Here is a 57,000-nt window from a genome sequence, read left to right as displayed (position 1 = left end):
TAAGTTATTTTTTTATTACATACTTATTTCCAGCATCAATTAATCTTTGGTTAAGTGAGAACACATCTATGTTTTGAACGCAAAAATCTTCATCATCAGTTATAAATTTAATGCTAGTATTATTAAAAATATTTTGATAATAAAAGTCATTGAAATCTAATTTTTCAGGAAAAGCTAAGAGATTGGATAAATTTACCTTATTAAAGGAATCTTCAGCTGAGTGTAATTTGTGTTCAAATGCACTAATATCATCAAGTAAATTTAAATAGGAATCTCTATATTCTTGGCTAGGACGATAGTTAAATTTCATATAATGTTTTTCTTCATTTTTATTGCTGAACGATTTTTTTATGTCAGTTAAAAAATTCTGAAAATCAATATGTAAACATACGTTTAGTATTTCTGAAATTAACAGAGGAGTAATAAATATTTTTGAATTATGACATTCAACTATTTTATCAAATAAGTCAGAGTATGTTTTATCTTTTTTGTTAATATGACCTAACTTTGGTTTTAATTTTTTAATCCAAATATTAGCATCTAAAAAATAGTCATAATCACCAACATTGTGGTTTCTGAGGTTTCTTATGTTATAGGCCATTAATTTAAATTGCTAATAGAGCGTTCTCAATATTTTCATCATGAGAATGGTAGTTTTTAGCATTTCTTAAAACACTATTTATTTTAGATTCAATTCTAGGATTATTAGATTCAAAAATAAAAGAATTTATCATAGAAGGATTAAGAACAGCAAGTTTGCCTATAGAGGCATTCAAGAAACTAGTTGTAGTTCTTGTTATGTTGATAAATGATAATTTATAAGTACCAATAGGAAGGTCTTTTATTTCTTCGTAAAGAGTAGTTCCTTGAGAATGACTTATTGCATTATTATTATTTAAAAATAAAGAAATATCAATATTTTTCATATGAGGTATATGTAGGTAGTTGTGTGTTTTAGTTTAAATATAGTGCAAAATTATTTTAATAACAATTAAAAACCAAATTTATTGTAGTTCCTAATAAATTATTATTTAATGTTTTATATGTATTAAAATTCATTTCTTGATGTTTTGAAGTCCAATATACGTTACCTGTTACTATTTCTAGTTTTCCTTTGTTCTTTATCATAAATTGATGTAAGTCAAAAAGGCCTAGACCACCGGGAGTGTTTTTGTGAATTAAATCCTTAGTAGAATTTCCATTCATTATAGCCCAACGTATAGCTTCAATACTGGTCTTTATTTCCTTTTTTTTAATACTTATCGGTTCTAAAAAGCCAACACCAATATCGGCTAATGTAAATTTTAAAATTTTCTTTGTTGGGTAATATTGTCCGCAGACAAAAACTGGATACTCAGTTTTTGAATGTATTTCATAGTTTTCAAAAACTTCTAATAAATTACCAAGTATATTTTCCTTTAAATCTTCATTTTCCTTTAAACTTCTATGGCTTAAAAGGTCATTATCTAAATAATCTAAAAAATTATGAGATTCATTTTTATAAAATTTTCTTAAAGTTACTGTTGAGCTTCTAGCATCACTTGCATTTTCATCAAATAAATAAAAACCATTTCTAATTAAAATATCAAATTTTTGTTTTAAGAAAATTTCATCAGTAGAGAAGTTTAGTCCCCTTTCCTTATTGAGCTTAAATATTATACCTTGAAAAACGGCGCATAAATTAGCGTCAATCCATTTTAAATCATAAAAATCTATAGATATATGGGTATAACTGTATTTTTTTGCAGTATTGTAGAAATTAAGTAATTTATTTATTCCGTAGTTATTTGTGTTTATAGAGCCTGAAAGCTTAATTACGTACATTATCTAAATTAAGTTGTGAATTTAAAATCGATTTGTAAAGTTAATTACATTTTATTTTAAAAATTAAATCAAATATGTAATAAAATTATTTAAGTTCATTACTGGATTCCGTAAGTTTTTCTAATTATTGTAAAATTAATTCAGTTGTAGTTTTTATAGTATGTAATATTTGCAACTGTATATAGTTTAACAATATAAATTTGGGTACTCTTTTGGGTGCTGTTTTCCTTTTTTGATAGTTTATCCCGAAAGGTCATATAAAGCAAAACCCCCTGTATTTAGGGGGTTTTGTTTAGTAGCGAGAACGAGAGTTGAACTCGTGACCTCCGGGTTATGAATCCGACGCTCTAACCAACTGAGCTACCTCGCCAGGTGTTTTTTTTAACGGGTGCAAATATATATATCTTTTTTCTGTTTATCAAAATTAATTTTGATAAAAATATTATAGCTGTTTTAGTTTTTTTATCATACAGAAATATATATATTGCCTTTTCTAAACATTACGAGAATGAGCGATAAAATTAACTATGAACTAGAGTTTGTGATACAATCCTCACCACAAATGCTTTACCAATATATATCTACACCATCTGGCTTATCAGAATGGTTTGCAGACAACGTTAACTCAAGAGGAGAAAAATTTACATTTATTTGGGACGGATCTGAAGAAGTTGCTAATTTATTAAAGAAAAAAAGTGATGAATTTATTCGTTTTGCTTGGGAAGATGACGATGATGATTGTTATTTTGAACTTCGTATTAAGGTAGATGATATTACATCAGACGTGTCTTTATTTATTTCTGACTTTGCTGAGGAAGATGAAGTAGAGGAAGGTAAATTATTATGGACAAATCAAATTTCTAGTTTAAAACAAGTCTTAGGATCTGCCTAGAAATTATGAAATAAACAATATCTTTGGCCTTGAATTTTTTTCAAGGCTTTTTTTATGATAAATTTTAACGGAGAACTAGTAGAAAACAATACTTTATTTTTAAATGAAGAAAACAGAGGATTGCGTTATGGCGACTCATTGTTTGAAAGTTTACGTGTTGTAAATGGAAAAATTTATTTTTGGGAAGATCATTATTTACGCTTAATGGCTTCTATGCGTATTTTGCGTATGGAAATACCAATGAATTTTACAATGGAGTATTTAGAAGAACAAATTTTAAATACTATTGAAGCTAGTAATGTACAAAATGAAGCTTTGCGTATACGATTAACGGTTTTTAGAAACAATGGAGGTTTGTACTTGCCAAATTCTAATAATGTTAGTTTTATTATAGAAGCAAAAGTATTAGAAAATGCTTTTTATGTACACTCTAATGAGCATTATGAGGTAGAGCTTTTTAAAGATCATTATGTAAATACAGGTTTATTGTCTACATTAAAGTCTAACAACAAACTTATAAACGTTTTAGGTAGCATTTACGCTAAGGAAAATGGTTATAACAACTGTTTGTTACTTAACAACCAAAAACAAGTTGTAGAGGCTTTAAATGGTAATTTGTTTTTAGTTAAAGGAAATACAATAAAAACACCACCACTAAAAGATGGTTGTTTAAATGGTATTACACGTAAAAAATTAATTGCAAGTTTAGAGAAATTAGAGAATTATACGCTTGAAGAAGCATCTATATCTCCTTTTGAACTGCAAAAAGCAGATGAGTTGTTTGTAACAAATGCAATTACAGGCATACAATCCATTACAAAATACAGGAAAAAAGAATACGCTAATACTGTTGCTAAAGATTTATTAGGAAAACTAAATGCAATAGCTAGGTTGTCTTAGTTTAAAGCAGGGTTTTCTGGAGCATTAGACCATAAAAGGTAATCACCTCCTAATTGGTCCATTTTTTCTTTCCATAGGTTATTGGTGCATTTTTCTAAAATTAGACTTTTGTGCTCGTTTGTGGCAATTATCCAAGATTTTGACGTTAACTCATAGTCTAATTGCATAGAATCCCAACCAGAATATCCTAAGAAAAAACGAATATCATTTTGGGTAATAATGTTGTTGTTGATTAAACCAACAATTTTTTGGAAGTCACCACCCCAAAAAATACCATTAGATATTTCTATACTGCCTTCTATAAGGTCTGGTACCTTATGTATAAAGTAAAGGTTGTCTTGTTCTACGGGGCCGCCGTTATAAACTCTAAAAGAGGGTTTTATATCATCTACAAGGTCATTAATGGTATATTCTAAAGGCTTGTTTAGAATAAAGCCTACAGAGCCATCATTATTGTGTTCTGCTAATAATACTATAGACCTATTAAAAGAAACATCACCAGTTAGTGATGGTTCTGCTATAAGGAGGTTTCCTTTTTGTGGTTGGTTTATTGGCATATTATAGTGTTTATTCAATTAAATTAAATAATTTTTATGAGATATAAAAGGTAACCACACAAAAAAAGCGCTTCTACAGGTAGAAGCGCTTTTATATTTTACAAAAGTAAAGCTTAGTTTACAGAGTTGCTTAACTCAGTACCTGCTTTAAATTTAACAACGTTTTTAGCTGCAATCTTGATAGTTTTACCAGTCTGTGGGTTTCTACCGTCTCTTGCTTCTCTTCTAGTCACAGACCAAGATCCAAAACCAACTAAAGAAACTCTGTCACCTTTTTTAAGTGATCCTTCTACGTTTCCTAAAAAAGATTCTAATGCTTTTTTTGCTGCTGCTTTAGTGATGCCAGCGTCAGCTGCCATAGCATCGATTAATTCTGTTTTGTTCATAATTAAATTAAATTAATTGTTGTTTTTAATAACTTATATTCTACTAACAAATTTATATGGATTTAACGTTAACGCAAGTAAATTGCAGGGAAATGCATCATTTTGTTAATAACTAAGACTGTTTGTTAATAAAGTAGGGCTTTTTCTACGTCTTTTTATGTTAAAAATGGGCTTAGCTAGTCTAAATATGCGGTTTCTTTTAATTGTAAACCGTTTAAAACATCGCTAGTTTTCATTCTTCGCTTACCAGAAAGCTGTATTTCTAACAATTTTATGTACCCATTAGGTACGGCTACTTTTATAGTTTTTTTATCAAAAACTAATTTTCCGGGGTTTAGGTTATGTGTTTCTTCTATTAATTCTGTAGTGTAAATTTTTAAATCTATTTTACTATGATTATTATATAAAGTAGTCCAAGCTGCAGGGTAAGGACTAAGACCTCTTATTAAGTTGTAGGTTTTTGTGGCATCTGCTGTCCAATCTATTTTACAGGTGTCTTTATGTATCTTGTAAGCTAATTTTAAATTGCTATTTTCTTCTTGCTTTTTTGTAGTTACTTCTTCTTTTTCTATTAACTCTACAGTTTCTATAACAAGTTCTGCTCCTAAATGCATAAGCTTGTCGTGCAATGCGCCTGCATTTTCAGTAGCAGAAATGTTTGTTTTTTTATGTAGAATAGTTTCTCCTGTGTCAATTTTATCATCTATAAAAAAAGTAGTAACACCAGTTTCTGTTTCCCCGTTTATAATAGCCCAATTAATAGGAGCGGCACCGCGGTATTGTGGTAATAAAGAAGCGTGCAAATTAAATGTGCCATATTTAGGCATTTGCCAAACCACTTTAGGTAACATCCTAAATGCAACAACAATTTGTAAGTTAGCCTCAAGAGCTTTTAATTCTTCTATAAAAGCAGGGGCCTTTAGGTTTGTAGGTTGTAAAATAGTAAGGTTGTTTTTCTCTGCATATTGTTTTACTGCAGAAGTGTGTATTTTTCTACCACGCCCAGCTGGCTTGTCTGGAGCTGTAATTACACCAACCACATTGTATTTGTGTTGTATTAAACTATTTAAAATGGTAACGGCAAAGTCTGGCGTTCCCATAAAAACAATACGTAAATTACTCATATTATTGTAGGGTATATTTATTTTCTGTGTTAATATCTATTTTGTTATCTTCTAATAAAAGTTGTAAAGCTTCTAAAACTGTTTCTTGTCTGTAAGGCAATAATTGTATTAATTCTCTAGAACTTAAATTGTTATTTTTTAGTTTATCTATTATTTCTGATGTTATGAGCTCTAAAATACTATTGCTAGTGCTGGGGCCTTTACTAATACACACATCGCACTTGCCGCATTTTTCTTTTTTTTCACCAAAATAGGCTAGTAGTTGTACATTTCTGCAAATTTTATCATTATTAATGTACTGCAGTATAGCATCAATATTATTTATTTTAACCTGTTGTAATTCTTTTACTTTTTTAGAGAATGAATTAATTGTTTGGTCATCTTCTCTAGGAACTAAAAATGTAAGTTCTAAATCGCTATTTTGTGCAGTGTAATTTACAATTTCATCTTTTTGAAGCTTTTCTAATGCTTGAAGAATTGTATTCTCATCAACTGTAATTTTTTTAGCTAGTAAAGAGGTGTTAATTTTAATAGGATACTCAAAAATACCACCATAGGTTCTTAATAACGCTTGTATAATTGGTACAAGTTTGTGGTGGGTACTTAGGTATTGGTTAAGTGTAGGCTTATTAGCTATAAATTGTACAGTGGCTTGTTTATTGTAGTTTTCTACTAATGATATTACGGAGTGTTGATCTAATATTTTTAGTGCATTATAAGTTAGCATTCCTTTTAACTTATATGTATTGCAAAAATTATTAAAGTTTAATTGAAAAGTCTGTTGTGTATCCTCACCATATGATATCTGAAAATAGTTGTTTAACTTATTATATAGGTGTTTTAAAAAAGCAATATTTGGTAAAACACTTAAAAATTGTTGTTTAACCTGGTTTTCATCTTCTTTGTTTAAAAGTAAAATAGCACTAGACTCTTGTTGGTCTCTACCAGCTCTACCAGCTTCTTGGTAATAATTTTCTATACTATCTGGAATTTGGTAGTGTACAACCAAACGAACATCTGGTTTATCTATACCCATACCAAAAGCATTGGTAGCTACTATAATTTTGGTAGTATTATTTAGCCAGTTATTTAGTACTGTTTTTTTATCTTTTTTAGGAACACCACCGTGAAAAAAAGTAGTAGCAAATCCGTTTGTGTTTAGGTAGTTAGATATTTGTTCTGCTAATCTTCTGGTTCTAACATACACAATAGCACTATTATTGGTTTGTGCACAAAGTTGTTTTAATTGGTACATTTTATCCTCTGTCCATAAAACCTTATATGTAATATTATCTCTAGAGAAAGAATCTTTTATAGTTAAAGAGTTTCTAAACTGAAGATTTTCTGTAATATCTAATGCTACTTTTTTAGTAGCTGTAGCAGTTAAAGCAATAACTGGTACAATAGGAAAAATGTCTCTTAGTGTACTACAATTTTGGTATGCAGGCCTAAAATCGTTTCCCCATTGAGAAATACAATGTGCCTCATCAATTGCAATGAGGTTTACATTCATTTGTTGTAAGCGCTCTTTAACCAAGTCTTGTTGTAAACGCTCTGGTGATAAGTACAAAAATTTGTAGTTGCCAAAAACGCAATTATCTAAAAGGTTGTTTACCTCTTCAAAAGAAATACCTCCGGTAAGTGCCAATGCCTTTATGCCTTTATCTTTTAAGCTATTTACTTGGTCTTCAATTAAAGCAATTAAGGGAGATACTACAATGCAAATGCCCTCTTGTAATAGAGCGGGTACTTGGTAGCAAACAGATTTTCCTCCTCCGGTAGGTAATAAAGCTAAAACATCTTTTTGCTCTAAAACAGCAGTAATTATTTTTTGTTGCGAGCCCCTAAAGCTGGCATAGCCCCAGTATTGTTGTAAAATATCTTGCGGACTCTTATGCACTAGCTAATATTTAGAGTTTTTAAAATAAAATTAGTACGCTCTTCTACAGTACCTGTTGGTACAATAATAGGAGTGTAGCCAAAATCTCTATATGTTTTATCTAACAAATTATGCAGCCTTTTAGCTTCTTCAAAATCCTCATACCTTTCATTGTCGTTAGAGTGAATTTCTTCCCAAGGCGGAAATATAAAAACAACATCATATTTTGTATTTGTACAAGCTTGGTTGTAATTATCACCATAAGCAATGTCTGTTCCGTTTAAATAAGCAACAACGTCTGGTACACCACGATCAAGAAAAACAATATCCTTGTTTAGCTCATTGGCATTTTGGTATTGTTTTATGCGCCCTTCTAACAACTTATCACTAAATAATAAAGGATTAGTTAAAAAAAGTTGCGTAATACCTTCTTCTCTGGCAGCTAAGGTAACATCTCTAGATATTTCATGTAAACAAGTATACCCAAGGGCATCTATTTTATTAATAACTGTTGTTTTTCCTGTACTAGGACCGCCTGTAATAACTATCTTTTTTGGTTTCAATATGCAAAATTAATGTTACAAAGATAACTAAAATAGGAACTACACAAAAAGTAGTATAAAATACAGTATTACATTATATTTGTAAAAAATAAAGTATGAACAAGGATAATCCAGAAGAATTTTATGCAAGGTTAAAGGAACAACTAGAGTTAAACAACAGTTGGCCATCTAATTACCTGTATAAATTTATTATTCCTACAGATGTAGAAAAATTTAAGCAAATAGAAGAAGTTTTTAATAATACAGGAGCAGTTATAGAGTCTAAAAAGTCTAAAAACGGTAAATATACAAGCGTTTCTGTAACTGTGAATTTAAAAAATCCGGATGCTGTTATAGCAAAATATAAAGAAGTTGGTAAAATAAAAGGAGTAATATCTTTATAAAACCACCTATAAATGGTGTTTGTTTTATTTATTTTAGTACTTTGCAGAACCTAAGCGTATAACTTCACGTTTAGAATATAAATTAGCATAAATCTTTTTTAGTTTGAATTTAGTAGAAAACTTACAGTATAATACTGAGCGAGACCAGCTCATTATTCCAGAATATGGTCGTCATTTTCAAAAAATGGTAGACTACGCAGTATCTATAGAAGATGCAGAAGAACGCAACAAAGTGGCTAAAGCTATAATTAGCGTTATGGGTAATTTGCAGCCTCACCTTAGAGATGTGCCAGATTTTCAGCATAAGCTTTGGGATCAGTTATTTATAATGTCAGATTTTAAATTAGACGTAGAATCTCCTTTTCCAATAACAACAAAGGAAATGTTGCAAGAGCGTCCAGAACCATTAGAATATCCTCAAAACTTTCCGAAATACAGATTTTACGGTAATAACATTAAGCGTATGATAGATGTTGCTGTAGAATGGGAAAAAGGAGATATGAGAGATGGTTTAGAGTATGCAATTGCTAATCACATGAAAAAGTGCTACCTAAATTGGAATAAAGATGTTGTAGATGATAGTGCTATTTTTAATCATTTATATGAGTTAAGTAATGGCAGAATAGATTTAGCAGCAAAAAATGAAACACTAACAGATAGTGGTCAGTTTTTAAAGAATAGGGTTGCAAAATCTAACACTAGATATACAAACGGAAAAAATAATCAGAGAAATAACAACAACCGAGGTAAAAAACGGTACTAAATAATATAGTCTTTAATGGGGACATTTAAAATTGAAGGCGGTCAACGTCTGCAAGGAGAAATTACTCCGCAAGGAGCAAAAAACGAAGCATTACAAATACTATGTGCGGTATTATTAACACCAGAAGAGGTGCAAATTAATAACATACCAGATATTGTAGATGTAAATAAACTTATAGCTTTATTAGAAGATTTGGGTGTGAAAATCCAGAAAAGAGGTAAAGGATCTTACACCTTTAAGGCAGATGATGTAAATTTAGATTACTTACAGTCAGACCAATTTAAGGAAGATGGTCGTGGTTTACGTGGTTCTATTATGCTTGTTGGGCCGTTATTAGCACGTTTTGGTAAAGGATACATACCAAAGCCAGGCGGAGATAAAATTGGCCGTAGAAGATTAGATACGCATTTTGAAGGTTTTATTAACCTAGGCGCTAAATTTAGATACAATAAAGAAGAGTATTTTTACGGAGTAGAGGCAGATAAGTTAAAAGGTACTTACATGCTTTTAGATGAAGCCTCTGTAACAGGAACAGCAAACATAGTAATGGCAGCTGTTTTAGCAGAAGGAACAACTACAATATACAACGCAGCCTGTGAACCATATTTACAACAGCTATGTAAAATGCTTAACCGTATGGGGGCAAAAATTACAGGTGTAGGCTCTAATTTATTGGTTATTGAAGGTGTAGATGAGCTTGGAGGTACAGAACACAGAATGTTACCAGATATGATTGAAATTGGTAGCTGGATTGGTCTTGCTGCTATGACAAAAAGTGAGCTTACTATTAAAAATGTTAGTTGGGATGATCTTGGGCAAATACCAACTGTATTTAGAAAATTAGGTATTACACTAGAACGTAAAGGTGATGATATTTATATACCAGAGCATAAAGATGGGTATGAAATACAAAATTATATAGATGGTTCTATTTTAACAATTGCAGATGCACCTTGGCCAGGCTTAACACCAGATTTGTTAAGTATTATATTAGTTGTAGCTACACAGGCAAGAGGTGAAGTGTTAATACACCAAAAAATGTTTGAAAGCCGTTTGTTTTTTGTAGATAAATTACTAGATATGGGAGCAAAAGTTATTTTGTGTGATCCGCACAGGGCAACAGTTATTGGTCACGATTTTAAATCTACATTAAAAGCAACAACAATGGTGTCTCCAGATATTAGAGCAGGGGTATCTTTGTTAATTGCTGCATTATCTGCAAAAGGAACCTCTACAATACACAACATAGAACAAATAGACCGAGGTTATGAAAATATAGACGAGCGTTTAAGAGCTATTGGAGCAAAAATTACGCGAGTTTAACTAGTTTGTAACTAACCAAAAATTTGTACTCTGTACAGTTTTTAAAATAGTCCAACCTAATAAGAATGTTAATATAATAATTCTTATTAGGTTGTTGTTTTTTATAGCACGTTTGGCTTTTTCTAAAGAACCAACACCTTTAATTATTATAGCGTGGTTTGCCTCAATAATTACGTAATGTTGTACCCACAATGCACAAATAGTTATAGAGCTAACAATGGTGTATAAGTCTTGTTTGTGTACCAACTGCAAAATTATAGAAGTAAGGTGTATAGGTCCTAAAAGTATAGCAAATAAGTATATTTGGTCTCTCTTATCTCTATACCAATTTACTAATTCTTCTTTAGAGAAATAATTAAATGATGGGTATATAATAATATGGAGTAAACTAAAAACAATTAGCGAACCAAACTCAAACATAAGCCTTATAATATCAATCATTTGGTGGTAATTTAGGGTTGTGGTTAGTTTTTAGTTTACGTACTATCATTTAAAATAGTAAAAAAACAATAAAGGAGCTACTATTTTTAGAGTAGTGTTACTTTTTTTACTTTAAAATACCGAATAAGGACTCTAATTTTTCTTTTCTGTATTCAAAAATTTCTTCTAGTTTGGGTTTTACTAAAAAAGGATGTATTAATTGTCCTAATATTCCAAAAGGTACTTTATAATCTATAATATCCTCCATTTCTATACCACCTTCTACTTCCTTAATAAAATGTTTATGGTGCCATAACGCATAAGGGCCAAATCTTTGCTCGTCTACAAAATACTTATTTTTTACCATATGCGTAATTTCTGTTACCCATTTGGTTTTTATACCTAGTACAGGTGTTACTATGTATTGTATTATTTGTCCTTGATACATTGGCCTATCTGCACCAGATAAAATGAAGAAGCCCATATAATCTGGCGTAATTGTTTTTAAATTTTCTGGTTTAGATAAAAACTCCCAGGCTTGATCTATAGTAATAGGTAATTTTTGTTTTTTATGTAATGTATAGATTTTCATATTTAGTTATAAATTAAAATATATGCATTTAATGATGTAGCTATGCACAACCAAATAATATATGGTAAAATTAATATTGATATATTTTTAACTATAGACTTGTACTTGTAAAACATATAAATTACTAGTAAAGTTAATGCTGTAATTAGTACTAAACCTATACTTATGTAATGTTGATTAAAAAAGGCAAAATTCCATCCAACATTTAAAAACCATTGTATGGCAAATAGTAAAATAAACTTAAAGTTTTTACTCTGTTTGGCTAAAAAACCTAAATAAGCTGCAAAACAAATCATAATGAAGGTCCAGGCAGCACCAAAAACCCATCCTGGAGGCGTCCAAGGAGCTTTATTTAGTTGTAAGTACCAATTAGATTGCGCTCCGTTATCCATTAACAATACACCTAATGCTAAAGCACTAAAATTTAGTATTAAAAATAGAGTAATATATTTAGCTAATTTCATTTTCATTTTTCATTAACAGCGCTATTTTGTCTTGTATAACCTCTGCTTCTGCAAATTTAGCATCACTAGCGCTACGGTTACTAACAGAAAGAGCATGGTATTCTTTCATCAGTTTTTTGTATTGCTCTTGTAATTTTTCTACAGGTGATTTCTTTTTAAATAATCCAAACATATTTATGGTTTTAAATGTTTTGTTATTTTTTTGCTTAAGGGACTTGTAGTAGAGTAGTAGTAGTTTACAAAATTCCCGTCTTCATCAATTAAATATTTCTGAAAATTCCATTTAACAGAAGTATTTGTATTACCGTTAAGCTCTTTTTTAGTAAGCCAGGCATATAATGGGTGTTGGTTACTGCCTTTAACTTCTAATTTTTCAGTCATTAAAAATGTAACACCATAATTTCTCTGGCAAAAAGTTTTAATTTCTTCTTCTGTGCCAGATTCTTGACCGCCAAATTGGTTACAAGGTGCACCAATTATCATTAAATTGTTTTTATAGGTATCATAAAGTTTCTGTAATTCTTCATACTGACCTGTAAAACCACATTTAGAGGCAACGTTTACAAAAAGTATCTTTTTACCTTTGTAATCTTCCAAATTAATAGGTTTTCCTTCTAAACCCATTACTTTAATGTTGTAAATACTAGTGTTGGGTTTTGCTTTATGTTTAGATGAGCATGAAGAAAATATAGTGAGTAATGTTATCATAAGTAATGGTTTCATTTTAGAGTTTAAAATTTACAATTCCACAATCTACTTCCAGTATTTGGCCAGAAATGCTTTGTGTTTTTTCACTAATTAAAAAGCTGGCCATATGTGCAACATCTGTAGGGTCTAAAAAACGCTTTAAAGGATGTCTTTCTTTAATATTTTCAATCATTTTATCATTACGCAATAATTTAGCAGCTAAATCTGTATTAGTTACTGTAGGTGCAATAGCGTTAACACGTATGGTAGGTGCTAATTCTGCTCCTAAAGATTTAACTAAACCTTCTACACCAGATTTTGCGGTAGCAATACTAGCGTGGTATGGCATACCAAGTTTTGTGGCAACGGTACTAAATAGTACTATAGATGGGTTTGTACCATTTTTTAAAATATTTAAATAATGTTTAATGGTTTTTACAGCGCCAATAACATTAATTTCAAAATCTTCCTTAAAGTCATCTATACTTAAACGTCCAATAGGTTTTAAATTAATGCTGCCAGGACAGTAAATAAGGTTGTCTATAGCATCTATTTCTGGTAAATTATCTGTAAGTATATCACAGCTAAAATGTGTTAGGTTTTGGTGCTCTAACTTTGGTGCAGTTCTGCTAATAACAATAACTTTTTGTGTGCTAATAAGCTCTTTAGTAATAGCAAATCCTATTCCTTTGCTACCCCCAACAATAACAGTAGTTTTCATTAGTATTATTTTAAATTAGAGCAAAGGAATACCTGTTGGACAAGTATAGTTTGCCAATTATGTACAAATATTTTAGGGTGTTTTTTGTTAACTACACTATGGTAGTGGCTGCATATTTAGCCTTTTCTCTACTTTACGTTTTATTGCAGTAAGACGTTTCATTAAATCCATAATTTCTTCGTCCTTATTTTCTTTATAAATTGTATTAAGCTCAAGAATAAGGGATTTAGCTTCACGAGAAATTTCAACTCTTTCGCTGTTAGATAATGACTTCATCTTTCTTTTCTCAAACTCTAATGCTTTATCTATAATCTCCATATTGTTAATGTTTTAAATAGTTTTGTATTTCTGTTATTTTTGTGGCGTTGTTAAACTCACCACCATAAAAAGCAGTTACTGTTGTAGAGGTGTCATCTTTTACACCTCTAGATGCTACACATAAATGTTTGGCATCTATAATGACAGCAACGTCTTCTGTATTTAATATTTTTTGGAGCTCCACGCCAATTTGGTTGGTTAAGCGCTCTTGAACTTGTGGTCTTTTAGCGTAGTATTGTACAATTCTGTTTAATTTAGACAAGCCTATTACATTGCCAGAAGATTTGTACGCTACATGTGCTTTGCCAATAATTGGAACAAAATGATGCTCACAATTAGAGTAAAAAGTAATGTTTTTTTCAACAAGTATTTGGTTATATTGGTATTTATTTTCAAATAAAGCAATTTTTGGCTTATTTTTAGGGTTTAAACCACAAAAAATTTCATCAATGTACATTTTTGCAACACGTTTTGGTGTTCCTTGCAAAGAATCGTCTGTTAAATCTAAGCCCATAACGTCCATAATTTGCCCAAAAAGGTTTTCTATTTTTTCCTTTTTTTCTTCATCAGACAATGCAAAAGCATCTGGTCTTAAAGGTGTTTCTAAACCTGTAAACAAGTGATCGTCTCCAATATCTTCTACAGAGATATTGTTAGAAATGCTTGCTAAATTTATTGTATCTATACTCATTATAATATATAATAATTATGGCAATAAACTACTTATTATTAATAAAAAACAGTTTATTTAATATCTTTTACTTATAGTGTTATTGGTAATATGCTTTTGTCTGCTACATTTAAAGCGACCGCTAACGAATGTTCTTAGTTTTGCGTGCTTTGTTTTGCGTCCTTGAACCCGTTTGCGCCACATTTTAAAACTACTTGGTTTCATTTCTGTGCGCATTAATGTAATCACTTCTTTTTCAGACAAGCCAAACTGAAATTTAATAGCATCAAAAGTGGTTCTATCTTCCCACGCCATTTCTATTACACGATCTATTTGTTGTATGCTTAAGCTCATTTTGCCACTAATTTGTTAATCATTCCATTAAAAATAAACATATGAAAAGGGAGTACGCTATACCAGTACAACCTACCAGCTAAACCTCTTGGTCTAAATGTTGCTGTTTGTTTAAGTATGTTTTCTTCAATCTTAAATTCTAACCAAGCCTCTCCAGGTAACTTCATTTCAGCGTACAACAACAATTTTTGTTGTTCTTTATCTGCAAATATTACACGCCAAAAATCAAGAGCATCACCAGCACTTAAATCTGTAGAGCTAGTTCTTCCTCTACGTAAGCCTATGCCGCCAAATAACTTGTCTAAATAGCCTCTAAATTTCCATAAAATAGTACCATAATACCATCCTGTGGGGCCACCTATAGCCCAAATTTTATTAATAGTCTTTGTTTTATTAGTAACCTTACGCTCTTTATAATCTGTAAAACAACCATATTTTGGTACGTTTATATATTTGTGTAAGTTGGCTTTTAGCCTTCCGCTACTTATAATGGAGTCTTTCCAACTAGATAAAATACTATTTTGTTCTATTTTTTCAAAAGCTAATTGTACAGCTTCTTTGTATGTAATTGGTTTTATATTTAAAATGGAATTAATATCACTTGGTTTACCAATAATTTCTACACCCATACTTTTTACCAATGTAGTTGCTAATTTGTACGATGTAGAAGTAACAAAATATAACCAGTAAGACGATAGTTTAGGAGTCATTACAGGTACAGTAATTATACTTCTTTTAAGACCTCTAACCTCTGCAAATTGCAATAGCATTTGTTTGTAAGTTAGTACATCTGGGCCAAAAATGTCTATGCCTTTATTGTATAATTCTTTTTTTACTATTGCTTTAGATAAAAATAGAAGTACATCTCTAACAGCTAATGGTTGTGTTTTAGTATCTAACCATTTAGGAGCAACCATAATGGGTAATTTTTCAACCAAATCTCTAATAATTTCAAAGGAAGAACTACCAGATCCCACAATAATACCAGCTCTAAATGTAGTAAGAGCATATTTGTTAGATGCAAGTGTTTCTTCTACCAACTTTCTAGAAGATAGGTGCATAGATAGTTTTGGGTCGTTGGTAATACCGCTTAAATAAATTACTTGCTGGGTGTTTGTTTCTTCTATATAATTTTTAAAATTAATAGCACATTCTTCTTCTAGAGATTTAAAATTACTTGAGGAATTGGACATAGAGTGAATTAAATAATAAGCTATGTCTATATCTTTTGGTATTGTTGATAGCGTATCTTTTTGTAAAAAGTCAGCTTCAACAACAGTAATTAAAGGTTCGTTTCTATACCATTCTTCTGCTCTTAATTTATCTCTAACAACACATACAACTTTGTGGCCCTCTTCTATTAAAAGGGGCACCAATCTTTTGCCTATATAGCCTGTTGTACCTGTTACTAGTATTTTCATTTGTTATTTTGGTCTTTGGTATTCAAATCTTGTATTTGTTTTTGGTACAGCATAAGTATCTAATCCGTTAATGGCAGCCACATTACCTTTTGCTAAATCTATCAATCCATCTTGTTGCAAAAGATTTTCTTTTACATATAAATTAATAATTTCTCCAATCACTAAAATGGTATCATTAGCAGCAATAGGCAACTCTTCTATAAATTTTAATTGCAATTGTACAGGAGCATCTTTTAAAAATGGAGCAGTGCAATTGTCTTTATATTCGGGTATTAGTTTTGTTTTAGTAAACTCAGATACATCTTCTGGATATTTAGCAGAAGTATGGTGTGCATCTTCTAAAATATCTTGGTGTATGTGGTTTATTGTGTATGTTTTAGTTTCTATTATATTTTTGTAAGTATGCCTAGGTACTGTTGTTGGCCTGCAAATAAAACCTAATAATGCAGGATTAGACCCAAGGTGAATTACTGAACTAAAGACAGCAATATTTTCTTGGCCTTTTACAGATTTTGTGCCAATTAAGTTGGCAGATTTGTAACCTGTAGCACTATTTATTAAATTAATTTTATACAAGTGCTCTAGTTCTTTTATATTGTTTGTACTATGTTTTATCATTTTTTTTAGAGCGATAAATAGTTGTTTATTTTAATGTCTTTAGATTTTAAATCAAACATTAGGTTATAAAGTCCAAAAAATGTTCTGTTTATGTAAATAAAGTGTTTAGAACCTCTGTTTCCGTTCATTTTACGTAGCTCTGTACTTTTGCTATATTTTTCGCCAAGTTCTGCAATTTGGTTAAAGAAAACAGGGTCAGAGAAATCAAACGTTTTATTGTGAAAAGGTTTTGTGAATAAACTTAACATTTCAAAAAAAAGATCAGAGAAAAAAGCAACTTCTTCTTTAGAGTCTTCTTTTTTTAATATTTCTAACTGATGCATTTTTTGTGAAAATAAAACAGGATTGTTTATAATCTCTGGTTTAGCCAGTTCAAAATAAGGAGTGTAAAAATTGCTAGGTACCTCTTTAATACATCCAAAATCTAAAGCAATTAAATTACCCTCTTTAGAAATTAAAAAATTTCCGGGGTGCGGATCTGCATGTACTTTGCGTAGTACGTGCATTTGGTACATATAAAAGTCCCATAGTGCTTGGCCAATTATGTTAGCTTTATTTTGGTTTGTATTATGGGCAGTAAACTCGCTTAAGTGCTCGCCAGTCATCCAATCCATAGTAATAATACGTTCCGATGAAAATTGTTCATAATACTCCGGAAATCTTAAGTTTGGTATATGCTCACAGGCTCTAGCCATTTCTTTACTTTGCTTAATCTCTAACAGGTAATTGGTTTCTTCAATAAGCTTGTTTTCTACTTCTGCAAAATATTTATCTGAGTCTTTTCCTTTTATATTAAACATTTTTATAGCTATAGGTTTAACCATAGCTAAATCTGTAGAAATGCTGTCTGCTACACCAGGGTACTGAATTTTTACGGCTAATTTTTTGCCGTTAGCTTCTGCATAATGTACTTGTCCTATACTGGCTGCGTTTACAGAGTTAACATTAAACGTATCAAAAATTTCATTTGGAGTTTTGCCAAAATATTTTTTAAATGTTTTTTGTACTAAAGGAGCAGACAATGGTGGAACAGAAAATTGCGCTAACGAAAACTTCTCTACGTACGCTTGTGGCAGTATACTTTTTTCCATACTTAACATTTGCGCAACTTTTAAAGCACTCCCTTTAAGCTGTTTTAAACTATCATAAATATCTTCTGCATTGTTTTTATTTAAACGCTCTTTAGCTTCTATTTCAGTTTTTGTTAATTTATCTCCGTAGTATTTTAAGTAATTAACACCAACTTTTGCGCCTGTAGTAACCAACTTGCTAGCACGTTGTATTTTAGATGTAGGTATTGTGTCTATAGTTTTCATAGGCTTACAAGTTCATATTAATTTTTTCTTTATAAATAAACTTTCCTAGATCTATAATACTTTGTAAGGGTTTAGTGTCTAGTAAATCAAACGTGGTATTAACACTTTTTTCAATAAATATATCTGTTTTTTCAAATGAAGATGAAGTATCATCTAACCAAAACTTTATTGTAATTAGCAATTGTATCCAAGCAGATTCATTAAGTGTTTTTTGCTGAATTTTTTCTAATTTTTCTTGCTTAAGATCAATTGTTTCAATTTCTAAATGTGTAATATAATTTGTGAAACTTTCTTTAAGTTTAGACAAAATACCTACATACTTTAATTTGTTCTTATGCTTACTTAAAGCATATACTACATAACTTCTGTTTGCGGTAAGCATCTCAAAAAAAGTATAGTAAAAGCTTAATAATTTTGTTCTGTTATTAAAGTCTAAATATGCTTTATCTGCTTCTAAAGCTTTAATAGTGTAATTGTAAAAAGCGTTAAAAACTTCTTTTTCTAATGTTTCAAAAGAGTTGAAGAAATTATAAAAAATAGCCTCATCAAAATTATTTGACTTAGAAAACTTGTATACAGAAGACGGTTGCTTTTCGTTTTCTAATACATAATTCATATAAAAACTTATAATATCCTCTGCTGTAATCTTCTTTTTCTTTGCCATAATTTTTGTATTTCTAAAACAAAGATACAAAAATGTCTAACTATTTCAGTAAAAGATTAGACAAAATTATTTTTATGTCTGTTTTACTGCTATTTTGAACTCTAAAATGTTAGCTTTTACTTAAAACTATTTATAGTCTTATAAGTTACACGTAGCTTTGCATCTAATTATAAATTAAGTATTTATTAATGAAGGTTAAGTTAACACTGTTGTATATTTCTGCTTTGGCATTAGGCGCTTTTTTTGGTCAATTTACCAGTTCTTTAGTAGGCGTTTTACCAGAAGCTGTTTCAGAGTCATCAGGTTTACTTTATTTTGATGATACTTTAATTTCTCACAACGATTCTGGTAATGCACCAATCTTATATCAACTTAATAAAAAAACATTTAAGGTAGAGAAAGAGATAGAAGTTGTAAATGCTAAAAATATTGATTGGGAAGATTTGGCCCAAGACCAAAATTATATTTATGTGGGTGATTTTGGAAATTATTGGGGAGACAGAGAAGACCTTGTGGTATATAAATTATCTAAAAAAGATATAAGAACATTAAGTAAAGTAACAGCAGAAAAAATTTATTTTAGCTATCCAGATAAAAAAAATAACACGCGTAAAAGCAGTAGTAATTTTGATGCAGAAGCTATGTTTTGTAAAAATAACGAGCTTTATATTTTAACTAAGCAATGGAGAGAGAAGAAAACTAGCGCTTATAAAATTCCTGTAAAACCAGGTAAATATGTGGCAACAAAAGTGGGTGAATACAACACAAAAGGCTTGGTAACGGGTGCAACTTATAATAAACAAGATAACAGCGTACTTTTGGTTGGTTATAATATGTTTATGATGCCGTTTGTGGTTGAAATAGAAAATAGTAGTGCTAATAATTTGTTTGCAGGGACTGTTAAAAAGACACAGTTAGACTTGGGTTTTGTGCAAATGGAAGGGGTAACTACTTATACAGATGGCACTTATTATTTATCTTCTGAGTCTTTTACAAAATTAGGTGCTAGCGCAAGTATTTATAAGTTAAACGCCAATTAGTGTGTTGCTTTTTAAGTAATTTTATGTAATAAAATTTAAGGTTTTGTTAACATTTAAAGGGATAGGTGTGCCTTAATTTTGAAGAAACTTAAAAAACTATAAATCAAATGAAAAAAATTGCATTAGTATTAGTTGCTGTGTTTGCCTTAACAGGAGTACAAGCACAAATTGAAACACCACAACCTAGTCCGTTTACTAAAATAGAACAAAAAGTAGGTTTAACAGATGTTACTTTAGAATACTCTAGACCATCTATGAGAGGAAGAGAAGTTTTTGGTAACCTAGTACCTTTTTCTAAATTGTGGAGAACAGGAGCTAACAAAAACACAACAATTACTTTTAGTAACAACGTTATTATAGGTGGTAAAGAAGTAAAAGCTGGTTCTTATGCGGTGTTTACTAAACCAGGGGAAAGCTCTTGGGAAATTATTTTTTATGCAGATACTAACAATTGGGGAACACCTAAAGCTTGGGACAATGCTAAAGTTGCTGCTACAGTTAAAGCAGATGTTGTAAAAATGCCTATGAAAATTGAAACTTTTACAATGACTTTTGATGATTTAACAGCTAGTTCTGCTGTATTAGGTATTTTATGGGAAGATGTATATGTAGGTGCTAAGTTTGATGTGCCAACAGATAAAACAGTTACTGCTGCAATTACTAAAACAATGAATGGCCCAAGTGCACAAGACTACTATGCTGCTGCTGTTTATTATAAAGAAGCTGGTAAAGATATTAACCAAGCAAAAACTTGGATGGAGAAAGCTATGAGTATGATGGAGAAACCTGCTTTTTACCAATTAAGACAATTGTCTTTAATTTATGCTAAGGCTGGTGATAAGAAAAAAGCCATTGAAACTGCTAAAAAATCTTTAGCTGGTTCTAAAGAAGCTGGTAATGCAGATTACATAAAAATGAACGAAGACTCTTTAAAAGAGTGGGGAGCTAAATAAGCTCTATTATTAAAATAGTAAAAGCCCGTAAAACAATTGTTTTACGGGCTTTTTTGTAGATGAAATTTTATATTATATTTTCATTTCGTTTTCGGTTTTCATCATTCGGTCAAAACCCTCTAACATTATTGCTATAGAAATTACTAAAGCACAGCCAAAGGCATTTAGCCATAGGTAAGACATCCAATCAAAAGCCCAACCAAATATTACAATAACCTGCGTAATAATTGCAGCAACAAATACGGCATTACCTTTTACATATTTAAAAAAGAACGCTAGTAAAAAGATGCCCAACACGTTACCGTAAAAAATAGAACCTATAATGTTAACCAATTGTATTAAATTATCAAACAAGCTAGCTACACAGGCAATTAATATGGCTAAAATACCCCAAATTAGTGTTAGTACTTTAGATGCTTTAACGTAGTGTTCTTCTGTTTCTCCTTGTTTAATACTCCTTTTATAGATATCTAAAGCGCTAATAGTACCCAAAGCATTAAGTTCTGATGCTGTTGAAGACATAGCAGCAGACAATATTACGGCAAGTAAAAGACCTATAATTCCTTGTGGTAAGTAGTTTAATATAAAATGAATAAAAACATAATCTGTATCATTTGTTTCTACAGAATCATCTGCTTGCTTAATTAAATTTTTACCTGCATCTCTACCTAACTTTTCTTGCTCATTTAGGGTTATAATTTCATTTTTAGCTTTCTTTTGCGCCTCAATATTGTTTTGGTCTATTGCTACAGATAATTTATTTTGAGCAACTATTTTTTGCTCTGTTATGTACTTGTGTTCTTCCTGTAAAAGTTTGTAGTCTTCTGCGTGAATAGAGTTTTCTACTTTAGCAGTAGCAGCAGGGTTAAAGTTTAAAGGAGATACGTTGTATTGATAAAACACAAATACCATTACACCAACCAATAAAATAAAAAATTGCATTGGAATTTTTAAAATCCCATTAAAAATTAAACCAAGCTGACTCTCTCTTACTGATTTACCAGATAAATAACGCTGTACCTGACTTTGATCTGTACCAAAATAAGACATAAACAGGAAAAATCCACCAGTTAATCCGCTCCAAACAGTGTACCTACTCTGTGTGTCTAAACTAAAGTCTAAAATATTTAATTTATCACTTGCACTAGCAACCTTTAAGGCTTTGCTAAATGTAATATCGTCTGGTAAATAATCTAAAATAAAATAAAAAGCCACAAACATACCCAGCATAATAATAAACATTTGCTGTTTTTGGGTAACGCTTACTGCCTTTGTACCGCCAGATACGGTGTAAATTATAACCAGAATACCAATTAAAATATTCAAAATTCTTAAATCCCAACCTAGTACTGCAGATAAAATAATAGAAGGAGCGTAAATGGTTATACCAGCAGCTAAGCCACGCTGAATTAGAAATAAAAATGCAGCAAGTGTTCTGGTTTTAACATCAAACCTGTTTTCTAAAAACTCATAAGCAGTGTATACCTTTAGTTTGTGATATAATGGTACAAAAACCATACATATTACTACCATAGCTAATGGTAAACCAAAGTAAAATTGCACAAAGCCCATTCCTGAGTTATAGGCTTGTCCTGGAGTAGATAAAAATGTAATTGCGCTAGCTTGTGTAGCCATTACAGACAACCCAATTGTCCACCATTTAGACTGGTTGCCACCTAAAACATAATCGTTTACATTTTTACTTCCTTTTGTTTTGTACACGCCAAAACCAACAATAAATAGTAGCGTTCCAATAAGTAAATACCAATCTATTTCTGCCATACTAATTGTAAATTTTCATTATTATAAAAAAAACAATGGCATACATTAAGTTTAATAGTAACACCCAAGAATATTCTTTTTTCCAAATAAATTTATCTTTCATAGTGTTTTATTTTTTTTTAGGAAGTGATAATAAATTGGCAAATAATTTATATGCCCCTGGTACACCAGCAGGTAATTCTCTAAAAAAGCTAATTCCTGTATATACGTAATTTCCTTTTCCATAAGCAGCAATTAAAATACTACCTTTTTTTGCCTCTTCTCCTTTATCTGCCATTGCTAAAATAGGAGTAAACTCTTTACCCCATTTGTTAGGAAAGTATAAACCACGTTCTTGTACCCAATTATTAAAGTCGTTAGGAGTAATTTTGTTTGGAGTGTTTACCACAGGATGATCTTTTGCTAAAATGGTAACTTCTGCAAACTCATTAGTAACTCTGTCTCTAGAAAGTTCTAATGGGTAAGGGGCAATGTTATCTACACCTAGTTTGCTGCGGCCAGCTGTATTATATTGTATTACTAAATTACCTCCGTTTTTAACATAGTCTAATAAAAAGTGTTGTTTAAATTTTAATTGGTCTACTACATTATAAGCTCTAATACCAACCACAATAGCATCAAAACCTTTTAATGAAGCAGTATTGATGTTGTTAGGGTCTATGATAGAAACATTGTAGCCAATTTGCTCTAAACTCTCAGGGATTTTATCTCCTGCACCAGTAATGTAACCAATGTTTTTTCCTGTTTTTTTAATGTCTAAACGTACTACTTTAGCTTCAGACGGTAATAAAACAGATTGTGTAGGTATATGATCATAAGATATAACTACAAGCTCTTTATTAAGTTCTTTGCCATTAATTTTTACAACTGGTAAAATAGAACCTTCAGATTCGCTATTTGGAGGCGTAACAGTAAATATAATTGTTTTTGAGTCTCCACGTTTTTTAATATTAAAATTTTGTTTTGCATTAGCTACTTTCCATCCTTTAGAAAAAGTTAATTCTATTTCACCAGAAATATCATCTGCTAAAGCCTTAACTGTTACTGGTATTTGTTTTGAAGATTCATCAGAAAAAATAATAACTTTATCTTTTATACCAACACTAGCTTCCGGTAAAACTTCAAAAGGTCTGTACAATTCTCCTTTATCTGGTTTAGAGTAGTGATAAACAACAGGTTTGGTAATAGTTAAAGTGTAATTGTTAATACTAAGTTCAAAATCTGCATTAAAAGCTCTTGGTGTCTCTGGTTTGCCTATTAGTTTTTTATCTTTTACAGTGTACATACCTAGTGTACCTTTTTCCATTAACCAATAAGGGCTAGTGTATTTTGTGTTTTCAGGTACAGCAACATCTAAAGTTAGGTTTTCCTTTGTGTTGTTTTCTAACAAAATATTAGGCGTTAGGGTAGTAGTACCAACGTTTACAGATTTTAAAACAATATTTGCAGTGCTTCTGTTTAACGCTTCTATAGATACTTTAAAATTACCAGAAGGCGTACTATTGGTATAATTAGCATTTGCTTCTAAATACAAACCAGCTACAGCAGTAATAATATTTTCTAGTTCTTTAGATTTAATATTTTTCCAGTGTTTATCTGTAGATTTTTGTAGTAATTTATAAGCCTCTATAAGCTCTGGTAAATGTGAAGACGGATTTTTGAAATTAAAATTTTCTTCAACCTTGTTTAGTATTTTTCCAATAGCATCACCACCATCTATTCTAGACCAAGTAGTATTAATGCCTTCAAAAATATCATCGCCTTTAGGCATATCACCTTTTAAAAGCTCAATATACTCATCTTGGCTACCTCTTGTAGATATTCTACCAAAACCTTGGCATAAATGTTGACTGCTAGCAAGTGCAGCAATTTCATTATTAGAAACACCTAGTATTGGGTAAAAGACACCAACATCTAATTTCATTAATTTACTTTTGTCAGCTTTATTAAAAGCTTCTTCACTACCATAAAACCACCATGAAGTATTAAAAAACATACGTTTTGGTTGCCAAGTTTCGGTTAGTTTTAATTGTTCTGGATATGCATTAGCATCATTTACCAAATCAAAAGCCTCTACGCTTAGCATTGCAGAAGTAGTGTGGTGACCGTGTGTAGTACCAGGAGTTCTGTGGTTAAATCTGTTTATAATAACATCTGGCTTATATTGCCTAATAATTTGTACAACATCTCCTAAAACTTCTTTTTTATTCCAAATGGCTAAAGTTTCATCTGGGTGTTTAGAGTAACCAAAATCATTTGCTCTAGAGAAAAATTGCTCTCCACCATCTTTACTACGTGCACCAAGCAATTCTTGAGTACGTAAAACACCTAATTGCTCTCTAATTTCTGGTCCAATTAAGTTTTGTCCGCCATCTCCGCGAGTTAAAGATAAATATGCTGTTTTGGCTTTTACGTTGTTAGATAGGTATGATATTAATCTGGTATTTTCATCATCTGGATGAGCAGCAATGTATAACGCAGAACCTAAAAAGTTTAGCTTTTGTAAAGAGTGATAAATTTCTGTAGATGAATTTTTTTTTGGGGCTTGAGAAAATCCTAAGTTAATGCATAATAGAGAAATTACGCAGGATACCAATAGTTGGCGCATAAATGTTAATTTTGGTTGATGTCCAAATATAACAAGTTCTACGCTTTACAAAGAGAATTTTAAAGGTTCTTTAACACCGTTTTTAAGAGGTTTGTTAACAATTTTAAATTTTGATGAGAAATTATGAAAACCATTTTTTTCTTTTGATGAATATTATAGATACTATAGACACCAAAACCATAACACCTAATAATATAAAATAGCCATATTCAGTTTGTAGTTCTGGCATATTTTTAAAGTTCATACCGTAAATGCCAGCTAAAAAAGTAAGCGGAATAAAAATTACAGAAAATATAGTTAAGGTTTTCATTACCTCGTTTAACCTATGGTTTTGTATACTAAACATTAGGTTTAAAGTGCTATCTAATTGGTTTAGGTTAAAATCAATTTCATCACTCATTAAACCAATTTGTTCTTTAATTTCTATAAAATACTTTATGTCAAACTCAAAACAATCAATATTTTCTAGTTGGTTTATAGCATCTTTAATGCTAATAGTCATTCTTTTAATTTGGTTAAGTTGTCTTTTGTTGTTTTCAACTTTTAAAGCAAACTCAGGTGTTGGTTTGGTTTCATTTAAATTGTCTAGACCAATATTAGCTTCGGTAAGTTTATCATAAGCAATGTAATAATTGTCTATTATAGCTTCCATTAGTAGGTAAAACAGGTAGTCTGCACCTTTTTTTCTAATAATACCTAGGTTTTTTTCTATACGTTCTCTTAAATGTTGAAAATGATCTCCTTCTACCTCTTGTATGCTCCAAACGTAGGTTTCGCCAACAACAAAAACCATTTGCTCAAACTTTGTTTCGTTACTTTCTGAAGAATAATAAGGAGATTTTAATGTTAAAAAAAAGCAATCATCTAGTTCTATTACTTTATTTCTATGGTTGTTATCTATAACAAGGTTTATTAAAAATTCATCCATATTATTGTCTGCAATTATTTTGCGTACAGCTTGCGAATGCTGAAAACCATAGATGTTTAACCAAGAAATAACAGAGGTATCTTTTGTTATAGATATTTGATTTAATTCTTCTCCTTTTAATAAATGATAACTTTCTTTAGAGTAGGTTATTAAAGATGAATTTGCTTTAAACTCTTCAATATTAAAACTTTTTTTATCAGAATACGGATTTACTTTACGCCTGTTTTTTCTTTTCATACAGCAACTTTTTAAATGTAATCTCCTTCTGTAGTATCGTCATTATCATCTCTATTAATAAGTACAACACCTTTTTGTAAAAGTAAATTGTTTGGGTAGGTAAGGAGTTCCCCGTTGTCTTTTTTAAGGTAAATATGGTAAGCCTTAATGTCTAAAATGTCTACTTCTTCAGCAAAATCTCCATCTAGTATTTTTATACGATCTCCTATTTTAAAAGGGAAAGAGAAAAATAAAATAACGCCAGCAGTAATATTACTTAATATAGACCATGATGCAAATAATGCAACACCTAATACGGCAAATACAGATGAAAAAATAATTCCAAGATCTTCAAAATTTACTTGCCAAATGTAAACAATAACTATAAAGCTTATAGCCATAAATAATATGGTTATATATCTAATAATTAACTTGGTGCGCACTCTGTTAATGTCGCTTATTCTTCCTATTTTATGTATTGCTTTAGCAGTTAGGTAGCGAATAATAAAAAAGGCAATAAAACAAATTAAGCTATTAATAAGTTGTTGTTGGTGTGTGTCTATAAATTCATTCATAATCCTAAACTATCTCTAAAATGTAAGTCCTTATTGCTGTTTTGTTGCCAATAAGCTGTGTTTATCCTTTTGTTTAATGTTGCTTTTGTGGTTAGCGTTTTAATATCTGTTCCAAAGCCACTTTTATGTGTTTCTGTAAAGCTTTCTATAGTGTGCGGAAAAGCAGTAGTGTATGTTATTGTTAAGTTACGTTTTAAGTCAGGGTAATCTATGCTATAAACGGTTACGTTGTCTTTTTGAGTTTTAGTAATGTTTGCGGTGTATGCCTTAAGTTTTTTATGAGAAAACCTTATATATTGAAAAGAAGGTATAATTTGTAATTTGCCTGTTGGTAAACTATCTGGGTTAATTCTAATTTTAGCCCATAAATCGTTCTCTAAAATGTTTTTATCTAAACTAAAATTTTTATCTCCTTCACTTTCAAAATAAGAAAAAGATGAAACTTCAAATTTATCTTTGTTATTTAACTGAAAAAAAACTTGTCCGCACCATTCTTGTACAGAGTTTGTGATTTTTAATGAAGCAGAATTATCGCCAACAGGATAAAAGGTGCTAGACATAACAGAGTATGGATAAATACCAGTATAGAATTTTTTAGTGCTGTTTAATTTTAAAACAGGAACGCTTGTTTTGTCTGGGTTATCTGCTTTTACCTGTTTTTTAGCGCTAAAAGGCTCTGTTACAAAAACCAAAACAGCAGACCCTTTTCTTAACTCGCCATACCTAGCTTGTTCTAAATTATATGATGTTATTTCTGCAGTACCATTGTACCAATACTTTTTAAATTGATTAGACAGTGGTTTTGGTTCTTTTTTTTCAATAACCTTTTCAGGAGTTACAGCAGCAACATCTTGGGTTTGTATTTTTTCTTTACACGCATTAGATACTAATAGTGTAGCGGCTATTATACCTAGTTCAACTAATTTTTTCATAACAAATACATTTTAAGTAAAATTACTTAAAATGTTATGCATTTGCTATAGTTAACAAAGTTTTATAAACTAAATGCGTAGGTAGGCCAACAACGTTAGGGTAGGAGCCAATAATTTCTTCAATGGCAATTAGGCCAATCCACTCTTGTATACCGTAAGCACCAGCTTTATCTAGTGGTTTATAGTTTTCTACGTAATATGTAATTTCTTCTAAGCTAAGTGCTTTAAATTTTACTTTAGTAATATGACTTTCTGTAATTTGTTTGTTTTTTGATGTGAAACAGACAGATGTAGCTACTTGGTGCCAAGAGTCAGACAATTTTGTAAGCATTTTAATAGCATCTGCAGCATCTTTTGGTTTTCCTAATTGCTCGTTATTATGCCAAACAATGGTGTCTGATGTTATTAAAATATCTTTTTCTTGGAGAGATGCCTTAAATGGTTCAGCTTTTAGTGCAGCTAAATAATTTGTAATTTCTTCGGCTTTTAAATGATTAGGAAAAACCTCTTCAATAGGTCTAACATCAACTTTAAAGTTAATATCTAATTCTTTAAAAAACTGATGCCTTCTAGGAGAGCCAGAAGCCAATATAATGTTGTAATCTTTTAGTTTTTCAGAAAGCATTTAGTCGTTTTTAGCGCTATAATTATCATTCCACTTGCCTTGTGCTTTTAAAACCTGCTCAATAACATCTCTGGCACAACCATTACCTCCGTTTTTTTGAGAAATATACTTACTTACGGCTTTAATTTCAGGTATAGCATCTTGCGGACAAGTAGGCATACCAACAAGTTTCATAGGAGGAACATCTGGCATATCATCACCCATATACAAAACATTTTTAGGATCTATATTATTAGTAGATAAGTACTCTTTTATAGGTTCTATTTTTAGGTGAGCGCCTAAGTAAATATCTTTAACGCCTAAACCTTTAAATCTAGTACGTACACCTTCGCTAGTACCGCCAGAAATTATACAAACATTAAAGCCTTTTTGTATTGCGGTTTTTAGTGCGTAACCATCTTTAACATTCATTTTACGTAGTAATTCTCCGTTTTCTGTAATAAGTACAGATCCGTCTGTAAAAACGCCATCTACATCAAAAACAAAAGTGGTAATATTGTGTAGGTATTCTTTATAACTTTTTTCCATAAGTATTGGTAATAGATTTGCTTATAACGCTGTATATTTCTTTATGCGTATTGTTAGTTAGTTCTGTTATATGGCGTTGCATTGTACCAATATCATTACGTTTTGCAGGTCCTGTTTGTGCATTGTAAGGAGATAAGGTATTTAGTTTTGCAACGGTTTCTTGTATTAAAGGTGATAAAATTGAGAAAGGAACTTTGTTTTCTTCACAAATCTCTTGCCCAATTTGGTACATATGATTGCTAAAATTATTTACAAAAACCGCAGCCAAATGTATGGATTTTCGTTGTTCCGATGATATTTTATGTACACTGTTAGAAACACTTTCTGCTAGTTGAAGAAGTAAGGCTTCATCAGTCTTATTTTCTGCTTCTATACAAACAGGAATGCTTTTAAAATCTACAATAGCTCCTTTGCTAAAGGTTTGTAATGGGTAAAAAGATCCTTTGCGGTTTTTATCATTTAAAACGCTTATTGGTACACTGCCAGAAGTGTGTACAACTAATTTGTTTTGCAGTTGTAATTGTGTAGATACTTTAGCAATACTATCATCAGCAGTTGCAATAATGTATACATTAGCGTTTGGTAATTTTGTAAAATCAGTAGTTGTATTTACCTCATTTTTAAAAGGCAATAATGCTTTTTCTGTGCGGTTGTATAGCATTGTAACGGTAACATTGCTTAACTTGTTAAAGGCAGTATATAAATGTGTGCCAATATTCCCTATTCCTATAATTACTACGCTAATCATACTACAAAAGTACAGCTAATCTATTTAAAAAAAATTATTCTTTACAGCCAATTGTTACAGCGTGCGTGTGTCCTGCATTGGTACTTGTTGCAAGTGTAACAGCATTATTAGTCTTTAAGTTTGTAAAATGTTCTGCGGTTATGGTAAGCATATGTGTATGTCCTGTAGCACCATCTAATGTATAATTTTTTTGTGTGCCATTTGTAATGTCTTGTATTGTAATGTTTAGAGTGTGACTATGATTGCCTGCAATGGTAATTTTAGCACCATTTTCTATACAGTTGCCTTTTGCTGCATTTTCCTCTGTAGAGCTAGAGTCGTCTTCATTAGAACAACTAATATTACAAGTTAATAACACCAAAAAAAGGGTGTGATAAATATACTTTTTAAGCGGTATACTATTAAACATAATTTTACTTTTTTAACTGTTATTAAGGCTTTGTTGTTTAGTTTTGTAACTAATACAGGCTTAATTATTTGCTAATGTATTAAATAGTATTTGTAATATGAAAAAACTTGAGCTCACAACCAAAGAGAATGTATTTTTATTAGTTTCATCTTTTTATGGTAAAATACGCAAAGATGAAACTTTAGGTCCTATTTTTAATGGTATAATAACAGATTGGGATCACCATTTACAGCATCTTACTAATTTTTGGAGCAATCAGTTATTTATAGAGCGTGGTACTTATAAAGGTAACCCTATAGCGGTACACAATAAAGTAGATAATTACACCAATAATACAATTAACGAAATGCATTTTGGTATCTGGTTAAATTATTGGTTAGAAACGTTAGATGAACTTTTTGAAGGAGACAATGTTAATATAGCTAAAAACAGAGCTCGTAATATGGGGTCTAATATTCACATTCATATTTTTAACGCTAGACAAAACACTAGTTCATAAACAGTTTAAACATTAGGTTTTCATTAACACATTTATTGTTGTTTTAGGTATAAAAAAACACAAAAAGGGCGTATTTTTGCAAACCAATTCATTTACTATTATCCAAGATGATAAATTTAATTAAGAAGTTCTTTTTTTCTACACGTTTAATGTCATTTTTATTCATAGCATTTGCTACCGCAATGGCTTTTGGGACATTTATTGAAAGCTGGTATAGCACTGATACAGCAAGAATATGGATTTACAACACAGTTTGGTTTGAGGCTATTATGGTCTTTTTTGTAATTAATTTTATAGGAAACATAGCTAGATACAACTTGTTACGTAAAGAAAAATGGGCAGTATTATTATTACACCTTTCTTGGATTTTTATTATTATTGGTGCTTTTGTAACTAGGTATATTAGTTATGAAGGAATGATGCCTATACGTGAAGGTGAAACAGAAAACGTATTCTTTTCAGATAAAACATACATCTCTACAATTGTGTATGGTGAAAAAGATGGTGTAAAAATGCAAAAAAAGAGTGAATATCCTATTCTTGTTACAGCAGAAGCATTAAAATCTGACTTACCAATACACACTAATTTTGATAAAACGGAATATACTATAGCATATGCTGGTTTTATAGATGGTGCTAAAGAAGGTTTAATAATTGGAGATGAAGGAAAAAACTTTTTAAAAATAGTAGAATCTAGTAGTGGTGGACGCCATGATCATTATTTAGAAGAAGGTGTAGTGCAAAGTATACACAATGTGTTATTTGCTTTAAATAAGCCTACAGAAGGAGCTATTAATATTACTGCAACAGACTCTAGTTATACAATACAATCTCCTTTTGAAGGGACATTTATGCGTATGGCAGACAGGTTAGAAGGTGGTGTTAAAAAAGATACAGTACAAAAACTACAATTGCGTTCTTTATACCAAATGGCAAATATGCAGTTTGTTATGCCAGATTCTTTGGTTAAAGGTAAAAACGGAATTATACGTATTCCAGACGAAGAGCGTACAGAAAATATGCCAGATGCGCTAATTTTAGATGTTACTGTAAATGGCAATACTGTACGTAAAAAACTATTAGGATCTAAAGGAATGATGCAGTATTCTGATCCGTTTAAAATTGGCGATTTAGAATTTAGAATGTCTTACGGATCTAAAATTCATGAGTTGCCTTTTGCTATTAAATTAAATGATTTTATAGCTGAAAAGTATCCTGGTACAGAAAAAGGTTATGCATCTTTTATGAGTAAGGTAACTATTGAAGATGAAAAACCTTTTGACTATGATATTTTTATGAATCATATATTAGACCATAGAGGTTATCGTTTTTTTCAAGCTAGTTTTGATCCTGATGAGTTAGGAACAAGGTTATCAGTTAATCATGACCAATGGGGAACTTGGATTACTTATATTGGTTATTTTATGTTATATGCAGGTTTAATGGGGATTATGTTTTTTGGAAAAACAAGGTTTAAAGATTTAGGAGCTTCTTTAAATAAAATTAAAGCTAAAAAAGCAAAACTTACATCTGTTTTAATTTTAGGTGCTTTATTAAGTTTAACTTCTCAAAGTGTAAATGCACAAGATCATAGTCCTGGTGATGGCCATAATCACTCAGCTGTACCAAGTCCAGAGGTTGTAGACTCTATTATTTTAGCAACTGCGGTACCTAAAGAACATGCAGAGGAATTTGGTAAGCTAGTAATACAAGATGAAGGTGGGCGTATGAAACCTATAAACACTTTTACATCAGAGCTATTACGTAAGCTAAGTTTAAAAGATAAGTATTTAGGCTTAACATCAGATCAAGTGTTTTTATCAATGATGTCTAACCAACAATTGTGGGCTAATGCACACATTATTGCTATTGATAAAAAAGGATATAATGATAGTATACGTAAAGTTATAGGTGTGCCAGCTGGGCAACGATATGCAACTTTAATGGACTTTTTTGATGAAAAGCAAAGTTACAAGTTAGATCCGTTTTTGGTAGAAGCTACTGCAACTAATAACCCTAATAAATTTCAGCAAGATTATAAAGATGTTAATATTAGATTAGGGCTTTTAAACAGAGCTTTAAGTGGAGAAATTTTAAAGATTTTTCCGTTACTAGGTGTAGATAATAATAAATGGATATCTGCTTTAGAGTATAGAAGTAATAATGGTCAGTTTCCTGTGCAAGAAGAATTGTACGATAATTTTATAAAAAATGCTATACCTTATTATTTATTAGAATTGCAAAAAGCAAGAGAATCTGAAGATTATACAAAAGCTGATACAATGTTAGCTGGTTTAAAACAAAATCAAATAAACCACGGAAAAGAAGTATTACCATCAGACAGAAAAATAGAAATAGAGGTAGTGTACAATAAGCTAAATATTTTTAATGTCCTATATAAGTCTTATGCGGTTGTAGGCTTGTTGTTGTTCTTTATTCTTGTTTTTCAAATTTTTAAAGACCGTAGTATTTGGCGTGTGGCTGTGTACTTTTTTAAAGGAACAATATACTTATTGTTTATATGGCATACGGCAGGCTTAATTTTGCGTTGGTATATTTCTGGGCACGCTCCTTGGAGTGATGCTTATGAGAGTATTATTTATGTGGCTTGGGCAACCTTAGGAATGGGTTTACTGTTTGCGCGTAAAAGTAATTTAACTATTGCCGCAGCTACATTTGTAACCGCAATGTTGTTATGGATAGCACACCAAAACTGGGTAGATCCATCTATATCTAACCTAGTGCCTGTATTAGATAGTTATTGGTTAATGATACACGTTGCTGTAATTGTGGGTAGTTACGGCCCTTTAACTGTGGGGATGATTCTAGGTGTTACATCGTTAATTTTAATAATACTAACAAATAAAAAGAACAAAGCTCGTATGGATCTTAACTTAAAAGAGTTAACTATAATTAATGAGCTTGTTTTAACAACAGGACTTGTTATGCTTACTATAGGAAACTTTTTAGGCGGTATGTGGGCAAATGAAAGTTGGGGACGTTATTGGGGCTGGGATCCTAAAGAAACTTGGGCCTTAATATCTATTATGATTTATGCGTTTGTTGTGCATATGAGAATTGTACCTGGCTTGCGCGGCAGATGGTTATTTAATTTTGCTAGTATAGTAGCTTTTGCAAGTATTATGATGACATATTTTGGGGTAAACTTTTACTTAGCAGGTTTGCATAGTTATGCTAGTGGTGCACAGGTAATTACCCCAATGTTTATATGGTATACAGCAGCAGGTGTAGCAATACTTGGCGCAATAAGTTACTGGAGGTATAAAGTAAACTATTCTAAGTAGTTTACTTTCCGCCATTAGCTTGCAAGTCAGCTATACATTGTGGATCTAACGTTGGTATTTGACCTCCAGTAATGGAGTTTAAAAGTCCCTCACCTGTTTCTGCTGTCCAAAACATTAAACAATCTTCTACATTACAATGTTTGCCGTGTGCAGTGTCTTGGTGATCTGTTTGCATGTTAGAACCAACATTAACTAAACCAAGTAAATGCCCAAATTCATGATTAAGCACAGTAGAAGATAGTACTGTCCTGCTAGGAGCCAAGGGTTTGTTGCTAAACGATTTAACGGTGTTTTCAAAAATAGCAAAAGATGTGTTTTGGTAAGCAATACCTAAAACCGATCCGTTTTCTGTGTTATTAGCATATTCCGCATCTAAATAAATACCAAAAACGGCTATTTTATCATCTGTATTGTATTGGGTACGCAGGTTGTTTTCCATAGCAATAATATCATCTACAGTGTAGGATGTTTTTGCCGGAACCGTTATTTCTTCAAGACGTAATTCCCATCCTTTAGATTTATTTAATCGTTCTGTAACAAATTTTTTAAAGTTCTCTATAGTTTCATCTGTAGGTTTGTAATCTTTTACGTAGAATATTTCAAAAACAGTAGATTTGTAAGTGGAGTTAGAAAGTAAATCATTAGCAGAGGAACCAACGTTTTTTCTGTTTCTTTCTTTAATTTCTTCTGTTATAATATCATTATTACCATCTGTAAAAGAAGGAGTAGATTCGCTATCTGTAGAGCAAGCAATAAAAGAACTGCATATTAAAATGCTGTAAACTATAGTTTTAAATGTCATTTGTTGGTATTTATTCAATTTTTTATACTGTTGTTACATTTATATACGGTGTGTAATGCAAAATAGATTTGTTAGGTTGTTTAGGTTCTAAATTTGTAACTTTGATAGACCAACTAAAATAGAACTAAAACAATAAAAATGAAGCAATCTAAGGCAGGTTTAAATACAATTTGTACACACACAGGAGAGGTAGAGGATAAGCAGTTTAAAGGAGCAGTGTCTCCATTATATATGAGTTCTTCTTACGCTTTTGAAGGTGTAGATGTAAAAAGATATCCAAGGTATTTTAATACTCCAAACCAAGAAGCCTTATGTAAAAAAGTTGCAGCATTAGAACATACAGAAGCAGGATTAATTTTTGGAAGCGGAATGGCAGCGGTAAGCACATCATTAATGGCTTTTTTACACGCTGGAGATCATATTGTTTTGCAAAAAACATTATATGGAGGTACTTATAATTTAATTGAAGAAGAGTTTGCTAAGTTTGGAATAGAATACTCTTTAACAGACGGCTTAAAACCTGAAGATTTTGAAGCTAAAATTAAAAAAAATACCAAGGTTATTTATATAGAAACACCATCTAACCCTTTACTAACTATTACAGATTTAAAAGCTGTTGCTTTATTGGCTAAAAAGCATAATTTGGTTTCTATGATAGATAATACATTTGCTAGTCCTGTTAATCAAAATCCAATAGATTTTGGTATTGACGTTGTAATACACAGTGCTACTAAATATATGGGCGGACATTCAGACATTTGTGCAGGTGCTGTAGCATCATCAGCTAAAAATATGGATAAGATTTTTCAGCTAGCTAAAAATTTTGGAGGTAGTTTAAGTGATTATACAGTATGGTTGTTAGAGCGTAGTATGAAAACTATGGGAATACGAGTAAAAGCACAAAATGAAAATGCACAAAAAATGGCAGAATATCTACATCAAAATAAAAATGTAGAAAAGGTGTATTATCCAGGTTTACAGTCGCATCCAGATCATGAGCTAGCAAAGTCTCAAATGAAAGGTTTTGGAGGTATGTTATCTTTTGAGCTTAAGAACGACATAGATGCTATGGATTTCCAAAATGCATTACAACTTATAAAGCCATCTATGAGTTTAGCGGGTGTAGAGAGTACAGTGTTATCTCCAACCTTAACATCCCATTCATTATTAAGTGCAGAGGAAAGAGAAAAACAAGGAATTAAAGATGGTTTAATTCGTTTTTCTGTGGGTATTGAAGAAGTAGAAGATTTAATAGTTGATATAGAACAAGCATTAGCTAAAGTAAAATAGATTATACTATAAAATGAAATTAGATATATTAGTTTTTGGGGCACACCCAGATGATGCAGAGCTAGGAGCAGGAGCAACAATAGCAAAAGAAATAGCCAACGGTAAAAAAGTTGGTATTGTAGACTTAACAAGGGGTGAGTTAGGTACTAGAGGTACGGCAGAAACTAGAGATGAAGAGGCAGCGGAAGCAGCTAAGATTTTAGGGGTTAGTGTACGAGAAAATTTAGCATTTGAGGATGGTTTTTTTGTAAATGATAAAGCACATCAATTACAAATAATAAAAATGGTACGTAAATACCAACCAGATATTGTGTTGTGTAATGCTATTGATGATAGGCATATAGACCACGGTAAAGGTAGTAAGTTAGTTAGTGATGCTTGTTTTTTAAGTGGATTATTAAAAATTGAAACAGACTTAAATGGTGAGTCGCAACAAAAATGGAGACCTAAGCACGTTTATCATTATATACAATGGAAAAATATTGAGCCAGATTTTGTTGTAGATGTTACAGGTTTTATAGATACTAAGGTAAAGTCTGTTTTAGCTTACAAAACACAGTTTTATGATACTAATAGTAAGGCGCCACAAACACCTATTACCAGTCAGAACTTTTTACAAAGTGTAACTTACAGAGCTCAAGATTTAGGCCGGTTAATAGGGGTAGACCACGCAGAGGGTTTTACTGTAGAACGTTACCCGGGTGTAAATAGCTTAAGTGATTTAATTTAAGAGTTAAATCTCTTTTTTTGGTAGTTCAAAATAAAAAGTACTACCTTCTCCCAAGGTACTTTCTACCCAGATAGTACCTTGGTTGTTTGTAATCATTTCTTTGCATAAAGGAAGTCCTAAACCGGTTCCTTTTTCATTGTTTGTACCATAAGATACAGCAATGGCATTATCATTAGAGAACAATTCTTCAATTAATTCTGGTTTTATACCTATACCAGAGTCCTGTATACTAATAATCCAACTATTTGTAGTTTCTTTTGCGTTAATTATAATATTACCACCTGTTTTGGTAAACTTTATTGCATTACTAAGCAAGTTACGCACCACAACGCTCATCTGGTTTTTATCTGCCCAAATAATGGCATTTTCTGGTATTGTATTGGTTATTTTTATATTTTTATTTTCTGCTAGTTCTGCAAGTAAATTAATATTGTTATGTGCTAAGTTGTACATTTTTGCATTGCTTGGCGTGGTAGAGCCTCCGTTCATTTGTGTTCTACTCCATGAAAGTAGGTTTGTTAGTGTAAAAAATAATGCATCTACATCACTCTTCAATTTGGGTATAAACCGCATAAAGTCTTCAGCTTCTACATCTTTAGCAACAAACATATCTAACAGGCTTTGTAATGCTGCAATTGGATTTCTTAAATCGTGTCCAATAATAGAGAAGAGTTTATCCTTAGTCTTGTTTATATTTTCTAGTTCATTTTCTCTCTTTTTTAAAACCTTAGTTTGCTCTATTAATTGGTTATACAGTTTTTTTCTAGTATTAGCCTGAATTTTTATAAGTAATAAAATAAAGCTTAATACTACCAAGGCAGCAATTGCTATATAAAGATAGTTCTGGTGCTTATCTATCTCTTTTTTAGCATCAGCTTCTGTATCTCTTTTTTGTCTTTCGTATTCAGTTCTTGTTTTAAAAGCGCCTAAACTGTTGCTATTTTCTCTTCTTAAGATAGAGTCAGATGTTTTTTTAAACATCTCTAAGCTCTCTAAAGCTAAATCAGTATCATTATTTTGTTTGTGTATTAGGTATAGAGTTTCGTACGCTTCTTCAAGTTCTTCAAGTAAGTTAAACCTAGATCCAATTTCTATAGCTTTATTAACAGATTCTTCAGCCTTGTCTGTTTGTTTTAAACCTAAATAAGCTTTGGCTTTTGCATTTTCTAAAGACACTACAGTTCGGTCATCTGTTAAGTCATTTAAAATATTTTCACTAATATCTAGCCATTTTAAAGCAAATTTGGGTTGATTTTGCTGTATTAAAATTCTTGCTTTGTTAATGTAGCAGTAGGATAGCCATTCTTTATCATTATGTTTTTCAAAAGTAGCTATGCTATTGTCTATGTATTTTGTAGCTAAATCTAATTGATTGGTTCTAATATATATATCAGACATATTAGCATGTGTTTCTGCTATATATATTGGGTTTCCAATTTCTTTATTCAACTTGTCAACCTCTTTGTAAAGAGCTATACTTTGTTTGTAATCTTTTTGAGTTGCATATAAGCTTGCAGTGTTGTCTTTTATAAAGGAAAGTAGTACTTTGTTGTTATTGGCCAATGCTATGTCAGAACCTTCTAAGTATGCTTTTAGCGCATCACTATTTTTACCTATGTAAGCGTTTTCAGATCCTATTTGGTTTAAAATATTTATTTGTCCTCTAATGTAGTCTCCTTCTCTTGCAAGTTTTAAAGCTTCCTTTAATTGCTGTAGTGCTAATTCTGAGTTTCCTTGATAAGAATTGTAATATGCTAAATGAGCTATTGCATCTGCTTTTCCTTTTTTATAATTTATGGTATTACTTAGTTTGTAAACCCTTTCAGAAATAGATTTTAAGCTATCAATATTATCATAAGTGTAGTGGCTTGATAAAGATGTGAGTAAATCTATATAGTGTTTTTTGTCTTCCTTTGATTTTATGTTTTTTGAAGCCTTTTCAACTAAATCTGTAATACTGTCAATTTTAGTCTGCGAATTACCAGTTATCACTAAAAAAGATACAAGAGTAAACAGAAGAATTTTTTTGTGTAAATAATTATGTAAACCTGCGTTCATATTCTGGTAAAAAATGGGTAAAAATGCCTAGCAATATATTGATAACGAATGAGTTTAACAAGTATTTTAATCTAAAAATACAATTTGTATATTATTTGCAGAGCTAGATTATGAATACTAAAATAAATCATCAAATTATAGGGTGTATTGATAATTGTCTTCTCCTTTAGGAACGGTAAAATAAAAAATAGTTCCTTTTCCTAATTTACTTTTTGCCCATAAATTTCCACCATTATTTTCTACCATTTCTTTACTTAAAGAAATTCCTAAACCAGTACCTTTTTCATTATCAGTACCAAAAGTAGTGTGACTTTGATTTGAAGCAAATACTTTGCTTAAATCCTCTTCACTCATACCAATACCTGTATCTTTAATAGTAACTTCAATAAATTGGTATTTTTCTTGGGCGTCTATTGTTATTTTGCCTCCTTTTGGTGTAAACTTAAGCGCATTACTAATTATGTTTCTAATAACAATATCTATTTGGTTGGGGTCAGAAAAAATTATAGTATTTTCTGGGATTTCATTAATTAATGTAATGTTTTTCTTTTTAGCGGTTTCTGCTAATAAATTTATATTGTTTTCTGCTAGTGTATTTAATTCTGCTAGGGTTGTATTGGTAGTAGCACCATTCATTTGTGTTTGCCCCCAAGATAATAGGTTATTTAGGGTAAAGGAAATATGGTCTACGTCTTTAATTAATTTAGGTACAAAATCTCTAAATTCAGTTATGGCTAAGTCACCAGATTTCATCATTTTTAATACATCTAACAAGGCGCCAATTGGTCCTCTTAGGTCATGTGCAATTATAGAAAATAACTTGTCTTTGGTTTCATTAATTTCTTGTAATTCTTCCTCTCTATTTTCTAAAACAACCTGTTTTAACTGTAACTCTGTGTTAAGCTTTTTATGCGCTTTTCTACTTCTAGACATCATAAATGTAATAATAGCCCATATTATTAAAATAGATGAACCTATGTATATAGCACTCCTTAGTTTAGCGTTTTCTAACTTGTCTACTACTTCTTTAGTTTCTTTTTGTTTATCTCTTTCTATTTTTGTCTGTAGCATTAACAAGCTGCGCTTGTTTTCGTTTCTGGATAATGAGTCGGTTACTTTTTCATATAATTCGTGAAAGAAAAGTGATTTTTCAAAATCTTTTTTATGTTTATTTATTTTGTATAAAATATCTGCAGCACTTTCTAAGTTTTTTATAGAATTAAGTTCTTTAGAATTGTTATAAGCTGTAAGTGCATATAATTCTGCTGTATCTGTATTGTTGTTGCCAAAATGGGCATACGCCAATCCGCTCAATAAGGTTAATTTATCTCTGTTGTTTTTAATTTGGTCATATAAATGAAAACTCTGATCATACCAACGAATGGCCCATTCATATTTCTTTTGCTTTAAATAGATATCTCCTTTAACTCTGTATGATTTGGCTATCCATCTTATGTTATTATATTCTTCAAAAATGCTTATACTTTTATTAATATTAAACATTGCGTTATTAATGTTTCCTATTTCACTTTGTAGATAGGCATAGTTACATAATGTTTTTGCAGAATTAAAATCGTTTTTTAAAGTTAAATTAAGTTTTAAAGACTTTTCTAAAAATAGTAAGGCTTGGTCATAATCTTTTTGGGCAGAGTAGAGGTTAGCAATGTTCTCATTCATAACAGAAAGCATTCTGTTGTTGTTGCTTTTTTCTGCCAGTTCTACACCTTCTAAATAGATGGCTAAAGAATTTGCATAATCTCCAAAGTAATAATAAGACTGTGCAAAATTATTCATAATAGATAGCTGTAAATGGCTATCATTTATTTTTTTACTTTCTTCTAATGCTTGGTTGTATAATTTATTAGCCTTTTTACTATTTCCGGCATCAGAGTAATAATTTGCGGTGTGTAGCAAGGCATTGCTTATTCCGTAGCTATATTCTAACTGTTCACTAAGTTTTAAAGCCTCATTAGCTAAACTTAATAAACTGTCTGAATTGTAAAAACGTAACCTTTTGGCTCTATTATTTAGAGTGTTTACATATATAGTGTCTTTAGGCACTATATCATTACTAACTTTGGGAGTTTTGCCCTCGCTAGCATTTATTGTACAGCTAAAAAGTAGTATACACGTAAAAACTAACTTAAAAAACAGCTTTTTGTTAGTTAAAAAATACACTTTGTTTTTAATTTCTGAAGGCATTAATTTTTTTAATATTCTTATGGTATAACTTAAACGTGAATTTATAAGTAAGCTTATGCTTTGACTAATTTATGTTGTGAAATGTCATTTTTTGTGTGTTTGAACTGTTTTTTTTAACCTATCATCGACTTTAAAAAAATAAAGCACAGGGGTAAAATTACGATAAATATTGATAATTAGCACATTACAATCTATTTTTTAAATTAGTGAAAATATGATGCAAAATTGTTTGATAGATAAAATAAAAAAAATTATCTTTGCATCCGCTTACAAATGGTGGATGTAGCTCAGCTGGTTAGAGTATCGGTTTGTGGTACCGAGGGTCGCCGGTTCGAACCCGGTCTTCCACCCAAAAGCAAAGCCTTATCAATTTTGATGAGGCTTTTTTGTTTTAAAAACTTAATTTTAATCTATAAAAAAACCTCTGCTAAATAAGCAGAGGTTTTTATTTGTGTTTAAGTTGTTTGCCTTATTCTGTAGCTTTGTCTACAACTAATCTGTTTGCTCTGTTTGCAATTTCCCATGCTGTATAAAAAACCAATCTAGTTCTGTTTTCTAACAAGTCATAGTTAATTTTATCTGGCGTATCAGACGGTTGGTGGTAATCGTCATGAGTACCATTAAAATAAAAAATAATTGGAATATTATTTTTTGCAAAGTTGTAGTGGTCACTTCTGTAGTAAAAACGGTTAGGGTCGTTCTCATCATTATAAGTATAGTCTAAAACAACGTTTGTGTATTTTTTGTTTACTTCTTCAGATAAGTTATGTAATTCAGTACTTAATTTATCAGAACCAATAAGGTAAATGTAGTTTCTGTCTCCTTCACGCTTAGGATCTATTCTACCAACCATATCAATATTAAGGTTGGCAACAGTGTTTTCTAAAGGAAAAATTGGGTCTACATCTGTATAGTGTTGAGATCCTAGTAAACCTTTTTCTTCACCAGTTACATGTAAAAATACAACAGAACGTTTAGGGCCATTACCATCTAATTCTGCTTTTTTAAATGCTTCAGCAATTTCTAATAAAGCAACAGTTCCAGAACCATCATCATCAGCACCATTATTAATTTGTCCGTCTGCAGATACACCAATATGGTCTAAATGAGAAGATATTACAAGGTATTCATTTGGTTTTTCAGAACCTTTAATGTAAGCTACAACATTCTCAGACTTAACATCTTTGTTTCCACTTTTTAAATCTACATTTAAAGTAGTGCTAACAACCTTAGGAGTGTTGTCTGTAGCAATGTTTGCAACAATAGCATTTGCTAAAGAACTATTAACTAAAATAGTGGCAAATTTGTTAGGTGTAGCTGGTTTAGGAGAAATTCTTTCTCTACCACTTTTTTGCATTTGAGCAAAATATTGTTGGTATCTTGGGTAGTTGCTTTCATCATAAAAAATAATACCTGTGGCACCTTTTTCTTTAGCAACTTCTACACGTTTTGCTAAAGCTTCAGAAGCATTACTCCATAAAGATTTTTTTGTAGAGCCAGATACTACATATGTACCGTCTTCATTTTTAGGCTCACCAACTTTAGCTACAACAATTTTATCTGCAACGTCTAAGTTTTTGTAATCAGAGTAGTTTTCTTCATCTATACCGTAACCAACATATACAACATTAGTGTAGTCGCCAGTAGCAGCACTTGTAGCAACATAATCCTCTCCTAATTTATATTCTTTACCGTTAACGCTAAGTGAACCTGTAGGAAGCTTAGAAATTTCTAAGGGAACATCCTGAAAATAGTTACCATCTGCTTTTGCAGGTTTAATACCTAAGCCTACGTATTCTTTTTTTATGTACTCTATAGCTTTCTTTTGTCCTGGTTTACCTGTTTCACGTCCTTCAAACTCGTCAGATGCATACGTGTATAAGTGAGCTTTTAATTCGGCTTCAGTAATAGTTTTACCATAAGTTTCTGGATTGGCCTCTACAGCTTTTTCCGTTTTCTTTTCTCCTGTAGTTTTCTGAGTAGAATTACAGCTTATAGCCAGAGCTAAGGCTATAAATGCTAGTTTTTTCATATTTGGATTTTTAATTGTTCTTGTAATCTGAAAAGTACTAAAAAAAGAGGATATAACTATACAGATATTATTGTTTGTTAAAAAAGCAGTTTTAGCGCTTAATAATTATAAATTAAATTTAAATTATATTCTTTTTTAAGAGTATTTTCATATTTACTATTAAAGTTGTGTGAATTAAATAATGTGTAAAATCTTGATTAATTGCTGTTTTAGGTTAGATTTTGATACTTCATTTCTTTTATTAACATAAACACTATGTTTTATTCATCAATAATTCTTCTTTTTAACTTTTGTATTAACATTTAGTTAAGAAATTTACCTTTAGTGCAATATCTTTTTAATAAATCTGTTATTTTAACTTAAATAGTAATTTGATTTACAGAAGTTTATACAAACATTTTACTCTTACAATCAGTCTTAAAATCTAGTCTTTAAGATGTAATGCTTTGATATGTAAGCACTTAGTGTTAGTGTAGGTTTTTGTAGTTTTAAAAAGCTACAAACGTAAACTTTAACTTGTTAATATTTAATGATAATAGGTTGTTGTTTTAGATGAAGAGGATTATGAGGTTTTTACAGCAAAAAGAATAAAAAGTTAATAGCTGAGAAAAAAAAATACATCAAAATTTTAAAACTAAACAAACCAACCTTTATTTATGAAAAACTCTTTTTCTGAACGCTTAAATTATAAAGCAGAACGTTTTTTAAGCAAAGGAGGCTCATCAATATTTAAGAGTCTTTTAATTATTTTTATTATTGTATTTATATTTCTTGTTGGACTGCGTTTATTGCTCATAAATCTTTTTCCAAGTTTAGATTATACTGGAAATGTTTTTAGAGATATTTGGGTTACTTTTTTAGAAATGACAGACCCTGGAAATATGAACCAGGATAATGAAGCGCCTACATTTTTAAAAGTACTAACGGTTTTGTCTGGTTTAACAGGTGTTATTTTACTGTCTATGCTAATTGGTTTTATTACTACGGCTTTAGATACTATGTTGTATGATTTTAGAAAAGGTAGAGGTAAAGTTATAGAAAACAACCACACTATTATTTTAGGATGGAATGAGCGTGTTGTAGATGTAATTAGAGAGTTAATTTTAGCAAATGAGAGCGAGTCTAAAGCTTCTGTAGTTATTTTATCTAATACAGATAAGGAAGAAATGGATAATTTAATTACCAAACGTTTGCCAGATATGATGACAACAGAGGTAATTACTACACAAGGAGATTATGCCAATATTAATGAGCTTAAGCGTATAAATTTAGAGTCTGCCAGGTCTATAATTATACTTGCTAGTTGTTCTGAAAGTGCTACGTTAAGTAAAAAGAAAGCTAGTGATGTACAATCTGTTAAATCTATTTTGGCAATAACTGCTTGCCAAAATGGTAAAAATGAACTGCCAATTATTGCAGAGATTTTTACAAAAGAAAAAAGAGATATTATAAGCTTTTTTGAAGACGATAATATTATTGCTATTGATAGCTGGAATATTATGGGTAAACTTTTAATACAAACTTCTTTAACCAGTGGTTTAGACTCTGTTTATAAAGAAATTTTGTCTTTTGATGGTTGTGAAATATATTTTTATGAAGATGAATGGAATAATGTTCCTTTTGGTGAGTTAAGTTATTATTTAAAAGATGGTATTCCGCTTGGTATTTATACCCAAGAGGAAGGTTTGGTGTTAAGGCCACCGTTAAATACCGTACTTGCTAATGGAGATTCTGTGGTAATTTTAGCAGAAGATGATTCTACTATTTCTTTTGAAGGAAAACAACATTTTTTTCCTAATAGAGATAAAAAAATTATAGATGTTCGTTTAGAACAAAAGAAAAAAAGAATTTTAATTTTAGGATGGCATAAAGTAGCCGAAGTTTTTATAGAAGAGGCTACAGATTATTTGTTAGAAGGTTCTGATTTTGATATTTTATTTGATAATCCTACAGATGAGTTAACAGAAGTTGTAACAGAAATAAAAGGTTTGTATCCAGATTTTAATATCAATTTACACAACTCTAACCCTTTAGATCTACATAAGCTTGAAGAAATTAAACCTGCCAGTTATGATACCGTTGTAATATTGTCTCAGAGTATGGAGGAGCAATCTGCAGATAAAATTGATTCTGATACTTTAATTATTTTGCTTTTACTACGTAAACTAGTAGAAACCGCAGATGGTTTACATATTATAACGCAAGTTTTAAACTCAGAAAATCAAGAAATTATTACGCAAACTAATGTAGATGATTTTATAATTAGTAATAAGCTAATTACAATGATTTTAGCGCAGTTAAGTGAAGAAGCTCTAATGAAAACTTTTTATGACGATATTTTTTCTGAAGACGGAAGTGAAATTTATGTAAAACCAGCAACACTTTATTTTGATACTTTTCCGCAGAAAATAAGTTTTGCTGATGCTATTTTTTGCGCACAACAAAGAGATGAAATTTGTTTAGGAATACGAAAAGGTAACTTAAGTAAGAGTTTAAATGATAATTTTGGTATCACTTTAAATTTATCTAAAAACGCAGAAATAGAATTGTTAGAAAATGATTTTTTAATTGTTTTGTCTGAAGACGAATTGTAATACTTAATTTTGTTTTGTAACAAAAGAAAGGTGCTTATTATATTGTAATAAGCACCTTTCTTTGTAATATACTTTATTATAATAATGCTGTAAACCAATGAGATATTTGTGATAATCCATTAGAAACTTCACTAATTAATGGTATGTCATAACTTAATCCTTTACCAACAGAGTACACTACAAATAATACATAAAGTAGTAGTAATAGTTTTGCGTGTATGCCTTTTATTCCTTTTTTAGAAAAAATAAATATAAAAAATACTATAATAGTTAAAATAAGGAGTAACACGCGTAACTGACCAATGTTTTCAATAGTATCTGCACTCATTTCTATTGGTCCGTATATTAACGTAAATAAAAACAACGGAAAACCTAGCGCAAAGCAAACATCAAAAATATTACTGCCTAGCGCATTTGCAACAGCATCATCATAATTTCCTTTCATAGCGTCTTTGTAAGATATAATAGTATCTGGCACACTTGTAGCTGCAGATGCTAAAACAACAGATACAAAATAAATAGGCATACCAGTAGCGGCACCAAACTCTTGGCAAGCTTCTACCAACCAAAAACAAGCTAAACCAATAAATAAAACAGATATTAGTAATAGTAATATGGCTTTTAGTTGGTTAATTTTAGAATTTCCAAGAACCACTGTGGCTAAATCTCCTTTAAATAAAGCAACTGCTCTGTTGCCGCCATCGGCTTCTTCTTCGTAATCGTTTTCTACTTCGCCTGGCCCTTGACTGAGCAGCATATAGCCAACATAAACAAAATAAAGCGCCATTAAAATTAAGCCATGAATCCAATTTAAAGATGTACCGCTTATTACAAAAATTAAGGCAAGTTCTGCTAAAATTAAAGAAATACCGTCTCTATATATTACTTTTTTAGAAACCTCAATTTTAGAGGTTATTTTTTTTCCTATAACAACTAATATTACTACTGCAGGTATAATCATGGCATTAAAAACAGCACTACCAGCTGTTGTACCTATTCCTCCAGAAAAGCCATCTTTATCTTTTAATACAAATAAAAAAAATAGTGTTGTAAACAATTCTGGCAAACTACTTCCTATGGCGTTTATAGTGGCACCTTTAATGCCTTCCTTCATATTTCTGCCTAAGTAATTAGAAGCCATTTCAAAACCATCACAGGCTCTCCAAATTATTATACAAGTAATTAAAATTAATCCAAGTGAAGTTAAGATTGCCATAAATAGTTTTTGGTTTTGGGTAAATTTAAATAAATAAAAGGTAAAATGTTAAAAAATGTTTTTAGCAGACGTTAAATGCAGTTAATATGTAACTAATGTTGCATTCTGTTTGTTAGAAAATGCAGATATTTACGACTCTTATTTTTGTTATGAATAATTATTTAGAAGCTTTTACAAATGCGTTTTCAGGATCATTAAGTTGGACATGGAAATCTATTGTTTTTGATGTGCCTTGGTATACCAATTACTTTTGGGGTTTACTACTTATATCTTTACTTGTTTGGGGATTAGAAATTATGTTTCCTTGGCGAAAAAACCAATCAATATTTAGAAAAGATTTTTGGTTAGATTTTTTTTATATGTTTTTTAACTTCTTTGTTTTTTCAATAATAATAAGTGGTTTTTATAAAATTTTAGAGTTGTTTTTTGGTTCTTTTGGTATTACGGTAAAAAGCTTGGCTGTTGTAGATATATCTAAGTGGAGTATGGGCTTGCAACTTTTGGTATTTTTTATTGTTTTAGACTTTGTACAGTGGTTTACACACGTATTGTTGCATAAGTTGCCAGTATTGTGGAATTTTCACAAAGTACACCATAGTGTAAAAGAAATGGGTTTTGCAGCTCACTTGCGTTACCATTGGATGGAAAACGTATTGTATAAACCATTAAAAACCTTTGGAGTATTAATTTTAGGAGGTTTTGAACCTGAGCAAGCTTTTGTGGTTCACTTTTTTGCTATAACAATAGGGCACTTTAACCATTCTAATATTAAAATAACGTGGGGACCGTTAAAATATATATTTAATAATCCTGTAATGCATTTGTATCACCATGCATATACATTGCCAAAGGGGTCTTACGGGGTTAATTTTGGAATTAGTTTAAGTTTGTGGGATTATATTTTTAAAACAAATTATATTCCTGAAGATAGTGGTACTGTACGTTTAGGTTTTAAAGGAGATGAGCATTTTCCTAAAGGATTTGTAAAACAGAATTTATACGGTTTTACAAAAGATAAAAAACATACTTCTTAGTTCCATTCTAGAGAGCTACGTTCTTCCCAGTAATTATTAGGGTTAGTTTTTAGTTGTTTTAATTTTTCTAAATCGCTTTTACTTAAAACAATATCTAAAGCTTTGTAATTACTGTCTAATTGTACTGTGTTTGATGCACCACTTAGCAAATAGGTTGGCTCTAATGCATCAATAATAAAACGTAATGCAATTGCATCTACACTTACATTATGGTTGTTAGCTAGCGCTTCCAGCGTTTTATAATTTTTTTGATAGTTTTTAAAAGCATCACTCTTAAAAACTCTACCGTTAGCCAAAAACTCTTTTACAATTACTGTTTTGTTTTCTTTTAATAATTGCTTTAAAATAGGGTAGGTAGACTGCTCTAAAACGTTGTACGTTACTTGGAAACTTGTAAATAAATCTTCTCCGTTAACTTTTATGCCTAAAGCTTTTTCTATTACATTGCTTTGTTGTGTTCCGCTAGTAGATATACCAATAGTTAACCCTGTTTCTTTTTTTATAGTGTACAGCTCTTCTAAGACATTAGTGTTGTCTAAAATTCCACTTTCTAAGGTAGCCGAGTGTACTTGGTATATGCCTAATTCTGGTAATAAGTTTTTTGATGTTTGCCATTGCTCTTTTAGTTTAGCTAAAGAGTGCTCTTTAATTTCATGCTTGCCATTAAAACCTATTTCCCAATTGGCAACATAGGTATAACCCCATTTAGTGCCTAAAACAAGGTCTTTGTGTCCTCTTTGATTTTTCCAGTCTAGTAAAAATTGTTCTCCTTTACCGTATGATGGTGCAGTGTCAAAATACCGTATTCCTAACTCGTAGGCGTGGTCTAGCATAGTAAAGGCGTTTTCTTTAAATGCTGCAACAGACTTATTTACATTAGTTGTTCTAATGTTTATATAATCTGGTCTTCCTAATGCTGCTAGACCTAATCCAAGTTTTGTGTTTTTCAATTTTTATATACTTTTATTTAACCCATAGACTGTCAGTAAAGTAATGTTTGCAATCTAAAAAGTTGGTTGCAACAGTGTAGTTTGTTTTTAGTGCTAACTCTTCAATCTCAGTAAGATCATATTTTTTAGATAATTCTGTCCAAATAAGCTCATTCTGATTAAAACTGATTACTTTATCTAGTTTTTTTAAGTAAACTTGTTGCTTTTTTAAGCTTACTATATAGCTTTTAACTTCTCCGTTAGTAGGGTTGTAGTGGCAATAAAAGTCAAAATCATCAATTTTAAAATCTGCTTCTAGCTCTCCGTTAATTCGTAGCAAAAGGTTAAGGTTAAAACGTTTTGTTATTCCGTCTTTATCAAAATATGCATTGTGTATGGTAATAGGGTTCTTTTTTAGGTCTATACCAATTAGCAACTTATCTTTAGGTTTCATATTTTTATTAAAAAGCTGTAGTAGTTCTGTTGCTTCATCATAAGTATAATTACCTATGTTACTACCTAAAAACAGCAGTAAACTGGGTGTAGTGTCCTGTTTAAGCTCTTTAAGCATTTTAAAATAATCACCAATTTTTGGCTTAATAGATACATTTGGTAAGCGTTCTTTTATCTTATCTGTAAGCATATCTATAGCTTCTTTGCTAATGTCTATAGGAATGTAATGAAAAGCAATGTTGTTTTTCTCTAAATATTCTAATAGTTTAAAGGTTTTAAATCCGTCACCAGCACCAAATTCTATAATGTTAAACGGTACGTTAAATTGTAATGCATCTACAATTTGTTTGGCTTGAAGTGATAAAATCTCAAATTCACTATCTGTTAAATAATATGATTGCATATGCATAATTTCCTGAAAAATTCTGCTTCCAGCATCGTCATAAAAGTATTTGGAAGATAGGTGTTTTTTTGGCGCAGTAAGGCCATCTAATATATCTTTGTCAAAGGTATAATCCATATTATTGTGCAAGTCTTATTCCAGAAAATAACCAGCGCATATCTGCCTGAAAAAAGTTTCTGTATGTTTTTCTACTGTGGTTTTCTGGTGTTGCTATAGAGGCTCCTCTAAGCACGTGTTGGTTAATCATAAACTTACCATTGTATTCACCTAAAGCACCAGGAGCTTTAGAGAAGTTAGGGTAAGGTAAATAGGCGCTGTTGGTCCATTCCCAAAGCTGACCGTAATTTAGGTGCTCTGCAGCAATTTCCCACTCAAACTCTGTAGGTAGGCGCATTTGCTTCCATTCTGCATAGGCATAGGCTTCATACATACTAATGTGTGTAACTGGCTTATTTGGCTCTACAGGCTTAAAACCATTTAATGTATAGTAGTGCCAGGTGTCTTTAACTTTGTGCCAGTATAAAGGAGCAGTAATGTTGTTTTTGGTAATAAAATCCCAGCCTTCTGCGTGCCATAGGTTAAAGTTGGAGTAACCGCCAGCTTCTATAAATGCAATGTATTCTGCATTAGTGGTTAAATTGTTGCTAATTTTAAATTGATGAAGATATGTTTTGTGTACGCCTAGTTCATTATCAAAACTAAAACCAGTTGTGTTATGTCCAATTTGGTATACGCCCTCTTTAATAGTAATAAACTCTTGCTTTTGTGTTATGTCATTTAATGCGATACTATTTTTAAGGGTAGGAAATGTAGGCTGATTGCCAAAAATGTATTTTATATCATAGTAAAATAACTCTTGGTGTTGTTGTTCATGGTTTATACCAAGTTCTATAATTTCTAGAGCTTTTTTAGAAGGATTGCTATCTAAAAAAACAACCATTTTACTGTCTACATAATTCCTGTATGCATACACTTCCTTTACGGTTGGGCGTGTCATTAATCCTCTGTTAGGACGTAAAACACGTTCGCCTGCATTGTTGTAATAGCTATTAAAAAGATAAGCAAAATCGTCATTGTAAATGGTATATTCTGAGCTAAATTCTTTTAAAACAAATTGCTCAAAAAACCAAGTGGTATGTGCTAAATGCCATTTAGGAGGCGACACAAATTCTGTTGGTTGTACGGAATAATCTTCGGTTTCTAAATTAGAACAGAGTGTTAAAAATTGGTTGCGAGTGTTTAAGTAAGCACTTTTTATGTTAATCATTTACGAGTACGGTATCTATTATAATATCACTTTGTAATGTTCTGTGAACAGGGCATTTAGACGCTATCTCTTTAAGTCTTTGTTTTTGTTTATCATCTAGGTTTCCAACAAACTTTAATTTCTTAGAAAGATGGTCATATTTGGTTGGTTTGTCTACATCAAGCATTAAATCTGCACTGTGTTTTTTTGCATACGTAATATAAACAAAAACTTCTTGCAAATCCCATTTTTTGCGCTGCGCGTACATTTTTAAAGTCATTACAGTACAGGCGGCTAAACCAGCGCTTAAAAAATCATAAGGAGACGGGCCAAAATCATCACCAATATCCTCTGGTTCATCTGCAATTAAGGTGTGTTTCTTAGTCTGTATAGTTGTTGTGAAATTATCTTCTAATAAATTTAAATGTCCTACTAGTTGTTCTCCTTCTGTAGATAGCATTTCATTTTCTTTTGGCTCAAAATAACGTTGTACCCAAGTACCAATAACATTACCAGCATAAATACTGTCGGTTGGGTTTGTTAGTAGGTGATCTGCTTGATCCAAACTAACAAAGCTTTTAGGGTGGTGTGCGTTTAAATAAAGCTCTTGTGCATTGTCTACACCAACAATGGTGTCTATAGGTGAATGTAGAATTAAAATGGGCTTACGGAGTTCTTTTGTTATTTTTGGTAAGTCTGTTTTGCTAAAGTCCTCTGCAAACTCCTTGTTTATTTTAAAAGGTCTGCCACCAATGTTAACTTCTACGTTTCCTTTTTCTGGAATACTGCTAACATCGTGGGTAAATAAATGTGTTACGTGACTAGCGGTAGAAGGTGCGCCAATAGTAGCAACAGCTTTAATATTTGCTAGTTTAGACGCTGCAACAATAACTGCTGCACCACCAAGAGAATGCCCTACTAATAGGGAAGGAGCGCTATAGTTTTCAGTTAGGTAATTGTTTACCGCAATTAAGTCATCTACATTTGCTGAAAAATGACTATCTGCAAATTCTCCTTCACTGCGCCCAAGTCCTGTAAAATCAAACCTAAGAACCCCAAAACCGTGCGTTGTAAGAGACCTGCTAATGTTTTTTACAGCTGTTAATGTACTGCTACAAGTAAAACAATGTGCAAAAATGGCAAAGTAGTTTGGTTTTTGGTTGGCAGGTAGCTCTAAGTAGGCCTGTAGCTGTAAACCATTTTTATTTTTTATATGTAATCTAGTGCTCTTCATTCATTAATTTTTTAGTGTTTATATGCTTAGAAAATTGTAATAAAAGCAATTGTGATTTTGATAGAATCAAGGTTTTGTAAAATGGTTTTTTAAGATTTGTGTTAAGGTAATTTTTATATTCCTTTTGTAATGGTTTAAGTGCTAAAAACTGATAAATCTGTGTTGTAATTTTTTATAATTTAAACTTGAAAAGTTTTTTTAATGCTATCTATTTTTTATGCTTTTTTTCTGTTTAAAAATACCTTATATACTTATTGGTATTTTTTTTGTAAAATGCATTATTTTAATAGTTTAAATACGTGTTAAATTATTGTTATCCAGTTTTTTATTAATTTTTAACTGAACTTATTATTTAATTATTTAAATATCAATTTTATTGACGCTATATGTGAATAGAAAAACAAAACCTTTCGTTATATTTTACATCCTAATAACAATTTTAAAATAGCATTTGCTTACTAATGGTAACCTTTGCTTGAGGTTATCTAATAAAGTGAATCTTCTGCTATTTTAAGCAAAAAAAATACTATTCTACTACTTCTACACCTTTCCAAAAAGCTACATAACCTTCTATTGGTTTTGCCATTTTAGAAACTTCTGGATAGTGCCAAGCAGCATCTTTATTTTCATTACCGTTTACAGTAACGGTATAATAATGAGCTTTGCCTTTCCAGGGGCAAGTAGTGTGTGTATTTGTTGGTGTAAAAAACTCTTGCTTAATGCTCTCTTTAGGGAAATAATGATTGTTTTCTATAACTACAGTGTCATTGCTCTCTGCTATTATGGTATTGTTCCAAATTGCTTTCATAAATGTGGTTTTTAAATGTTTTTATTATTGTTGGTGATTTTGTCGGAAATAGTAGCTTAAAATTACAGTGCAACTATAGCGTTGCTATGCAGTTTATTAGCTGTTTTATTAGCGGTATTCAGGATTTTCAAAGTTCCATTTTTTACCATTATCCCAGCCTTCTCTAGAGTTTCCGTAACTAGGGTAACCTCCTTGTTCTTTTAGCATTTTAGCTAAGTGCATAAGGTTGTAGGTCATAAATGTTGTATTTCTATTTGTAAAGTCAGATTGCAAGCCAACAGGAGTGTCTAATTTTTCTCCTTTCCACTCGGTGTCACCATAGCTAGGGCCTGGTCCAACTTCACCTATCCAACCAGCATCAGCCTGTGGTGGTATAGAATAACCAATATGTTGCATAGCATATAAAATACCCATAGCACAGTGCTTTACACCGTCTTCATTACCTGTAATAATGGTACCACCTACTTTTCCGTAAAACAAATATTGTCCTTTATCATTAGTCATACCACTCATAGCATACAGTCTTTCAATAAGTTTTTGCGCTACTGAAGACTTTTCTCCTAACCAAATTGGGGTGCCAATGATAAGTATATCAGCATCTATAATTTTTTTAAACAGCTCTGGCCATTCATCTTTATCCCAGCCGTGTTCTGTCATATCTGGGTAAACACCAGTAGCAACATCGTGATCTACAAGTCGTAATTGTTCTACAGTAACATTCTCTTTGCTCATTATTTGCTTAGAAACCTCCATAAGTTTAGAAGTATGACTTATTGATGGTGATTTTTTTAGCGTACAATTAATGTACATTGCTTTTAAGTTGCTGAAATCTGTTTTATTCATAGTGTTATTTTTAATTTAGACCAGAAGTTATGAGCTACAGGATAACATAGAGCAACCAACCTTATGTTTTGCCCAATCTGGTCTTTTGGCAAACCATTTTTGATGTTCTGGTTGTTCTTTATAAGGATTTTTTAAAAGTTGATATAACTCGTCTAATACAGCATAGTTACCATTGTCCGCAGCGTCAATTGCAAGTTGCGCCATATAGTTGCGTAATACGTATTTAGGGTTAGTTAGGTTCATCTTTACTTTACGCTCATCATCTGTTGTTTTTTCTAACTTTAATCTGCTAGCATAAGAAGTAAACCAATTGTTCCAATGTGTTTTTACATCATCTGTTAGTGTGTTTGTATTATAAAAAGCCTCTTTAATGCTGTTTAGAGCTTCTTTAGGAGCGTTTTTGTTAAAAGTGGATAAGTTCCTATAGAAGATAGTCATATCGGTTTCTATGCGCTGTAAATTCTCTTCAAGCTGTTCTATAAGTTTATAATCTGTGTCAAATTCTGTAAACAAACCAATTTTAGAACGCATCATTTTTAAAGAAGCCTTATCATAACCTAGTTTGTAATCATCTAAAATAGTTTCTAGGGGAGCAGCTTCATTAACCAATGGAAATAAAGCATTTGCCAATTGAAAAAGATTCCACAAACCAACATTAGGTTGGTTGTTGTAGCGGTAACGTCTGTTTTCTGCGTCTGTAGTATTTGGTGTCCAGTCCGGATTATAATCGTCTAACCAGCCATATGGACCATAATCTATGGTTAGTCCTAGAATAGACATATTATCGGTATTCATAACACCGTGTACAAAACCTACACGTTGCCAATGTACAATCATTTCTAAAGTACGTTCTGCAACTTCTTTAAAAAAAGCTATATAAGTTTCTTTAGACGGATTGCCTAAATGAGAATAATGATTTTTTATAGTGTAATTTACTAGCGTAGTTAAGGTAGAAATATCTTCTTTGGCTGCTAATAACTGAAAACTTCCAAAACGTAGAAAACTAGGAGCAACCCTAGTAACAACGGCACCTTTTTCATAAGCTGCATTGCCATTGTATAACATATCTCTTAACACATTATCTCCTGTAAGCGCTAAAGAGAGGGCTCTTGTTGTTGGTACGCCTAAGTGGTACATAGCTTCGCTACACAAGTACTCTCTAACAGAAGAACGTAAAACAGCTAAACCATCTGCTGATCTAGAATACGGAGTTTCTCCTGCACCTTTAAGCTGTAAAGCCCATATTTTGTTATTGTGTTCTACCTCAGCTAAATTTATAGCTCTACCATCGCCTAATTGTCCGGCCCAATTACCAAATTGATGTCCGCCATAACACATAGCATATGGTTTGGTATTTGGCATAACGCTGTTTCCTGTAAAAACGTTTAAAAACTCTTTGGTAGCACTGTCTTTTTTTGTTAATCCAAGCGTGCGTAGCATATCATCAGAAACGTGAATTATTTCTGGGTTTGCAGTTTTTTTAGGTGTAACATAAGAAAAACACGCATTAGAAACCTGCCTTCTAGAATTTTCTAAAATAGGATCTGCGGGTAATTGCGATGTAAATCTATCTTTTAGGTTAAACTTCATTATTTAGGCTTGTTCAATTATAGTACTCCACTTGTCACTTCTTTTAGCAATAGCCTTAACGTATCCACAAACAGCTACAGCTTTGTACCCTTGTGTGGTAAGCAGCTCAAAAGTTTGTTCTACTAAAACTTTGCCTATACCTTTACCTCTTAAGCTGGTAGGTACTTCAGAATATACTAAGTACATTTTTCCATCTTTAAGCTTGTAATCTACAAATGCTGTATCACCCTCAACATTCATAGTAAATTTTTGATTTTCTTTATCGTGTATAACTTTCATTCTTTCTAAAATTTAAAATACCTGTAAGTCATAAAGAATTACAGGTATTATATGTTGTATTAAGCTGTTATGCTTTTTAATTTATCTGCGTGCATTTGTCGTAGTTTAGCTAGTTTAGGGTCTATGACTACAGTACAGTACCCCATTGTTTTATTATTTTGGTAAAAACGTTGATGTTCTTCTTCTGCATCATAAAAAACACCAATAGGGCTAAGTTCTGTAACAATAGGATCTGTGTAATACGGAGCCATTTCTGCTAAAACAACCTCAGCAAGTTCTTTTTGTTTAGGATTATGATAATAAATTACAGATCTGTATTGTGTGCCAGCATCTGCACCTTGTCTGTTTAGCGTAGTAGGATTGTGTGTAGTCATAAAAATAACTAGTAAATCTTGGTACGCTATTTCTGCGGCATTGTAGGTAACTTGTACCACCTCTGCATGACCAGTTAAACCAGAGCATATTTCTCTGTATGTTGGTCTGCCAGGTGCAATACCACCCGTGTAACCAGAAACTACCTTTTCTACACCTTTAACCTCATTAAAAACTGCTTCTGTACACCAAAAGCATCCTCCACCAACAGTTAATGTTTCTAATTTTCTATTCATCATTATTCTTTTCTTTCTCTTTTTGTAATTGTAATGCTTCAGAATTTATACAATAGCGTAGGCCAGTAGGTTCTGGTCCGTCTGGAAAAATATGTCCTAAATGTGCGTTACATGTATTACATAAAACTTCTACCCTTATCATACCAAAACTTGTATCTTTTATGTACTTAATAGCATTTTCCTTAATAGGCTGTGTAAAACTAGGCCAGCCAGAATTGGACTTAAATTTTATGCTAGAGTTAAATAAAGGTGTGTTACAGCAAACACAATTGTATTGTCCGTTTGTAAAAGAACTACACAAAGCACCACTATGCGCTGGCTCTGTACCTTTTTTACGTGTAATTCTGTATTGTTCTGGTGTTAGCAATTGTTTCCACTCAATATCTGACTTTTCAACTTTAAAATCGGGCTCTAAATTGCCTTTAACGGTAAAGTGAATTACATTTTTCCAAGTTAACATAAATCAATTTCCTTTCTACATTATAATTGTTATACTAGTGTTATCTTATTTGTAATATTTTGTCGTATTAAAATTACTTTCCTATCATTTACAAGCTAATGCAAATATTAACTAAATACTAGTATAATAGGTTTTTTTAAAGATAAGAAGAACGCTTTAAAATTAAGGTGTTTTTAAGCTATCTTTAAGAATTTTGTACTGT

General features: G+C 31.2%; 59 protein-coding genes and 2 tRNA genes (1 of these 61 running past the window's edge). 14 read left to right on the top strand and 47 right to left on the bottom strand.

The window, feature by feature from the left end; all coding sequences use genetic code 11:
- Positions 1-4: 4 nt before the first annotated feature.
- From CELLY_RS15985 to CELLY_RS15970, 4 genes are all read right to left on the bottom strand, one after another.
- On the bottom strand, positions 5-601 hold the full coding sequence (locus CELLY_RS15985) for a hypothetical protein (RefSeq protein WP_013622746.1): 597 nt from the start codon (positions 599-601) through the stop codon (positions 5-7).
- A gap of 4 nt (positions 602-605) precedes the next feature.
- Positions 606-926, bottom strand: a complete 321-nt coding sequence (locus tag CELLY_RS15980) for a hypothetical protein (RefSeq protein WP_013622745.1) — start codon at positions 924-926, stop codon at positions 606-608.
- A gap of 55 nt (positions 927-981) precedes the next feature.
- Entirely contained in the window at positions 982-1,824 is an 843-nt protein-coding gene (locus CELLY_RS16815) for a hypothetical protein (RefSeq protein WP_013622744.1), read from the bottom strand.
- A gap of 296 nt (positions 1,825-2,120) precedes the next feature.
- Positions 2,121-2,194 (bottom strand) — tRNA-Met (locus CELLY_RS15970).
- A 138-nt stretch (positions 2,195-2,332) separates the two neighbouring features.
- Here CELLY_RS15970 and CELLY_RS15965 point away from each other — a divergent pair.
- On the top strand, positions 2,333-2,716 hold the full coding sequence (locus tag CELLY_RS15965; protein WP_013622743.1) for an START-like domain-containing protein: 384 nt from the start codon (positions 2,333-2,335) through the stop codon (positions 2,714-2,716).
- Between the two features lie 54 nt (positions 2,717-2,770).
- On the top strand, positions 2,771-3,616 hold the full coding sequence (locus tag CELLY_RS15960) for an aminotransferase class IV (RefSeq protein WP_013622742.1): 846 nt from the start codon (positions 2,771-2,773) through the stop codon (positions 3,614-3,616).
- Here CELLY_RS15960 and CELLY_RS15955 read toward each other — a convergent pair.
- The 5 genes from CELLY_RS15955 to CELLY_RS15935 all read right to left on the bottom strand — a co-directional run bounded on the left by CELLY_RS15955 (position 3,613) and on the right by CELLY_RS15935 (position 8,125).
- Positions 3,613-4,173: a YqgE/AlgH family protein gene (locus CELLY_RS15955; RefSeq protein ID WP_013622741.1), complete on the bottom strand. Its 561-nt coding sequence runs from the start codon at positions 4,171-4,173 to the stop codon at positions 3,613-3,615. The genes CELLY_RS15960 and CELLY_RS15955 overlap by 4 nt on opposite strands.
- Before the next feature lie 113 nt (positions 4,174-4,286).
- A complete protein-coding gene (locus CELLY_RS15950) occupies positions 4,287-4,559 on the bottom strand; it encodes an HU family DNA-binding protein (protein WP_013622740.1) in 273 nt (90 codons plus the stop codon).
- A gap of 176 nt (positions 4,560-4,735) precedes the next feature.
- Positions 4,736-5,683 (bottom strand): methionyl-tRNA formyltransferase, encoded by a 948-nt coding sequence (gene fmt / locus CELLY_RS15945; RefSeq protein ID WP_013622739.1) that lies wholly within the window; start codon positions 5,681-5,683, stop codon positions 4,736-4,738.
- Position 5,684: 1 nt separating this feature from the next.
- Positions 5,685-7,583 (bottom strand): RecQ family ATP-dependent DNA helicase, encoded by a 1,899-nt coding sequence (locus CELLY_RS15940; RefSeq protein WP_013622738.1) that lies wholly within the window; start codon positions 7,581-7,583, stop codon positions 5,685-5,687.
- A complete protein-coding gene (locus tag CELLY_RS15935; protein ID WP_013622737.1) occupies positions 7,583-8,125 on the bottom strand; it encodes an AAA family ATPase in 543 nt (180 codons plus the stop codon). Before CELLY_RS15935 ends, CELLY_RS15940 begins: the two co-directional genes overlap by 1 nt.
- Before the next feature lie 95 nt (positions 8,126-8,220).
- On the opposite strand from CELLY_RS15935, the gene CELLY_RS15930 reads away from it, so the two are divergent.
- The 3 genes from CELLY_RS15930 to murA all read left to right on the top strand — a co-directional run bounded on the left by CELLY_RS15930 (position 8,221) and on the right by murA (position 10,594).
- The gene (locus CELLY_RS15930; protein ID WP_013622736.1) at positions 8,221-8,508 is read left to right on the top strand and encodes a DUF493 family protein; all 288 of its coding nucleotides are present in this window, start codon (positions 8,221-8,223) and stop codon (positions 8,506-8,508) included.
- A gap of 103 nt (positions 8,509-8,611) precedes the next feature.
- Positions 8,612-9,271 carry a DUF4290 domain-containing protein gene (locus tag CELLY_RS15925; protein WP_013622735.1) on the top strand — a complete coding sequence of 220 codons (660 nt, stop codon included), beginning with the start codon at positions 8,612-8,614 and terminating at the stop codon, positions 9,269-9,271.
- Positions 9,272-9,286: 15 nt separating this feature from the next.
- Complete coding sequence (murA, locus tag CELLY_RS15920; protein ID WP_013622734.1) at positions 9,287-10,594, top strand: UDP-N-acetylglucosamine 1-carboxyvinyltransferase; 1,308 nt, start codon at positions 9,287-9,289, stop codon at positions 10,592-10,594.
- Here murA and CELLY_RS15915 read toward each other — a convergent pair whose 3' ends face one another.
- The 13 genes from CELLY_RS15915 to CELLY_RS15855 form a co-directional block, all read right to left on the bottom strand.
- Complete coding sequence (locus CELLY_RS15915) at positions 10,595-11,035, bottom strand: hypothetical protein (RefSeq protein ID WP_013622733.1); 441 nt, start codon at positions 11,033-11,035, stop codon at positions 10,595-10,597.
- 106 nt (positions 11,036-11,141) lie between these two features.
- Complete coding sequence (locus CELLY_RS15910; RefSeq protein WP_013622732.1) at positions 11,142-11,606, bottom strand: SRPBCC family protein; 465 nt, start codon at positions 11,604-11,606, stop codon at positions 11,142-11,144.
- A 2-nt stretch (positions 11,607-11,608) separates the two neighbouring features.
- The gene (locus CELLY_RS15905; protein ID WP_316931696.1) at positions 11,609-12,076 is read right to left on the bottom strand and encodes a TspO/MBR family protein; all 468 of its coding nucleotides are present in this window, start codon (positions 12,074-12,076) and stop codon (positions 11,609-11,611) included.
- Positions 12,057-12,242 carry a Lacal_2735 family protein gene (locus CELLY_RS15900; RefSeq protein WP_013622730.1) on the bottom strand — a complete coding sequence of 62 codons (186 nt, stop codon included), beginning with the start codon at positions 12,240-12,242 and terminating at the stop codon, positions 12,057-12,059. The genes CELLY_RS15905 and CELLY_RS15900 overlap by 20 nt, the downstream gene beginning before the upstream one ends.
- Before the next feature lie 2 nt (positions 12,243-12,244).
- Entirely contained in the window at positions 12,245-12,778 is a 534-nt protein-coding gene (locus tag CELLY_RS15895) for a glutathione peroxidase (protein ID WP_013622729.1), read from the bottom strand.
- 16 nt (positions 12,779-12,794) lie between these two features.
- Complete coding sequence (locus CELLY_RS15890) at positions 12,795-13,478, bottom strand: SDR family NAD(P)-dependent oxidoreductase (RefSeq protein WP_013622728.1); 684 nt, start codon at positions 13,476-13,478, stop codon at positions 12,795-12,797.
- Between the two features lie 96 nt (positions 13,479-13,574).
- On the bottom strand, positions 13,575-13,796 hold the full coding sequence (locus CELLY_RS15885; RefSeq protein ID WP_013622727.1) for a hypothetical protein: 222 nt from the start codon (positions 13,794-13,796) through the stop codon (positions 13,575-13,577).
- Between the two features lie 4 nt (positions 13,797-13,800).
- Positions 13,801-14,487 (bottom strand): GTP cyclohydrolase I FolE, encoded by a 687-nt coding sequence (gene folE / locus CELLY_RS15880; RefSeq protein ID WP_013622726.1) that lies wholly within the window; start codon positions 14,485-14,487, stop codon positions 13,801-13,803.
- A 57-nt stretch (positions 14,488-14,544) separates the two neighbouring features.
- Positions 14,545-14,820, bottom strand: a complete 276-nt coding sequence (locus CELLY_RS15875) for a TIGR03643 family protein (RefSeq protein WP_013622725.1) — start codon at positions 14,818-14,820, stop codon at positions 14,545-14,547.
- Positions 14,817-16,241: an SDR family oxidoreductase gene (locus CELLY_RS15870; RefSeq protein WP_013622724.1), complete on the bottom strand. Its 1,425-nt coding sequence runs from the start codon at positions 16,239-16,241 to the stop codon at positions 14,817-14,819. The genes CELLY_RS15875 and CELLY_RS15870 overlap by 4 nt, the downstream gene beginning before the upstream one ends.
- 3 nt (positions 16,242-16,244) lie before the next feature.
- On the bottom strand, positions 16,245-16,859 hold the full coding sequence (locus tag CELLY_RS15865) for a flavin reductase family protein (RefSeq protein ID WP_013622723.1): 615 nt from the start codon (positions 16,857-16,859) through the stop codon (positions 16,245-16,247).
- Positions 16,860-16,864: 5 nt separating this feature from the next.
- On the bottom strand, positions 16,865-18,175 hold the full coding sequence (locus CELLY_RS15860; protein WP_013622722.1) for an ABC1 kinase family protein: 1,311 nt from the start codon (positions 18,173-18,175) through the stop codon (positions 16,865-16,867).
- A 4-nt stretch (positions 18,176-18,179) separates the two neighbouring features.
- A complete protein-coding gene (locus tag CELLY_RS15855) occupies positions 18,180-18,839 on the bottom strand; it encodes a TetR family transcriptional regulator C-terminal domain-containing protein (protein WP_013622721.1) in 660 nt (219 codons plus the stop codon).
- Between the two features lie 188 nt (positions 18,840-19,027).
- Here CELLY_RS15855 and CELLY_RS15850 point away from each other — a divergent pair, with 188 nt between their 5' ends.
- Both CELLY_RS15850 and CELLY_RS15845 read left to right on the top strand, forming a co-directional pair.
- Positions 19,028-19,879, top strand: a complete 852-nt coding sequence (locus CELLY_RS15850; protein WP_013622720.1) for a hypothetical protein — start codon at positions 19,028-19,030, stop codon at positions 19,877-19,879.
- A 107-nt stretch (positions 19,880-19,986) separates the two neighbouring features.
- The gene (locus CELLY_RS15845) at positions 19,987-20,832 is read left to right on the top strand and encodes a DUF2911 domain-containing protein (protein ID WP_013622719.1); all 846 of its coding nucleotides are present in this window, start codon (positions 19,987-19,989) and stop codon (positions 20,830-20,832) included.
- Positions 20,833-20,904: 72 nt separating this feature from the next.
- Here CELLY_RS15845 and CELLY_RS15840 read toward each other — a convergent pair whose 3' ends face one another.
- The 9 genes from CELLY_RS15840 to CELLY_RS15800 all read right to left on the bottom strand — a co-directional run bounded on the left by CELLY_RS15840 (position 20,905) and on the right by CELLY_RS15800 (position 30,183).
- The gene (locus CELLY_RS15840) at positions 20,905-22,614 is read right to left on the bottom strand and encodes a sodium:solute symporter family protein (protein WP_013622718.1); all 1,710 of its coding nucleotides are present in this window, start codon (positions 22,612-22,614) and stop codon (positions 20,905-20,907) included.
- Positions 22,615-22,723: 109 nt separating this feature from the next.
- Positions 22,724-25,222: a PIG-L family deacetylase gene (locus CELLY_RS15835; RefSeq protein WP_013622716.1), complete on the bottom strand. Its 2,499-nt coding sequence runs from the start codon at positions 25,220-25,222 to the stop codon at positions 22,724-22,726.
- 121 nt (positions 25,223-25,343) lie between these two features.
- Entirely contained in the window at positions 25,344-26,387 is a 1,044-nt protein-coding gene (locus tag CELLY_RS15830; RefSeq protein WP_013622715.1) for a magnesium and cobalt transport protein CorA, read from the bottom strand.
- An 11-nt stretch (positions 26,388-26,398) separates the two neighbouring features.
- Complete coding sequence (locus CELLY_RS15825; protein WP_013622714.1) at positions 26,399-26,941, bottom strand: mechanosensitive ion channel domain-containing protein; 543 nt, start codon at positions 26,939-26,941, stop codon at positions 26,399-26,401.
- On the bottom strand, positions 26,938-27,873 hold the full coding sequence (locus CELLY_RS15820; RefSeq protein WP_013622713.1) for a hypothetical protein: 936 nt from the start codon (positions 27,871-27,873) through the stop codon (positions 26,938-26,940). Before CELLY_RS15820 ends, CELLY_RS15825 begins: the two co-directional genes overlap by 4 nt.
- Positions 27,874-27,907: 34 nt before the next feature.
- Positions 27,908-28,498 carry a Maf-like protein gene (locus CELLY_RS15815; protein WP_013622712.1) on the bottom strand — a complete coding sequence of 197 codons (591 nt, stop codon included), beginning with the start codon at positions 28,496-28,498 and terminating at the stop codon, positions 27,908-27,910.
- Complete coding sequence (locus tag CELLY_RS15810; protein ID WP_013622711.1) at positions 28,499-29,026, bottom strand: KdsC family phosphatase; 528 nt, start codon at positions 29,024-29,026, stop codon at positions 28,499-28,501.
- A complete protein-coding gene (locus tag CELLY_RS15805) occupies positions 29,010-29,774 on the bottom strand; it encodes a Rossmann-like and DUF2520 domain-containing protein (protein WP_013622710.1) in 765 nt (254 codons plus the stop codon). The genes CELLY_RS15810 and CELLY_RS15805 overlap by 17 nt, the downstream gene beginning before the upstream one ends.
- Positions 29,775-29,808: 34 nt before the next feature.
- On the bottom strand, positions 29,809-30,183 hold the full coding sequence (locus tag CELLY_RS15800) for a hypothetical protein (RefSeq protein ID WP_013622709.1): 375 nt from the start codon (positions 30,181-30,183) through the stop codon (positions 29,809-29,811).
- 97 nt (positions 30,184-30,280) lie between these two features.
- Between CELLY_RS15800 and CELLY_RS15795 the strand changes: the two genes are divergently transcribed.
- Together CELLY_RS15795 and CELLY_RS15790 are read left to right on the top strand one after the other, a co-directional pair.
- Positions 30,281-30,682 (top strand): group III truncated hemoglobin, encoded by a 402-nt coding sequence (locus CELLY_RS15795; protein ID WP_013622708.1) that lies wholly within the window; start codon positions 30,281-30,283, stop codon positions 30,680-30,682.
- A gap of 107 nt (positions 30,683-30,789) precedes the next feature.
- Positions 30,790-33,987, top strand: coding sequence for a cytochrome c biogenesis protein CcsA (locus tag CELLY_RS15790; RefSeq protein WP_034645447.1), 3,198 nt, complete (start codon positions 30,790-30,792; stop codon positions 33,985-33,987).
- A gap of 1 nt (position 33,988) precedes the next feature.
- Here the strand turns inward: CELLY_RS15790 and CELLY_RS15785 are convergent, their stop codons facing one another.
- Complete coding sequence (locus CELLY_RS15785; protein WP_013622706.1) at positions 33,989-34,789, bottom strand: hypothetical protein; 801 nt, start codon at positions 34,787-34,789, stop codon at positions 33,989-33,991.
- Between the two features lie 138 nt (positions 34,790-34,927).
- On the opposite strand from CELLY_RS15785, the gene CELLY_RS15780 reads away from it, so the two are divergent.
- Together CELLY_RS15780 and bshB1 are read left to right on the top strand one after the other, a co-directional pair.
- Positions 34,928-36,079, top strand: coding sequence for a trans-sulfuration enzyme family protein (locus CELLY_RS15780; protein WP_013622705.1), 1,152 nt, complete (start codon positions 34,928-34,930; stop codon positions 36,077-36,079).
- A 13-nt stretch (positions 36,080-36,092) separates the two neighbouring features.
- On the top strand, positions 36,093-36,809 hold the full coding sequence (gene bshB1 / locus CELLY_RS15775) for a bacillithiol biosynthesis deacetylase BshB1 (protein ID WP_013622704.1): 717 nt from the start codon (positions 36,093-36,095) through the stop codon (positions 36,807-36,809).
- Between the two features lie 3 nt (positions 36,810-36,812).
- Here the strand turns inward: bshB1 and CELLY_RS15770 are convergent, their stop codons facing one another.
- Positions 36,813-38,867: a tetratricopeptide repeat-containing sensor histidine kinase gene (locus CELLY_RS15770; RefSeq protein ID WP_013622703.1), complete on the bottom strand. Its 2,055-nt coding sequence runs from the start codon at positions 38,865-38,867 to the stop codon at positions 36,813-36,815.
- 135 nt (positions 38,868-39,002) lie between these two features.
- On the bottom strand, positions 39,003-41,069 hold the full coding sequence (locus CELLY_RS15765; protein WP_013622702.1) for a tetratricopeptide repeat-containing sensor histidine kinase: 2,067 nt from the start codon (positions 41,067-41,069) through the stop codon (positions 39,003-39,005).
- A 275-nt stretch (positions 41,070-41,344) separates the two neighbouring features.
- Here CELLY_RS15765 and CELLY_RS15760 point away from each other — a divergent pair.
- A tRNA-His gene (locus CELLY_RS15760) sits at positions 41,345-41,420 on the top strand.
- 118 nt (positions 41,421-41,538) lie between these two features.
- Here the strand turns inward: CELLY_RS15760 and CELLY_RS15755 are convergent.
- Positions 41,539-43,101: a M28 family peptidase gene (locus tag CELLY_RS15755; protein WP_013622701.1), complete on the bottom strand. Its 1,563-nt coding sequence runs from the start codon at positions 43,099-43,101 to the stop codon at positions 41,539-41,541.
- A 656-nt stretch (positions 43,102-43,757) separates the two neighbouring features.
- Here CELLY_RS15755 and CELLY_RS15750 point away from each other — a divergent pair.
- Positions 43,758-45,695, top strand: coding sequence for a CASTOR/POLLUX-related putative ion channel (locus CELLY_RS15750; protein WP_013622700.1), 1,938 nt, complete (start codon positions 43,758-43,760; stop codon positions 45,693-45,695).
- A 76-nt stretch (positions 45,696-45,771) separates the two neighbouring features.
- On the opposite strand, the gene CELLY_RS15745 is transcribed toward CELLY_RS15750, so the two are convergent.
- Positions 45,772-46,911 carry a sodium:calcium antiporter gene (locus CELLY_RS15745; protein WP_013622699.1) on the bottom strand — a complete coding sequence of 380 codons (1,140 nt, stop codon included), beginning with the start codon at positions 46,909-46,911 and terminating at the stop codon, positions 45,772-45,774.
- A 149-nt stretch (positions 46,912-47,060) separates the two neighbouring features.
- Here CELLY_RS15745 and CELLY_RS15740 point away from each other — a divergent pair, with 149 nt between their 5' ends.
- Positions 47,061-47,945 (top strand): sterol desaturase family protein, encoded by an 885-nt coding sequence (locus tag CELLY_RS15740; RefSeq protein ID WP_013622698.1) that lies wholly within the window; start codon positions 47,061-47,063, stop codon positions 47,943-47,945.
- Here CELLY_RS15740 and CELLY_RS15735 read toward each other — a convergent pair.
- The 11 genes from CELLY_RS15735 to CELLY_RS15685 all read right to left on the bottom strand — a co-directional run.
- A complete protein-coding gene (locus CELLY_RS15735) occupies positions 47,942-48,895 on the bottom strand; it encodes an aldo/keto reductase (protein WP_013622697.1) in 954 nt (317 codons plus the stop codon). The genes CELLY_RS15740 and CELLY_RS15735 overlap by 4 nt on opposite strands.
- Before the next feature lie 13 nt (positions 48,896-48,908).
- Positions 48,909-49,847: an L-histidine N(alpha)-methyltransferase gene (locus tag CELLY_RS15730; protein WP_013622696.1), complete on the bottom strand. Its 939-nt coding sequence runs from the start codon at positions 49,845-49,847 to the stop codon at positions 48,909-48,911.
- Position 49,848: 1 nt separating this feature from the next.
- The gene (egtB, locus tag CELLY_RS15725) at positions 49,849-50,997 is read right to left on the bottom strand and encodes an ergothioneine biosynthesis protein EgtB (RefSeq protein ID WP_013622695.1); all 1,149 of its coding nucleotides are present in this window, start codon (positions 50,995-50,997) and stop codon (positions 49,849-49,851) included.
- A complete protein-coding gene (locus CELLY_RS15720) occupies positions 50,990-52,210 on the bottom strand; it encodes a bifunctional alpha/beta hydrolase/OsmC family protein (RefSeq protein WP_013622694.1) in 1,221 nt (406 codons plus the stop codon). The genes egtB and CELLY_RS15720 overlap by 8 nt, the downstream gene beginning before the upstream one ends.
- A gap of 526 nt (positions 52,211-52,736) precedes the next feature.
- Entirely contained in the window at positions 52,737-53,018 is a 282-nt protein-coding gene (locus CELLY_RS15715; protein WP_013622693.1) for a DUF427 domain-containing protein, read from the bottom strand.
- Positions 53,019-53,126: 108 nt separating this feature from the next.
- Positions 53,127-53,861 (bottom strand): flavodoxin family protein, encoded by a 735-nt coding sequence (locus tag CELLY_RS15710; RefSeq protein ID WP_013622692.1) that lies wholly within the window; start codon positions 53,859-53,861, stop codon positions 53,127-53,129.
- Positions 53,862-53,888: 27 nt separating this feature from the next.
- Positions 53,889-55,451, bottom strand: coding sequence for a protein adenylyltransferase SelO (locus CELLY_RS15705; protein ID WP_013622691.1), 1,563 nt, complete (start codon positions 55,449-55,451; stop codon positions 53,889-53,891).
- Between the two features lie 3 nt (positions 55,452-55,454).
- Positions 55,455-55,730 carry a GNAT family N-acetyltransferase gene (locus tag CELLY_RS15700; protein ID WP_013622690.1) on the bottom strand — a complete coding sequence of 92 codons (276 nt, stop codon included), beginning with the start codon at positions 55,728-55,730 and terminating at the stop codon, positions 55,455-55,457.
- A gap of 59 nt (positions 55,731-55,789) precedes the next feature.
- On the bottom strand, positions 55,790-56,341 hold the full coding sequence (msrA, locus tag CELLY_RS15695) for a peptide-methionine (S)-S-oxide reductase MsrA (protein ID WP_013622689.1): 552 nt from the start codon (positions 56,339-56,341) through the stop codon (positions 55,790-55,792).
- Positions 56,331-56,798 (bottom strand): peptide-methionine (R)-S-oxide reductase MsrB, encoded by a 468-nt coding sequence (gene msrB / locus CELLY_RS15690; protein ID WP_013622688.1) that lies wholly within the window; start codon positions 56,796-56,798, stop codon positions 56,331-56,333. Before msrB ends, msrA begins: the two co-directional genes overlap by 11 nt.
- A gap of 162 nt (positions 56,799-56,960) precedes the next feature.
- Positions 56,961-57,000: the 3' end of a 3D domain-containing protein gene (locus CELLY_RS15685; protein ID WP_013622687.1), read on the bottom strand. 386 nt of this gene lie beyond the right edge of the window; the window shows 40 of its 426 coding nt (coding positions 387-426); the start codon falls outside the window, past its right edge; the stop codon is at positions 56,961-56,963.

Source organism: Cellulophaga lytica DSM 7489, assembly GCF_000190595.1.
GTDB lineage: Bacteria > Bacteroidota > Bacteroidia > Flavobacteriales > Flavobacteriaceae > Cellulophaga > Cellulophaga lytica.
This window is presented reverse-complemented; position numbering and strand designations above follow the sequence as displayed.

Excerpts from the sequence above, each read along its gene's own strand:
- msrB (WP_013622688.1), bottom strand. The coding sequence starts at position 56,798 with ATGTTAACTTGGAAAAATGTAATTCACTTTACCGTTAAAGGCAATTTA.
- CELLY_RS15805 (WP_013622710.1), bottom strand. The coding sequence starts at position 29,774 with ATGATTAGCGTAGTAATTATAGGAATAGGGAATATTGGCACACATTTA.
- CELLY_RS15755 (WP_013622701.1), bottom strand. The coding sequence starts at position 43,101 with ATGAAAAAACTAGCATTTATAGCCTTAGCTCTGGCTATAAGCTGTAAT.
- CELLY_RS15800 (WP_013622709.1), bottom strand. The coding sequence starts at position 30,183 with ATGTTTAATAGTATACCGCTTAAAAAGTATATTTATCACACCCTTTTT.
- CELLY_RS15845 (WP_013622719.1), top strand. The coding sequence starts at position 19,987 with ATGAAAAAAATTGCATTAGTATTAGTTGCTGTGTTTGCCTTAACAGGA.
- CELLY_RS15715 (WP_013622693.1), bottom strand. The coding sequence starts at position 53,018 with ATGAAAGCAATTTGGAACAATACCATAATAGCAGAGAGCAATGACACT.
- CELLY_RS15955 (WP_013622741.1), bottom strand. The coding sequence starts at position 4,173 with ATGCCAATAAACCAACCACAAAAAGGAAACCTCCTTATAGCAGAACCA.
- CELLY_RS15765 (WP_013622702.1), bottom strand. The coding sequence starts at position 41,069 with ATGCCTTCAGAAATTAAAAACAAAGTGTATTTTTTAACTAACAAAAAG.
- CELLY_RS15810 (WP_013622711.1), bottom strand. The coding sequence starts at position 29,026 with ATGGAAAAAAGTTATAAAGAATACCTACACAATATTACCACTTTTGTT.
- murA (WP_013622734.1), top strand. The coding sequence starts at position 9,287 with ATGGGGACATTTAAAATTGAAGGCGGTCAACGTCTGCAAGGAGAAATT.
- CELLY_RS15930 (WP_013622736.1), top strand. The coding sequence starts at position 8,221 with ATGAACAAGGATAATCCAGAAGAATTTTATGCAAGGTTAAAGGAACAA.
- CELLY_RS15705 (WP_013622691.1), bottom strand. The coding sequence starts at position 55,451 with ATGAAGTTTAACCTAAAAGATAGATTTACATCGCAATTACCCGCAGAT.
- CELLY_RS15890 (WP_013622728.1), bottom strand. The coding sequence starts at position 13,478 with ATGAAAACTACTGTTATTGTTGGGGGTAGCAAAGGAATAGGATTTGCT.
- CELLY_RS15785 (WP_013622706.1), bottom strand. The coding sequence starts at position 34,789 with ATGACATTTAAAACTATAGTTTACAGCATTTTAATATGCAGTTCTTTT.
- CELLY_RS15740 (WP_013622698.1), top strand. The coding sequence starts at position 47,061 with ATGAATAATTATTTAGAAGCTTTTACAAATGCGTTTTCAGGATCATTA.
- CELLY_RS15985 (WP_013622746.1), bottom strand. The coding sequence starts at position 601 with ATGGCCTATAACATAAGAAACCTCAGAAACCACAATGTTGGTGATTAT.
- CELLY_RS15865 (WP_013622723.1), bottom strand. The coding sequence starts at position 16,859 with ATGATAAAACATAGTACAAACAATATAAAAGAACTAGAGCACTTGTAT.
- CELLY_RS15900 (WP_013622730.1), bottom strand. The coding sequence starts at position 12,242 with ATGTTTGGATTATTTAAAAAGAAATCACCTGTAGAAAAATTACAAGAG.
- fmt (WP_013622739.1), bottom strand. The coding sequence starts at position 5,683 with ATGAGTAATTTACGTATTGTTTTTATGGGAACGCCAGACTTTGCCGTT.
- CELLY_RS15860 (WP_013622722.1), bottom strand. The coding sequence starts at position 18,175 with ATGAAAACTATAGACACAATACCTACATCTAAAATACAACGTGCTAGC.
- CELLY_RS15720 (WP_013622694.1), bottom strand. The coding sequence starts at position 52,210 with ATGAAGAGCACTAGATTACATATAAAAAATAAAAATGGTTTACAGCTA.
- CELLY_RS15885 (WP_013622727.1), bottom strand. The coding sequence starts at position 13,796 with ATGGAGATTATAGATAAAGCATTAGAGTTTGAGAAAAGAAAGATGAAG.
- CELLY_RS15820 (WP_013622713.1), bottom strand. The coding sequence starts at position 27,873 with ATGAAAAAATTAGTTGAACTAGGTATAATAGCCGCTACACTATTAGTA.
- folE (WP_013622726.1), bottom strand. The coding sequence starts at position 14,487 with ATGAGTATAGATACAATAAATTTAGCAAGCATTTCTAACAATATCTCT.
- CELLY_RS15730 (WP_013622696.1), bottom strand. The coding sequence starts at position 49,847 with ATGGATTATACCTTTGACAAAGATATATTAGATGGCCTTACTGCGCCA.
- CELLY_RS15870 (WP_013622724.1), bottom strand. The coding sequence starts at position 16,241 with ATGAAAATACTAGTAACAGGTACAACAGGCTATATAGGCAAAAGATTG.
- CELLY_RS15895 (WP_013622729.1), bottom strand. The coding sequence starts at position 12,778 with ATGATAACATTACTCACTATATTTTCTTCATGCTCATCTAAACATAAA.
- bshB1 (WP_013622704.1), top strand. The coding sequence starts at position 36,093 with ATGAAATTAGATATATTAGTTTTTGGGGCACACCCAGATGATGCAGAG.
- CELLY_RS15790 (WP_034645447.1), top strand. The coding sequence starts at position 30,790 with ATGATAAATTTAATTAAGAAGTTCTTTTTTTCTACACGTTTAATGTCA.
- CELLY_RS15835 (WP_013622716.1), bottom strand. The coding sequence starts at position 25,222 with ATGCGCCAACTATTGGTATCCTGCGTAATTTCTCTATTATGCATTAAC.
- CELLY_RS15700 (WP_013622690.1), bottom strand. The coding sequence starts at position 55,730 with ATGAAAGTTATACACGATAAAGAAAATCAAAAATTTACTATGAATGTT.
- CELLY_RS15915 (WP_013622733.1), bottom strand. The coding sequence starts at position 11,035 with ATGATTGATATTATAAGGCTTATGTTTGAGTTTGGTTCGCTAATTGTT.
- CELLY_RS15875 (WP_013622725.1), bottom strand. The coding sequence starts at position 14,820 with ATGAGCTTAAGCATACAACAAATAGATCGTGTAATAGAAATGGCGTGG.
- CELLY_RS15855 (WP_013622721.1), bottom strand. The coding sequence starts at position 18,839 with ATGGCAAAGAAAAAGAAGATTACAGCAGAGGATATTATAAGTTTTTAT.
- CELLY_RS15850 (WP_013622720.1), top strand. The coding sequence starts at position 19,028 with ATGAAGGTTAAGTTAACACTGTTGTATATTTCTGCTTTGGCATTAGGC.
- CELLY_RS15750 (WP_013622700.1), top strand. The coding sequence starts at position 43,758 with ATGAAAAACTCTTTTTCTGAACGCTTAAATTATAAAGCAGAACGTTTT.
- CELLY_RS15950 (WP_013622740.1), bottom strand. The coding sequence starts at position 4,559 with ATGAACAAAACAGAATTAATCGATGCTATGGCAGCTGACGCTGGCATC.
- CELLY_RS16815 (WP_013622744.1), bottom strand. The coding sequence starts at position 1,824 with ATGTACGTAATTAAGCTTTCAGGCTCTATAAACACAAATAACTACGGA.
- CELLY_RS15830 (WP_013622715.1), bottom strand. The coding sequence starts at position 26,387 with ATGAAAAGAAAAAACAGGCGTAAAGTAAATCCGTATTCTGATAAAAAA.
- CELLY_RS15825 (WP_013622714.1), bottom strand. The coding sequence starts at position 26,941 with ATGAATGAATTTATAGACACACACCAACAACAACTTATTAATAGCTTA.
- CELLY_RS15980 (WP_013622745.1), bottom strand. The coding sequence starts at position 926 with ATGAAAAATATTGATATTTCTTTATTTTTAAATAATAATAATGCAATA.
- CELLY_RS15710 (WP_013622692.1), bottom strand. The coding sequence starts at position 53,861 with ATGAATAAAACAGATTTCAGCAACTTAAAAGCAATGTACATTAATTGT.
- CELLY_RS15815 (WP_013622712.1), bottom strand. The coding sequence starts at position 28,498 with ATGCTTTCTGAAAAACTAAAAGATTACAACATTATATTGGCTTCTGGC.
- CELLY_RS15960 (WP_013622742.1), top strand. The coding sequence starts at position 2,771 with ATGATAAATTTTAACGGAGAACTAGTAGAAAACAATACTTTATTTTTA.
- CELLY_RS15910 (WP_013622732.1), bottom strand. The coding sequence starts at position 11,606 with ATGAAAATCTATACATTACATAAAAAACAAAAATTACCTATTACTATA.
- CELLY_RS15840 (WP_013622718.1), bottom strand. The coding sequence starts at position 22,614 with ATGGCAGAAATAGATTGGTATTTACTTATTGGAACGCTACTATTTATT.
- CELLY_RS15780 (WP_013622705.1), top strand. The coding sequence starts at position 34,928 with ATGAAGCAATCTAAGGCAGGTTTAAATACAATTTGTACACACACAGGA.
- CELLY_RS15965 (WP_013622743.1), top strand. The coding sequence starts at position 2,333 with ATGAGCGATAAAATTAACTATGAACTAGAGTTTGTGATACAATCCTCA.
- CELLY_RS15770 (WP_013622703.1), bottom strand. The coding sequence starts at position 38,867 with ATGAACGCAGGTTTACATAATTATTTACACAAAAAAATTCTTCTGTTT.
- egtB (WP_013622695.1), bottom strand. The coding sequence starts at position 50,997 with ATGATTAACATAAAAAGTGCTTACTTAAACACTCGCAACCAATTTTTA.
- CELLY_RS15745 (WP_013622699.1), bottom strand. The coding sequence starts at position 46,911 with ATGGCAATCTTAACTTCACTTGGATTAATTTTAATTACTTGTATAATA.
- CELLY_RS15795 (WP_013622708.1), top strand. The coding sequence starts at position 30,281 with ATGAAAAAACTTGAGCTCACAACCAAAGAGAATGTATTTTTATTAGTT.
- msrA (WP_013622689.1), bottom strand. The coding sequence starts at position 56,341 with ATGATGAATAGAAAATTAGAAACATTAACTGTTGGTGGAGGATGCTTT.
- CELLY_RS15905 (WP_316931696.1), bottom strand. The coding sequence starts at position 12,076 with ATGAAAATGAAATTAGCTAAATATATTACTCTATTTTTAATACTAAAT.